The organism is Novosphingobium sp., assembly GCF_030699305.1.
Classification (GTDB): Bacteria; Pseudomonadota; Alphaproteobacteria; order Sphingomonadales; family Sphingomonadaceae; genus Novosphingobium.
Map to the genome: position 1 here is coordinate 1 of NZ_JAUYNB010000023.1, position 55884 is coordinate 55884.

Annotated in this window: 53 protein-coding genes and 1 tRNA gene (1 of these 54 only partly in view); 23 read left to right on the forward strand and 31 right to left on the reverse strand. The window is 63.0% G+C overall.

The features are described from left to right. Positions 1-200: 200 nt before the first annotated feature. From Q8Q53_RS09985 to Q8Q53_RS09995, 3 genes are all read right to left on the reverse strand, one after another. A complete protein-coding gene (locus Q8Q53_RS09985) occupies positions 201-2186 on the reverse strand; it encodes a conjugal transfer protein TraG (protein WP_305701625.1) in 1986 nt (661 codons plus the stop codon). Positions 2187-2489: 303 nt separating this feature from the next. Further along, the gene (locus Q8Q53_RS09990; RefSeq protein ID WP_305701626.1) at positions 2490-3236 is read right to left on the reverse strand and encodes a LytTR family DNA-binding domain-containing protein; all 747 of its coding nucleotides are present in this window, start codon (positions 3234-3236) and stop codon (positions 2490-2492) included. Further along, the gene (locus tag Q8Q53_RS09995) at positions 3230-4711 is read right to left on the reverse strand and encodes a sensor histidine kinase (RefSeq protein ID WP_305701627.1); all 1482 of its coding nucleotides are present in this window, start codon (positions 4709-4711) and stop codon (positions 3230-3232) included. The genes Q8Q53_RS09990 and Q8Q53_RS09995 overlap by 7 nt, the downstream gene beginning before the upstream one ends. A gap of 207 nt (positions 4712-4918) precedes the next feature. Between Q8Q53_RS09995 and Q8Q53_RS10000 the strand changes: the two genes are divergently transcribed. Both Q8Q53_RS10000 and Q8Q53_RS10005 read left to right on the forward strand, forming a co-directional pair. After that, positions 4919-5782 (forward strand): ABC transporter ATP-binding protein, encoded by an 864-nt coding sequence (locus tag Q8Q53_RS10000; protein WP_305701628.1) that lies wholly within the window; start codon positions 4919-4921, stop codon positions 5780-5782. Next, complete coding sequence (locus Q8Q53_RS10005; RefSeq protein ID WP_305701629.1) at positions 5776-8967, forward strand: hypothetical protein; 3192 nt, start codon at positions 5776-5778, stop codon at positions 8965-8967. The genes Q8Q53_RS10000 and Q8Q53_RS10005 overlap by 7 nt, the downstream gene beginning before the upstream one ends. A gap of 65 nt (positions 8968-9032) precedes the next feature. On the opposite strand, the gene Q8Q53_RS10010 is transcribed toward Q8Q53_RS10005, so the two are convergent. The 8 genes from Q8Q53_RS10010 to Q8Q53_RS10045 all read right to left on the reverse strand — a co-directional run bounded on the left by Q8Q53_RS10010 (position 9033) and on the right by Q8Q53_RS10045 (position 15009). Further along, a complete protein-coding gene (locus tag Q8Q53_RS10010; RefSeq protein ID WP_305701630.1) occupies positions 9033-10559 on the reverse strand; it encodes a DUF3363 domain-containing protein in 1527 nt (508 codons plus the stop codon). Between the two features lie 460 nt (positions 10560-11019). After that, complete coding sequence (locus tag Q8Q53_RS10015; protein WP_305701631.1) at positions 11020-11718, reverse strand: lytic transglycosylase domain-containing protein; 699 nt, start codon at positions 11716-11718, stop codon at positions 11020-11022. A gap of 3 nt (positions 11719-11721) precedes the next feature. Beyond that, positions 11722-12051: a DUF736 domain-containing protein gene (locus Q8Q53_RS10020; protein WP_305701632.1), complete on the reverse strand. Its 330-nt coding sequence runs from the start codon at positions 12049-12051 to the stop codon at positions 11722-11724. Between the two features lie 3 nt (positions 12052-12054). Continuing rightward, positions 12055-12633 carry a S26 family signal peptidase gene (locus tag Q8Q53_RS10025; RefSeq protein ID WP_305701633.1) on the reverse strand — a complete coding sequence of 193 codons (579 nt, stop codon included), beginning with the start codon at positions 12631-12633 and terminating at the stop codon, positions 12055-12057. Continuing rightward, the gene (locus tag Q8Q53_RS10030; RefSeq protein ID WP_305701634.1) at positions 12630-13169 is read right to left on the reverse strand and encodes a DUF2840 domain-containing protein; all 540 of its coding nucleotides are present in this window, start codon (positions 13167-13169) and stop codon (positions 12630-12632) included. The genes Q8Q53_RS10025 and Q8Q53_RS10030 overlap by 4 nt, the downstream gene beginning before the upstream one ends. A 146-nt stretch (positions 13170-13315) precedes the next feature. Then, positions 13316-14194 carry a replication initiator protein A gene (locus tag Q8Q53_RS10035; RefSeq protein WP_305701635.1) on the reverse strand — a complete coding sequence of 293 codons (879 nt, stop codon included), beginning with the start codon at positions 14192-14194 and terminating at the stop codon, positions 13316-13318. An 8-nt stretch (positions 14195-14202) separates the two neighbouring features. Beyond that, positions 14203-14475, reverse strand: coding sequence for an AlpA family transcriptional regulator (locus Q8Q53_RS10040; RefSeq protein WP_305701636.1), 273 nt, complete (start codon positions 14473-14475; stop codon positions 14203-14205). Positions 14476-14685: 210 nt separating this feature from the next. Beyond that, positions 14686-15009, reverse strand: a complete 324-nt coding sequence (locus tag Q8Q53_RS10045) for a DUF736 domain-containing protein (protein ID WP_305701707.1) — start codon at positions 15007-15009, stop codon at positions 14686-14688. 528 nt (positions 15010-15537) lie between these two features. On the opposite strand from Q8Q53_RS10045, the gene Q8Q53_RS10050 reads away from it, so the two are divergent. Continuing rightward, on the forward strand, positions 15538-15813 hold the full coding sequence (locus Q8Q53_RS10050) for an HU family DNA-binding protein (protein WP_305701637.1): 276 nt from the start codon (positions 15538-15540) through the stop codon (positions 15811-15813). A gap of 21 nt (positions 15814-15834) precedes the next feature. Here the strand turns inward: Q8Q53_RS10050 and Q8Q53_RS10055 are convergent, their stop codons facing one another. From Q8Q53_RS10055 to Q8Q53_RS10085, 7 genes are all read right to left on the reverse strand, one after another. After that, the gene (locus Q8Q53_RS10055) at positions 15835-16245 is read right to left on the reverse strand and encodes a hypothetical protein (RefSeq protein ID WP_305701638.1); all 411 of its coding nucleotides are present in this window, start codon (positions 16243-16245) and stop codon (positions 15835-15837) included. A 192-nt stretch (positions 16246-16437) separates the two neighbouring features. Beyond that, the gene (locus Q8Q53_RS10060) at positions 16438-18282 is read right to left on the reverse strand and encodes a ParB/RepB/Spo0J family partition protein (RefSeq protein ID WP_305701639.1); all 1845 of its coding nucleotides are present in this window, start codon (positions 18280-18282) and stop codon (positions 16438-16440) included. Between the two features lie 107 nt (positions 18283-18389). Then, complete coding sequence (locus tag Q8Q53_RS10065; RefSeq protein WP_305701640.1) at positions 18390-18800, reverse strand: DUF2958 domain-containing protein; 411 nt, start codon at positions 18798-18800, stop codon at positions 18390-18392. Continuing rightward, positions 18788-19024, reverse strand: coding sequence for a hypothetical protein (locus Q8Q53_RS10070; protein WP_305701641.1), 237 nt, complete (start codon positions 19022-19024; stop codon positions 18788-18790). Before Q8Q53_RS10070 ends, Q8Q53_RS10065 begins: the two co-directional genes overlap by 13 nt. Further along, entirely contained in the window at positions 19021-20004 is a 984-nt protein-coding gene (locus tag Q8Q53_RS10075) for an ArdC family protein (protein WP_305701642.1), read from the reverse strand. Before Q8Q53_RS10075 ends, Q8Q53_RS10070 begins: the two co-directional genes overlap by 4 nt. 619 nt (positions 20005-20623) lie before the next feature. Next, entirely contained in the window at positions 20624-21442 is an 819-nt protein-coding gene (locus Q8Q53_RS10080; protein ID WP_305701643.1) for an ImmA/IrrE family metallo-endopeptidase, read from the reverse strand. Next, positions 21442-21768 carry a helix-turn-helix domain-containing protein gene (locus tag Q8Q53_RS10085; RefSeq protein WP_305701644.1) on the reverse strand — a complete coding sequence of 109 codons (327 nt, stop codon included), beginning with the start codon at positions 21766-21768 and terminating at the stop codon, positions 21442-21444. The genes Q8Q53_RS10080 and Q8Q53_RS10085 overlap by 1 nt, the downstream gene beginning before the upstream one ends. Before the next feature lie 287 nt (positions 21769-22055). Here Q8Q53_RS10085 and Q8Q53_RS10090 point away from each other — a divergent pair, with 287 nt between their 5' ends. From Q8Q53_RS10090 to Q8Q53_RS10110, 5 genes are all read left to right on the forward strand, one after another. Continuing rightward, positions 22056-23822: a ThiF family adenylyltransferase gene (locus tag Q8Q53_RS10090; RefSeq protein WP_305701645.1), complete on the forward strand. Its 1767-nt coding sequence runs from the start codon at positions 22056-22058 to the stop codon at positions 23820-23822. Continuing rightward, positions 23768-24316: a Mov34/MPN/PAD-1 family protein gene (locus Q8Q53_RS10095; protein WP_305701646.1), complete on the forward strand. Its 549-nt coding sequence runs from the start codon at positions 23768-23770 to the stop codon at positions 24314-24316. Before Q8Q53_RS10090 ends, Q8Q53_RS10095 begins: the two co-directional genes overlap by 55 nt. Before the next feature lie 643 nt (positions 24317-24959). Further along, positions 24960-25613 (forward strand): DUF6088 family protein, encoded by a 654-nt coding sequence (locus Q8Q53_RS10100; RefSeq protein WP_305701647.1) that lies wholly within the window; start codon positions 24960-24962, stop codon positions 25611-25613. Next, complete coding sequence (locus Q8Q53_RS10105; RefSeq protein ID WP_305701648.1) at positions 25610-26665, forward strand: nucleotidyl transferase AbiEii/AbiGii toxin family protein; 1056 nt, start codon at positions 25610-25612, stop codon at positions 26663-26665. The genes Q8Q53_RS10100 and Q8Q53_RS10105 overlap by 4 nt, the downstream gene beginning before the upstream one ends. Beyond that, the gene (locus Q8Q53_RS10110; protein WP_305701649.1) at positions 26662-28326 is read left to right on the forward strand and encodes a VRR-NUC domain-containing protein; all 1665 of its coding nucleotides are present in this window, start codon (positions 26662-26664) and stop codon (positions 28324-28326) included. The genes Q8Q53_RS10105 and Q8Q53_RS10110 overlap by 4 nt, the downstream gene beginning before the upstream one ends. Before the next feature lie 84 nt (positions 28327-28410). Here the strand turns inward: Q8Q53_RS10110 and Q8Q53_RS10115 are convergent, their stop codons facing one another. The 7 genes from Q8Q53_RS10115 to Q8Q53_RS10145 form a co-directional block, all read right to left on the reverse strand. Next, positions 28411-28899: a type II TA system antitoxin MqsA family protein gene (locus Q8Q53_RS10115; protein WP_305701650.1), complete on the reverse strand. Its 489-nt coding sequence runs from the start codon at positions 28897-28899 to the stop codon at positions 28411-28413. Next, complete coding sequence (locus Q8Q53_RS10120) at positions 28896-29210, reverse strand: type II toxin-antitoxin system MqsR family toxin (protein WP_305701651.1); 315 nt, start codon at positions 29208-29210, stop codon at positions 28896-28898. The genes Q8Q53_RS10115 and Q8Q53_RS10120 overlap by 4 nt, the downstream gene beginning before the upstream one ends. A 53-nt stretch (positions 29211-29263) precedes the next feature. Beyond that, on the reverse strand, positions 29264-30724 hold the full coding sequence (locus Q8Q53_RS10125; protein ID WP_305701652.1) for a TM0106 family RecB-like putative nuclease: 1461 nt from the start codon (positions 30722-30724) through the stop codon (positions 29264-29266). A gap of 243 nt (positions 30725-30967) precedes the next feature. Beyond that, the gene (locus tag Q8Q53_RS10130) at positions 30968-32206 is read right to left on the reverse strand and encodes a site-specific integrase (protein WP_305701653.1); all 1239 of its coding nucleotides are present in this window, start codon (positions 32204-32206) and stop codon (positions 30968-30970) included. Between the two features lie 614 nt (positions 32207-32820). Further along, positions 32821-34395 (reverse strand): AMP-binding protein, encoded by a 1575-nt coding sequence (locus Q8Q53_RS10135; RefSeq protein WP_305701654.1) that lies wholly within the window; start codon positions 34393-34395, stop codon positions 32821-32823. 38 nt (positions 34396-34433) lie between these two features. After that, a complete protein-coding gene (locus Q8Q53_RS10140) occupies positions 34434-35174 on the reverse strand; it encodes an SDR family NAD(P)-dependent oxidoreductase (protein WP_305701655.1) in 741 nt (246 codons plus the stop codon). Next, positions 35171-35827, reverse strand: coding sequence for a TetR/AcrR family transcriptional regulator (locus tag Q8Q53_RS10145; RefSeq protein WP_305701656.1), 657 nt, complete (start codon positions 35825-35827; stop codon positions 35171-35173). Before Q8Q53_RS10145 ends, Q8Q53_RS10140 begins: the two co-directional genes overlap by 4 nt. A gap of 94 nt (positions 35828-35921) precedes the next feature. Here Q8Q53_RS10145 and Q8Q53_RS10150 point away from each other — a divergent pair, with 94 nt between their 5' ends. The 3 genes from Q8Q53_RS10150 (at position 35922) to Q8Q53_RS10160 (ending at position 39389) form a co-directional block, all read left to right on the forward strand. Then, positions 35922-36941 (forward strand): VOC family protein, encoded by a 1020-nt coding sequence (locus Q8Q53_RS10150; RefSeq protein ID WP_305701657.1) that lies wholly within the window; start codon positions 35922-35924, stop codon positions 36939-36941. Then, positions 36938-37777, forward strand: coding sequence for a fumarylacetoacetate hydrolase family protein (locus Q8Q53_RS10155; protein WP_305701658.1), 840 nt, complete (start codon positions 36938-36940; stop codon positions 37775-37777). Before Q8Q53_RS10150 ends, Q8Q53_RS10155 begins: the two co-directional genes overlap by 4 nt. A 157-nt stretch (positions 37778-37934) precedes the next feature. Beyond that, positions 37935-39389, forward strand: a complete 1455-nt coding sequence (locus Q8Q53_RS10160; RefSeq protein ID WP_305701659.1) for a bifunctional 3-(3-hydroxy-phenyl)propionate/3-hydroxycinnamic acid hydroxylase — start codon at positions 37935-37937, stop codon at positions 39387-39389. Between the two features lie 33 nt (positions 39390-39422). Here Q8Q53_RS10160 and Q8Q53_RS10165 read toward each other — a convergent pair whose 3' ends face one another. Then, the gene (locus Q8Q53_RS10165) at positions 39423-40019 is read right to left on the reverse strand and encodes a TetR/AcrR family transcriptional regulator (protein ID WP_305701660.1); all 597 of its coding nucleotides are present in this window, start codon (positions 40017-40019) and stop codon (positions 39423-39425) included. 102 nt (positions 40020-40121) lie between these two features. Here Q8Q53_RS10165 and Q8Q53_RS10170 point away from each other — a divergent pair, with 102 nt between their 5' ends. From Q8Q53_RS10170 to Q8Q53_RS10195, 6 genes are all read left to right on the forward strand, one after another. Continuing rightward, complete coding sequence (locus tag Q8Q53_RS10170; RefSeq protein WP_305701661.1) at positions 40122-41561, forward strand: efflux transporter outer membrane subunit; 1440 nt, start codon at positions 40122-40124, stop codon at positions 41559-41561. Between the two features lie 14 nt (positions 41562-41575). Continuing rightward, on the forward strand, positions 41576-42742 hold the full coding sequence (locus tag Q8Q53_RS10175) for an HlyD family efflux transporter periplasmic adaptor subunit (RefSeq protein WP_305701662.1): 1167 nt from the start codon (positions 41576-41578) through the stop codon (positions 42740-42742). 30 nt (positions 42743-42772) lie between these two features. Beyond that, positions 42773-44314, forward strand: coding sequence for a DHA2 family efflux MFS transporter permease subunit (locus Q8Q53_RS10180; protein WP_305701708.1), 1542 nt, complete (start codon positions 42773-42775; stop codon positions 44312-44314). A gap of 125 nt (positions 44315-44439) precedes the next feature. Continuing rightward, positions 44440-45051 (forward strand): outer membrane protein, encoded by a 612-nt coding sequence (locus Q8Q53_RS10185; protein WP_305701663.1) that lies wholly within the window; start codon positions 44440-44442, stop codon positions 45049-45051. A 106-nt stretch (positions 45052-45157) separates the two neighbouring features. Continuing rightward, positions 45158-45838, forward strand: coding sequence for a TetR/AcrR family transcriptional regulator (locus tag Q8Q53_RS10190; protein ID WP_305701664.1), 681 nt, complete (start codon positions 45158-45160; stop codon positions 45836-45838). 87 nt (positions 45839-45925) lie between these two features. After that, positions 45926-47728: an FAD-dependent monooxygenase gene (locus Q8Q53_RS10195; RefSeq protein ID WP_305701665.1), complete on the forward strand. Its 1803-nt coding sequence runs from the start codon at positions 45926-45928 to the stop codon at positions 47726-47728. A 122-nt stretch (positions 47729-47850) separates the two neighbouring features. Here Q8Q53_RS10195 and Q8Q53_RS10200 read toward each other — a convergent pair whose 3' ends face one another. After that, complete coding sequence (locus tag Q8Q53_RS10200; RefSeq protein ID WP_305701666.1) at positions 47851-48507, reverse strand: TetR/AcrR family transcriptional regulator; 657 nt, start codon at positions 48505-48507, stop codon at positions 47851-47853. 239 nt (positions 48508-48746) lie between these two features. Here Q8Q53_RS10200 and Q8Q53_RS10205 point away from each other — a divergent pair, with 239 nt between their 5' ends. Next, positions 48747-50933 carry a TonB-dependent receptor gene (locus tag Q8Q53_RS10205; RefSeq protein WP_305701667.1) on the forward strand — a complete coding sequence of 729 codons (2187 nt, stop codon included), beginning with the start codon at positions 48747-48749 and terminating at the stop codon, positions 50931-50933. A 43-nt stretch (positions 50934-50976) separates the two neighbouring features. Next, a complete protein-coding gene (locus Q8Q53_RS10210; RefSeq protein ID WP_305701668.1) occupies positions 50977-51162 on the forward strand; it encodes a hypothetical protein in 186 nt (61 codons plus the stop codon). Here Q8Q53_RS10210 and Q8Q53_RS10215 read toward each other — a convergent pair. Both Q8Q53_RS10215 and Q8Q53_RS10220 read right to left on the reverse strand, forming a co-directional pair. Beyond that, positions 51159-51713, reverse strand: a complete 555-nt coding sequence (locus tag Q8Q53_RS10215) for a hypothetical protein (RefSeq protein ID WP_305701669.1) — start codon at positions 51711-51713, stop codon at positions 51159-51161. The two genes, Q8Q53_RS10210 and Q8Q53_RS10215, sit on opposite strands and share 4 nt — an antisense overlap. A 171-nt stretch (positions 51714-51884) precedes the next feature. After that, positions 51885-51961, reverse strand: a tRNA-Arg gene (locus tag Q8Q53_RS10220). Positions 51962-52178: 217 nt separating this feature from the next. Here Q8Q53_RS10220 and Q8Q53_RS10225 point away from each other — a divergent pair. Both Q8Q53_RS10225 and Q8Q53_RS10230 read left to right on the forward strand, forming a co-directional pair. Then, positions 52179-52511, forward strand: coding sequence for a hypothetical protein (locus tag Q8Q53_RS10225; RefSeq protein ID WP_305701670.1), 333 nt, complete (start codon positions 52179-52181; stop codon positions 52509-52511). A 59-nt stretch (positions 52512-52570) separates the two neighbouring features. Next, positions 52571-53065 carry an MmcB family DNA repair protein gene (locus Q8Q53_RS10230; RefSeq protein WP_305701671.1) on the forward strand — a complete coding sequence of 165 codons (495 nt, stop codon included), beginning with the start codon at positions 52571-52573 and terminating at the stop codon, positions 53063-53065. On the opposite strand, the gene Q8Q53_RS10235 is transcribed toward Q8Q53_RS10230, so the two are convergent. Both Q8Q53_RS10235 and Q8Q53_RS10240 read right to left on the reverse strand, forming a co-directional pair. Then, complete coding sequence (locus Q8Q53_RS10235) at positions 53053-53226, reverse strand: DUF1289 domain-containing protein (protein WP_305701672.1); 174 nt, start codon at positions 53224-53226, stop codon at positions 53053-53055. The two genes, Q8Q53_RS10230 and Q8Q53_RS10235, sit on opposite strands and share 13 nt — an antisense overlap. Next, entirely contained in the window at positions 53201-53452 is a 252-nt protein-coding gene (locus tag Q8Q53_RS10240; RefSeq protein ID WP_305701673.1) for a hypothetical protein, read from the reverse strand. Before Q8Q53_RS10240 ends, Q8Q53_RS10235 begins: the two co-directional genes overlap by 26 nt. A gap of 79 nt (positions 53453-53531) precedes the next feature. Between Q8Q53_RS10240 and Q8Q53_RS10245 the strand changes: the two genes are divergently transcribed. Further along, positions 53532-55208 (forward strand): DEAD/DEAH box helicase, encoded by a 1677-nt coding sequence (locus Q8Q53_RS10245; RefSeq protein ID WP_305701674.1) that lies wholly within the window; start codon positions 53532-53534, stop codon positions 55206-55208. A gap of 67 nt (positions 55209-55275) precedes the next feature. Beyond that, on the forward strand, positions 55276-55884 hold the 5' portion of the coding sequence (locus Q8Q53_RS10250) for a sterol desaturase family protein (RefSeq protein WP_305701675.1). Its footprint extends 126 nt past the window's final position; the window shows 609 of its 735 coding nt (coding positions 1-609); it begins with the start codon at positions 55276-55278; its stop codon lies beyond the right edge, outside the window.

Below are 55884 nucleotides of genomic sequence, written 5' to 3' on the forward strand. Positions count from 1 at the left end.
GCCAGCGGCGGATCACACTGAGTAGGTCCATGTCGATCACTCCGATGCCTCCCGACTGTCAGCCGGGGGCGAGGAAAGCATGGGTCAATTCTCAGTGATAATTTCTGCACCTCCTGGGTCAATTCTCAGCGCTACTCAACACGCCAATTCGGCCAGTTGTTCGGCGACCCCCGGTGAGAGTCGAAACGTGTGCTTCGACTTCAAAGCTCGATTCCGTCGCCAGGATCAAGTGCTGCCTGACGGGAGTTCGCTACCATTCTGGTCCGGAGCCGCTCCGACCATGCGGCATCGGCGTCAGATTCATCCCCGCTCCTGAAATCGAACTCGTTAGCCGGAGACTTGAGTGGTGGCGCGATCTCGACATGCAACGGCAATTCGGGCTCTCTGCGAACGCCGCCATTGGCTCCATCTTCGTCGCCAGATGCACTCCAGGCCTCTGAGCGAACTGGCTTCACGGCCGGAAGTCCACTCCAATCATCAAGCGGCGTTCCGTCGCTTCGTTCAGTAGTAAGTTGCGGCGGCCTTTGGATCCGGCCCTGCAGACGGGGGTCGGAATAGTATCGGGCCTTCTTAGCCCGCACTGGCGGCGCTCCGGACAGCATGACGATCTCGTCGGTAGCGGGTAGCTGTAATATCTCCCCTTGGGTGAGAAGCGGCCGGGAGGTCTCTGAACGGGATATCATGAGGTGCCCCAGCCACGGCGACAGCCGGTGACCGGCATAGTTCTTCATCGAGCGCTGTTCGGTCGCGGTGCCCAGCGATTCCGACACGCGCTTGGCGGTGCGCTCGTCGTTGGTGGCGAAGGCCACGCGGACATGGCAGTTGTCGAGGATTGAATTGTTGGCGCCGTAAGCCCGTTCGATCTGATTGAGCGACTGGGCAATCAGGAAGGCCTTGAGTCCATAGCCAGCCATGAATGCGAGCGCGCTCTCGAAGAAGTCGAGGCGGCCCAATGCAGGAAACTCGTCGAGCATGAGCAACAGCCGATGCCGGTCCTTGCCCGCTTCCAGTTCCTCGGTCAGCCGCCGACCGATCTGGTTGAGAATCAGCCGGATCAGCGGTTTGGTCCGGCTGATGTCGGAAGGCGGCACGACCAGGTACAAAGTCGCCGGACGTTTGGCGTCGACGAGATCGGCGATTCGCCATTCGGAGCGCCGGGTCACCTCGGCAATGACCGGGTCGCGGTAGAGACCGAGAAACGACATCGAGGTCGAGAGCACACCCGAGCGTTCGTTTTCCGACTTGTTCAACAGTTCGCGCGCGGCGCTTGCCACCACAGGGTGCGGGCCGGCTTCGCCCAGATGGGGCGTCGCCATCATCGCCTTCAGCGTCGCTTCGATGGCCCGGCTTGGATCGGAGAGGAATGCGGCAACACCCGCGAGCGTCTTGTCAGGCTCGGCGTAAAGGACATGGAGGATCGCACCGACCAGCAGGGCATGGCTGGTCTTCTCCCAGTGGTTGCGCTTTTCGAGGCTGCCTTCCGGGTCGACGAGGACATCCGCGACATTCTGGACATCGCGCACTTCCCAGATGCCGCGCCGGACCTCGAGCAGCGGATTGTATGCGGCGGATTTGAGGTTGGTCGGGTCGAACAACAGGACGCGACTGAACCCGGAGCGGAAACCGGCGGTCAGTTCCCAATTCTCCCCTTTGATATCGTGGACGATGGCTGAGCCGGGCCAGGTCAGCAGGGTCGGGATGACTAGCCCTACACCTTTGCCCGAACGGGTCGGTGCGAAGCAGAGGACATGCTCGGGGCCGTCGTGGCGCAGGTAGCTGTTGTTGAACTTGCCCAGCACGACGCCTTTTTCGGTAAGCAGGCCGGCCTTGGCGATGTCACTGCGCGTCGCCCAATGCGCAGAACCATAGGTGTTGGAACTCCGGGTCTCCCGGCCGCGCCAGACCGACATGGCAATGGCCACCACGATTGCAACGAACCCGCCCGAGGTGGCGATCATCCCGGCCTTATCGAAGATCTTCGGTGCATAGGCATCGTAGGAGAACCACCACCAGAACAAGTCATAGGGCCGGTAGATCGGATAGGCGAACAGCGAGAACCAAGGCGCGCCTAACTCGGGCTGGAACCCGAGTGCCGAGGCCGCCCACTGGGTGGCCGCCCATACGCTGGCCAGGACAATTATAAAAACGGCCAGCACCTGGCCCCAGAGGATCTTTGCTGCTGACATGTGGCTTACATGATCCAAAGGATGTCGCCGCCGCAAGCGGCTGGGCGCTGACATCGTGGGCTGGCGTGCGCTAAATAGCGGTGTCGTATTCCGGGCCAGGAATTGAACGACCGTGCCTGCATTCCACAACGGAAACGCTGCCGATCAGCGCATTCTGCTCGGCTGACAGTTCCTCCAAGCAATACCGCGCTTCAAGCAGACAAAAAGGCACCTGATACCTGTCGTTCGTTCATGCGCGCCCTGTGGCAGAGCTTACATGGAAATTGGTGCAATCTGGCGAAGCGGGAATAAAGAAGCACATCGTCAAGGTAGTCGCTGGCAAACGTCTGGCATCGTGGCGCGATCTTCACGATTTTCGCTGGCTGGCGGCCTGAGGAGGTCTGCCGCACGATATGATCGCCCAATCGGGAATAGCCGGCCATCTTCAAGCCGTACTTTGTCGTGGTGTTGCTCCACAATCCTGTCGCGATTGACAATGAAGCTGCGATGGACCTGAACAAAGCGTTCGGGCGGAAGGCCTGTACGCAGGCCCTTCAGCGTCGCTGTTGCAAGCGCAGTGCCCCAATCCCCGACAACATTCACGAAGTTACCCTGAGCTTCGAATGCCGAAACTTCGGCGAGCCGAAACCGCCGCATCACCCGATCGACTTTCAGGACAATGTCTTCGGGGTTTGCTGGTCTAGGGATCGGCCGTTCGGCGATGCGGCGGCGGACTTTTCCCAAAGCCTTCTGGAAGCGTTCTGCGCTAACGGGCTTCAGAAGATAGTCGACCACGTCAAGTTCGAACCCGGCGAGCGCATGCTCCTGGTGCGCGCTGACAATGATCGTAAGGGGGGGGCTGTGCAAGCCGCGGAGCAAATCCAGCCCGCCAAACAAGGGCATTCGGATATCGAGAAACATAAGGTCGATGCATTGGGCCTCGAGCCGGGCCAGCGCCTCGGCTGCGCTGAGGCAATGGGCAGCAATCGCAATGTCGGGTTCGCCGCGGCAATGGTGCGCCAACACTTCGTGGGCCAAGGGCTCATCGTCAACGATCAAGACGTTCAGCACGGCACAAGGTCCAGTTCGAGGCGGGCTCGCCAAAATCCATCTTCCTGGCCGACCCGAAGTTCGAAATCTTGCTCAAAAAGCAGTTCCAGTCGTCGTCGCAGGTTGGCGAGCCCTAAACCGGCAGGGTTCGATGGCTGCAGCGGCGGCAACGAATTAGTGCATTCGAAACGTAGCGTCTTACTTTTGACCGCCAACGATATCTGTATCTGGCATGTCCCGTCAGTCGGCTCGACCCCGTGTTTGAACGCGTTCTCAACCAGCATGATCAACAACAACGGCGGCACGCCAAAGCTTGGGTGGGTTGCTGGCCATTTTGCGTCCAGAGAACAGCGATGCCCAAAGCGCAGCTGCTGCAGGTCGAGATAATTCCTGAGATAGTCCACTTCCTCCTCGAGGGAAACGCAGTCAGCCTGACCGCGATAGACCACATAACGCAGCAGATCCGAGAGCTTGATTACTGCAGCCGCGCTTTCCTCACGATCCTTCAGACAGAGTGCGTAAAGCGTGTTCAAGGTATTGAACAGGAAGTGCGGATTGATCTGCCGCTGCAGCATGTGCAGTTCGGCTTTGACCCGTTCGTGCCGGGTACTGGCCTCAGTTTGCTCGGTCAGCAAGCGCTCTACGGTTAGCACGACCGGGACCAGGATCGCGGTTAGCCAGAACGCGAATCGGAAATTGTCCGGATCAAACGGATTTTGATTCTCGGACGGGATCAGCGTCCATTCCGGGATGTTGAGCGGCATCAGCAGGCCGATGCTGGCGGCAACGGGTGTGCCGACCGCGAAGAATGCCACGATCGCCAGGCCGAAAGGCACAATACCATGGCGGCGCAGCACCTGGCGCACCAGGACATAGCGGCATACCCAATACCAGGCGAAGAGCACCACTGCGAGCACGGTGAACTGGGCAAGGTACCAAGCCGCTTCACCAGGCTCGGCCATAATGCGCTGCCAGTTTAGCCATATCCGCAGCGGCTGGTTGCGTGCGGCATCGGGAGTAGAGACAAACAGCGAGGTGGATCCCAGAACCCAAATTCCGAGCAGTGCTGCAATCGTGCCATCAAGCGTGAACGGCAGGTGCAAGTCGGGTGCTTCGTGTGCATTCGGGACATCGTGGCGGCTTCGCGCGCCGGGGTGAAACAGCAGGAAAATCAAGCTGAACCCCGCCGCCGAGGCCCATTGCCATGCTGTCAGCGTGGCTCCGGGAGCCCAGATGGCGCAGGCGGCCGTATAAAACAGGAAACCGGCAAGCCAGACCAGAATGGCTTGCCAATGGTGCCAGCGGCAGGCGGCAAGATGCGCGGCCAATGCGGGCAGCAGAAGCACGCCAACATGGCCGGTGCGCCAGATCAATGAACCCAGACCCGGATCAGCGCTGGCGGATTGATCCCACAGCACAATGGCCAGCATCGCCACCACCAGCGGGGCAGCCTGGAGCGGGAGACGGCCATGCAACAGGACTGCGATCCGCTTCACAAGCTTCCCTCGTTCTCCCCGCGGTGCCTTGCTGGGGGCAAGGACGAGCGATTGGCACCTTTATATGACGAACGGCTCGTCTGCGGTGACGAGCGGCGGCAAACGCCGGTCCCTGGCCGTTCGCCATGACAATTCCACCTCCGGTCATCGCCCGGTTGCACCGGCACCTTTGCTGCGTCAGCCGCGAACCAACAGACCGGAGGCAGCATGCTGGAAGTTCGCAATCTTGGCAAAACCTATCGCAATGGGGTCAACGCGCTGTCCGGAATCGACCTCTCGATCCCAACAGGAATGTTCGGCCTGCTTGGGCCAAACGGGGCCGGCAAGAGCACATTGATGCGCACCCTGGCGGCGATCCAGCTGCCTGACTGCGGGACCATCATGTTTGACGGGATCGATGTCCTGGCCGACCCGGTCGCGCTGCGCCGCCGCCTCGGTTACCTTCCGCAAGCCTTTGGCGCCTATCCGCATGCCAGCTGTCGGACCATGCTACGCCACATGGCGCTTTTGAAAGGCCTGGCGGATGATGCAGTCACGGCGCGCCGGATCGACGAGCTCCTTGAACTTACCAACCTCAGCGCGCATGCCGGACGGGCCGTCGCGACCTTTTCGGGCGGGATGCGCCAACGGTTCGGGATCGCGCAGGCGCTGCTGGGCGATCCGGCCCTGCTGATCCTCGATGAACCAACGGCGGGGCTCGATCCCGAAGAACGGATGCGGCTCTACTATCTGCTCAGCCAGCTGAGCGGCGACCGGGTGGTGGTGCTCTCCACCCATATCGTCGACGATATCGAGCAACTCTGCACCGAAGTGGCAATTGTCAATAAGGGCAAGGTGATAACGCGGGGCGCGACGGCGACCCTGGTGCAGGATCTGGCTGGGCGGATCTGGGAATCCCCAATTGCGGCAACGCCGGGCTCAGCAGCCATGCAGCTTAGCACGGCCTTTAGGCGCGGCACCCCGGTTCATCGTTACTTTGCCGAAAGCCCCCCAAACGAGGCATTCGTTGCCGCAGTTCCCAGCCTCGAGGACCGGTATTTCCTCGAGCTGAAGAGCAATCAGCCATGCTGACTCGCGCGGACTGGCGCGGCGAGTGGCTGATCGTGCGGCGCCATCCACTGATCTGGATCGTCGCGAGCTTGGCAATCGCGATCGTTGCTTTGGCCGCCGGAAATGACGCTGCAGGCAACAAGCGCGAGCTGCTTGAATCGCTGCTCCGTCTCAACCTGTTCATTCCTGCCTTTGTCTTGCCCTTTGTCGCCGGCGCCCTCGCTCCAGTGTTCTACCTGCGCGAGGTGGACCATGGGGTGAGCGAGCTCTTCGCCGCCTATCCGCAGACGCCGCGCGTGTGGCTGGCCACGCGGTCGGGCAGCTTTGCCGCGATGCTGGTCTTGATCTGCGCCTTCCAACAAGTGGCGATTGTCGGAATACTGGCCTCTGATCGACCCGAGTATCTTGCCATGCTGACAAAGCAGGCGCTCAAGCTGGTGGCGCTGGTACATTTGCCGGCCAGCCTGATCTGGGCCTCTGTGCTGGCTTGGGTCAGCTGCGCTAAGGGCCGGTCGGGCATGGTCTATCTTGCCGCCACCTTCGGCTGGCTGGCCTACACTGCTCTGGCAACTTTGACTGGCACCCCGCTGATCGCCGGCAGCTATGTCGCCTGGGAACCGTTGCGCTCGGCCCTGCTGCTGGCCGATCCCTATGCCATCACCGCACTGGTCAACCCGCCGCCACCTGACGCACTGCCCCATTCACGCGAAATATTTGTCATCGTCGGACGGATCGGCTGGCTCGGTCTATGCTTCCTTCTGCTGCACGGTATCGCCGCAATCCCGGCGCTCGCCCCCGCGCGTAAAGGGTCTGCCAAGCGTGCAGGCTTGAGCCTGCCGGGCCTTACCAACCGTTCGGGCAGAACCGGGAACCTTGCGCTGTTGCTGCGCTGGACCATGCTCGACAAGTTCTTCCTGCTGGCCCTTACCGGTTGGGCATTGTTGGTCTTCCCGGAAGTGTACAGCGGGATGAAGTATGCCGAGGAATTTTCGATACTGATCCCCGACAGCCGCGATGCCCTCAACCGCGTGATGTGGGACCTGGTGCCGGCGATGGGGGCGCTCCTTCTGCTTCATGTTGCCGATCGCACGGGCAGGATCGGCCGTGTAACGGGGATGGCCGAGCTGACAGCCGCAACGCCGCACACATCCTGGCGCTTCTTTTGGGATCAGCTTGTCTGCCTGTGGCTGGTTGCGCTGACCGTCATTGCCTACACGCTGCTTTTGGTCTTCGGCGCCCAACTCGCCGCGGACTCGTCAGTTCAGCCGCGCGAGTACCTCGAGCAGGGCGGACAGGCGCTACCCGGACTGTTGCTCAGCGCCGCAGCCTTCGCTGCGCTTCACGCCGCGCTCCGATCGCGCATGGCGGCGAACCTGATGGGCTTTGGCCTGCTGGTGCTGGGGCACAGCAACCTTGCGCCGGCAATGGGTCTTGTCCATCCTTTGTGGAAGCCACTGGCACTCCACCTGACCTCACCCGACCATGTTCTGGGGCTCGCCGGCAACTGGGCAATGCTCTTGCCCTATGCCCTGTTCTGGTCAGCGATCTGCATGTTTGCCGTGATCCTTGCGGTCCGGGTTCATCATCGGGGCCTGCCCTATGGCCAGGTATCGCTGCGCAATGCACTTTTCCATCCGGCCACCATTTTGGCCAGCGCAGCGCTGGCCGGCGGTGCTTGGCAAGGTCTCGCAATCCATCGCGCTGTCGAGAGCGATTTTGCGCTGGTCAGCGCGGAACAGAAGGCTCAGCGCAGGGCTGACTACGAGCGACGCTTTGGCGAATGGCGGGAGCGCCCACAGCCCCACATTGCGGCTGTGCGAACCTCGGTTGACTTCAGCTCCGATGGCCGCAGCGCAGGACTGCAAATGGAGTTGAAACTGGTCAACGGCACGAATGCAAGAATCGAACATGTGCTGGTCGGCCGCAACCTGATCGACGTTTCCAGCAAGGTCACGCTCGAATCCGGTACAGCAGAGCTGCAAGACCTGACCACCGGCCAAACCCTGTTTCGGCTGGCGTCACCAATGCACCCGGGTGAAATCCGAACCCTTCACTATTCCGCCCGTGTCGCGCGATCGGCGCTGGCCGATACCAGAAGCATGCTGATCCTGCGTCGGCAGTTCGGTTCGATTCCGGCGTTTCAGATTACTCCGGTGATCGGTTTCGAACGCGAGCTCACCTTGCGTGATCCGGCCCTCAGGAGGCAATTCGGGCTGCCGGTGCTGGCATTGAACCCGCCATCACGCCTCGGCCGTGCTGGCGTGGATCTGGCCCGCCATGAGGCACAGCTTGAAACGATCGTATCGGTGCAACGCGGGCGCTATGGCCTTGCTCCGGGTGAATTGGTTCGCCGATGGGAGGCTGGCGACCGCAGTTACTTCCACTTCCGCACCGATCGCGCGATCCGCAACCTTCCCATGTTCTTCGCCCTGGCATGGGCTCCACAGCGCTGGTCGGCCGGGGCCTTGCAGGTCGAGATCCATGCACCGGAGTCAATCGCGCAAGACGATCCCAACCTGCTCGGCATGCGCGATACGCTGACCTGGCTGGACCGTGAGGTCGCGCCATTCCCCGGCAGGACTCTGCGCTTGATTGCAGCACCCGAGTTCGGCCCGAGCGGGTTCGCCGTGCCCCAGGCCATGCTGATCTCGCACAGGCGCGGATTTCGTCCGAAGTCTTCGCTCAATGCCGGGTTCGATCAGACCTATCGCCGGGCAGTGCATGAAACGGCGCACCAATGGTTTGGTCATCTCATCGGCTACGGAATTCCGGAAGAGCGGGCATTCCTGATTGAATCCCTGGCAAAATACGCTGAGCTGGTGATGATCGAGCGTCGCTATGGCGCGAAGGCGGTGCAGGCATTGGTGGCCTGGGAAGCTGACCGTCTTGCCCATGCGCGGCTTGTACCGGCCGAGGCAGTAACGCCTCTGATCGATGCCCAGGATACCGAAGATATGTATTCGCGCGCCACGCTGACCTTCGCCTGCCTGCGCGAGCGGTTGGGGGACCGGCCGATCGACTCTGCGCTGTTCGAGATTGCGGCCTATGCGCGGCAGACCGGTCGGCCCGCCCGGTCGCTGGATTTCGTGCTGGCCCTCAAACGGGCGGGTGGGAAGGAAAGCGAACCACTGGTTGACATGCTGCTCACCGGCAACCTTTCGATCGAAGTTGCGTTGGCGCGGTCAGGCTGCAATCTTGGTCAGTGAGACCTGAGCGCACTCTCCCTTGGGCTTCCATGAAGCAATGTCCGTTCTTGGGGGGCGAGCAATTCCTATATCCCGAGCCCACGCGGGCGCCCCAGCGTCCAATCGATCCCGCCACCTGCCTTGATCGTGCCGGTGACTTGCTGGCCCAGATGCTTGTCGAGTTGCGAGCGCCAGGGCACGAGCTCGAAACCCATCCCATCGTCGATCATCGCAAACCGGCCAGATGCAAGTTGCAGGCGCTGGCAGTAGGTGCCTGAAATGGCGACGCCCTCGGTGCTCGCCCGATACGAAAGGCCCGTGCGTGCCGCGATGGCCTCGCCGGCTTCGGCCAGTTCGCGCGAACGAAGCGTGGACAGGATATTTCGCGCCAGGATGATCTTGCCGCCACGCTGGGTAGCAAGTCCTTCGGAGACAAGATGCGCAGCGCGATCAAGCTTGGCCTGTTCGATTGCCGTGCCGAACCCGCCGCCGGTCTCGACTGGTTCGGACGACAGCAATTGCCGGTCGAGCCAGGTGCTCCCGCGCGCGACGACCTGGTCTGCGAGCGCCAGGTCGGACTGGACCCAGAGCGATTGGCCCTGCCGTCCGCGCCGATCGGTCCAGGTCCGGAGTTCGACGAGCGCACCCGGCCTGGCGTCGCTGGTTTGCTCGAGATCGGAGAAACGCAGATGGTGGACACGCCCATCGGCCCCATCGACGACGGCATAGGCCTCGCCGGTCAGTTCGTCATGGAGCCCGCGTTCGACCAGGCGGCCAACAATCGGATCACTTGTCGCCTCGCTGTGCAGCGCGAAGCGGCCGGTATCTGCATCGAGACCAAGCCCCGTCATGGCCCGGTGCATGGTCCTGATGATGTCGCCGCGCAGGCCGAGCTGGCGCAGAGTCGGCTCGAGGTCGGGTTTGAGCGTCCAGCAGGCCGGCGCGATGCTGGCTGCCAGTCCCAGGCGTTCGAGTTTCCCGGCGCGCCCGATCAGGTGGCGGTCGATCGGCGATTGGGCTCGCTGCGGGTCGGGTCGCAGGTCGATGACGCCTCCCAGATCGTCCGCCATACGCTGCAATCGCCGGTCGAGACTGGTCCAGCGATCGGCATCGACCTCGCGGGCGAGGGCCCGGTCGATTTCCCGCTCGCTGCGCGGTCCAAGTTCGATGGTGACCCGCTCTTCGGCGCGGCCACGCATCCCTTCCCGGATGTAGTCCTTGTCGATGACCAGGTCGCGGCCGTCGTCGGCCTTGCCCCGGGCGAGGATGTGGATGTGGGGATTGTCGGTGTTCCAATGATCGACCGCGACCCAGTCGAGCGGCGTTCCGAGATCCTTCTCCATGTCGGTCAGCAACTCGCGGGTAAATGCCCTGACATCGGCCAGCTCACCAGCATCCTCGGGCGAGACGATGAAGCGGAAGTGGTGGCGATCGTCGGCGCAGCGCTCGGCGAAACCTTGGCCATCGATCTCGCCTTCGTTGCCGCCGAACAGTTCGGCATCTTTGCCGTCGCGGGTCACACCCTCGCGCTTGAGGTAGGCAATGTGCCGGACAAGCGGTGCCGCCGAGAAGCGTGTCCCGATGTGCCGGACCACCCGGGCCTTGACCAGCACGCGGCGTTGGCCCCGGCGTGACCGCATCGACAAGACCGCGCTCCGACCGCGGGCGTTGCGTCCGGTGCCGCGACGGCCCCGCCCCGTAATGCCAATACGCCCCGCCTTGTTCGAAAGCGCACGCACCTGGGCGACGAGCGATCTGGGTCTAGCCGAACGAGTACCGCGATCCCTTACCCGTCCCGGCCTGATCTCGAAGTCGTCGTCGCTCACGGAATCTGGCAGTTCTAGACGGGCGACGGCGCTGGAAATGGCAGAATTGCGCCAATTTCGCGAAAAGCTGCCAGCCGGGGGTCTGAGCGGCTGGCGCTGAAAGACCAGCAATTCCAATGGTCTCCACCCCACCCGACGGCGCTGCTTTTATCTTGCCATCGAAATTCCCTCTTCCTCCCGTCCGTCCTCATCCATCTCCATCGCCCGCCATTCCACGCCATTGCGCGCCAGAGAGTGAACTGCGCGATCATTGTGTTCCGCTCCCCGAGACGGGCGCGAAGAGGCCATTGAACGGGGCGTTCTGAGCTTGAATTGGTCGCAGAGGCGCGGCGGGGTCGCTGCCGGATGCGCCGTCACTGCTTTCGGAGCGCGCGGCAAACAGCTGGCTTTGCGTCCAAAACAGACGCACGGGCGGTACCGGCGATGCGCTGGCGACGACGGTCGCCGTGCTCGCGGTCTGCAGTTCGGGTGCGATCTTGGCGACATAAGCGCGGGTTTCGGCGGGGAGCGGACGTCGCTTGTCGCGCCACTCTTCATAGCGACCCGGCCCCGCATTGTAGGCGGCGAGCATGCCGGTGGCGCCATAGCTGTCGTACATTTCGCGAAGGTACGAGGTACCCGCCATGATATTGTCGCGCGGATCGAAGGGATCGCTGCCGAGGGCGAGCCGGGCGCGCTGGCGCGCCCAGGTTCCCGGCATGAGCTGCATCAGCCCCATCGCCCCAGCGGGCGACACCGCACCGATCCGGCCCGCGCTTTCGGTCCGCATCACCGCATAGATCCAGCTCTCGGGCAGGCCGAAGCGCTGCGAGGCCTCGGCGACATGATCGGCGATGGCGACGCTGCGCGGCTGCGCCTGTTCGGCAGCAACCTGCCCATAGGCAGGCGCGTCACCGAACAGGCAGAGCGCCGCGACGAGGAAGGCGAGGGGTGCAGTAACGCGCATGGCTCAGCCCGCCGCTTCGCGCCTGGCCGGGCGCGACCAGACCAGGACGTGGCTGTTTCCATCGCCCTGGAACAGGTTGGCGCGCAGCGGCTGGATGAACAGCGGATCGTCGATCTGGATTGCAACATAGTCGCCAGCCTTCTCGCCGACATGCTTCCAACCAGCTCCGACTTCGCGCGTTTCGTCCTCCGATCGGGCGATCACGCGGAAGTCCGGCGCGCTCTCGCTGTCCGAGCGTTCAGCCGGGACGAGGACCAGATCAATGTCGAGCGTCAGCGTCTTGAGGTGCCCGGCAAAGCCGCCATCGGCGGCAACAAATGTTCCGATACGCATGGGTCAGTCTCCTTCGGTTGGTGAACTTGAGGGAAGATCATTGCGGGGATCGGCGAACCAGACATGGTCACCGTCGCCTGCTTCGTCGGTCCAGACGGGCGTGACGCGCCCGATTACATCGGCAATGCGCAGCACGCCGAAATAGCGACCGTCGAAGCTGTCGGGTGCTGCCGGGTTCATCACGAACAGTTCGCCGCTGCGCAGCGTGCGGCAGCCGAACCAGGCAGGAAGCGGGCGACCGATCCGGTCGCGAGCGCGCGCGGCGCCAGCAAAAGCGCCGTCGATGGTCACGCCGTGCCCGAAGCGGCAGACGCGCTGGCCGCTGATAGCGGCGATGCGCTTCAAGAGCGGTACGCCAGTCGGGAGGTAGCCCCGCTCGGCGAGCAGGCGGCGCAACTCGGGCGGCGGCAGAATCGCGACGCGTTCACCGACTTGAAGGCCGGCCTTGCCGCGGATCGCGTAGAGCCCGGTCGGGACCGAGGCGGTGGCGTTCCACACTGCGGTGCGCGAGACCGGCACGGCGAGCGTCGCCAGTGTGGCGGCGGCCACCACGCCTGCGAGCAGGAAGCGCCGCCGGATCATGACAGCAGCGCCTTGCGCCGAAGCCAGGCGCGGTGCCGCGCCGGCGAATAGTCGCGCGGTGCTTCGCGCGCGGCCATCCGGTTGTGGATGTGGCGCCAATGGTCGGGCGCGACCTCGCACGGATCGATCCCGGATGCCTCGATCGCATCGACCAGACGGAACACCTGCGCGACCTTGGGCCAGCCATGCACACCGAGCAGCACTTCGCCGCCAGGATCGACCTGCGCCACCGGGGTGACCGGTTCACCCGGCTCGGCGGCGCGCACGATGTCGAGCGACGAGCGGATCGTGCCATAGGCGTTGCTGGCCCAGCGCACGAGGGCGAACACCTGGCCGGGCGCATAGCTCTCGATCCGCTGGCTGCGGCTGACGATCCGGGTCGCCACGGGCTTGCCGAACTTGAGCCAGTCCTCGTGCTTGCCTTCGCGCCAGACCAGCGTGACGTGGGTCAGCTGTGGGTCATCGCTCGTCCGCGTCGCGGCAGGCCGACAGGGCGGCGCTGCGCCGTCCGTCCACAGGCGCGATTGCGTTAGCAAGAATCCGAAGGATTCTCTGTTAGCTAAGTTAAGGGCGAAAAACGGCGCGGATTTCTGCGGGTTTGCGGGCGATTCCGGTTCCCGATAGTCCGAACTTCCGGTTCCTGATCGTCCGAGTCCGGCGGTTCCTGATAGTCCGAATGCCATCACGACATATCCACAGGCTGCAAGCCGACACGGCGCATCGCGGCGTCGAACGGATCGAGGGGGATGGAGACGAAGTTGAGCCGCTCACGGCCGAGCGCATGGTCGAGGCTGAGGCTGTATCCGGGGAGCGCCTGGCGCCTGACGATGTCGCGCAGCTCGAAGGCGAAGCGCTTCATCGGCGAGAGCGCGCCGGACTTCATATGGAGGTGCTGGAAATCGAAGCTCCAGCCATGCTTCTGTTTGCCGCCATGCTTGCGCACCAGGCGGTAAAGCCAGCGCTCCAGACCGCCGGTCAGGGCAAAATAGGCGGGGTCGATGGTGAGCACGAGCGCCTGGTCGAGCACGCCCTCGTAGAACCAGTCGGGAATGATCATTTCGATGCCGAGCGCACGGCCCGTGTGGTCGAGGCGCTCCTTCCATTCGTTGATCCACGAAAACCGGTGCCGTCGCCGCGCATCTCTCTGACGGATCGAGGTGGCGATCGTCGTCGATTGCAGCCGGTCGAGCCCGGCCTTCAGTCGCTCGTAGCTCGCCTTGCCGGTGCCGCGCCGGGTGAAGGCAAGGATTTCGTGTGGGTTAGCGGCGATCAGCCGCGAGGTCGCGCGCCCCGCATCGCGCGCCTCGACGATCTGGCTCGCCACCCAGATGAGGACATCGGCGTCCCAGATGGTCGCCATGCCATGTTCGGCGGTGGCTTCGACCAATATTGAGACCTCGCCCATCCGGAAGTCGATCGGGCGCACCCGCTTGGTCTTGGCCAGGCTGAAGAACGGCCAGGCCATGAGGTCCTGTGCATCGCGCGCGGCGATGTCGCCGCCTGCGCTGACGAACAGGTCGAGCTGGCGGGCTTCGGCCGGGAAGTGGGACAGGCGCGGCATGGCTCGGCTCAGCGGCGCACCGGCGGCGTGTACCCGTCGAGCCGCTTGGCGGGGTGGACCACGCCCTTGCCCGGATCGCTGGTCGAACGGCGCAGGCCGAGTTCGGCCCAGGCGTCGAGATCTTCGAGCGAGTAGACGATCCGCCCGCCGAGCTTGCGGTAGATTGGCCCGGTGCCGAAGCAGCGGTGCTTTTCGAGGGTGCGGGCGGACAAGCCAAGATGCACGGCGGCATCGGGGGTTCGCAAAAAACGGGCAACGACGGGGGTGGGTCTGGCATCCATGGGCGGCCTCCGCTCGGCTTCGACCACGGCGGCGGGCTGCCGCCGGTCGTCGGCATCAATGGCGAAGGCGGGGGGCAGCGGGGGAGTGACAATTGTTCGCGCCGCTGATTGTCACCCCTCCGGCAGTCCTTGCCCGACTTTCCGCGCGCCTTGCGATCCCTGGCATGGCGAAAGCCCCGCCGGGCAGCGCCCGGCGGGGCCTGATCCGGCTCAGTCGCCGCCCGTGCGGCGCGAGCGGGTCCAGATGAGGGCGAAGGTATCACCGTCGTCCTCGGCGAAGAGGTTGGCGTAGATCGGCGCGGCGAAGCTGGGATCGTCGAGCTTGACCGAGAGGTAGTCGCGGCCTTCCTGGCTCTGCTTGCTCCAGGCGGCGCCGATTTCCGCGCGGCCGACGAAGACCCGGTGCGAGGGAGCGTTTTCGTTGGCGGTTTCGGTTTCGCGAACGATCCGCACGTTCTTCTGCTGAACGCTCATCGTGGCGATCTCGCCCTTGTAGCCGTCGCCCGACTTGGTGAAGGTTCCGATATTGGCCATGTTCAATTCCTTTGCTGTTCCCGAGCCCGCGCCCATCGCGGCCTCGATGGCCCGGCGAAGGCGGTTGCGGTGACCGGCTGCACCCTTGGGCCGCAGCAACGCGAAGGACGTGCAGTGCGCCGCTTTCTTGTCTCGCGAGGAATGCCGGTCCGCGCCAAGCGGACGGCAGGGGAAGAAAGTGGCGCGCTGCGCGTTGCAGCCAGGGGCGACGATGGCGAAGCCAGCCAACCGCCAGACAGGCCATGAACGAGGTCGTGTGGTGCGCGCATCTGAACGGCGGGCACTGGACTGGCCATGGAAGATCAAAACCGTCCAGATTGGCACGGGCACGATCGTCTCCGGGGCTTTCAGCCAATCGTGCATATCTTGCGGGGCCGATCGCAAATCGATGGAGCCTCGCGCCGGATCTAGGTGGATACGCGAATAGCGCCGCTTGCTGTGGATGACAGCAAGGCCGACTGCTGACCCGGGTCAGAGATCCGACTAGACAGCCGTTTCCGATCAATCCCACCCGAGGAAACACACCCGATGAATACCAGCGACATTGCCGACCAGCTCGCCGAAACCAATGGCCTGACCAAGGCTGAAGCCCGCAAGCTGGTCGACGGGGTCTTCGCCGCGATCGCCGATGCCGCCGCCAAGGGCGATGAAGTGGCGATCAATGGTTTCGGCAAGTTCAAGGTCAAGGCCAGCCCCGCGCGCGAAGGCCGCAATCCGGCGACCGGCGAAACCATCACAATCGCGGCTTCGAAAAAGCTGACCCTTACCGTGGCGAAGGCGGTCAAGGATCGCCTCAACGGCTAAAGCCAATTGCCGCCGCGCCGGTCACACCCGGCGCGGCGGCGCGAGGCAGCGCGTCCAGGCACTGCCGCCGATGAGGACCGCGCAGAGCAAGCTGACCACCGTTCGCACCCATTGCGGCGTAAGGACGTGAACGGCGAGGCCGTGTGCCGCATGGTATCCCGCAACAGCGGCGGGCAGGGCGAAGCCGAGCGCGACGAAGGCGCGCAGCAACGGTGAACTTGTCATGGCAAGCAGCCAGTGACCAAGGATGAGCGTCGCCGTTGCCGCCGCCAGTCCAGCTATCGCGCAGAGGACCAGATCATTTCCGGCCTGCCATGTCGCCATGGCCGTGAGCGCGCCGATCCAGAGCGGCAGGGCGTAGACCGACAGTGACCAGAGAAGCATCGCGGCCATCACGGCGGCAGCGATCAGGAGGAATGCAGCGACAAGCATGGGGCGTCCTTTGGTAGCGACGGGCTCGCCAGACGCACTTTCCCATTCCCGCAGTGCTTCCGTTGCAGTGAGATTATGCCGCGATGCAGAGCAGCGCAAGCGTTGGAATTTCGCCATAAACGCGGGCGGAAAGCCTTGGCTTTCCGCCCGCGTCTGTCCCGGCAAACGGGTCGCGCAGCCACAGGGCAAGAGTCATGCCGCGAGCGGCACACCCGCATCATCGTGGGCCAGCTCGTCCGCCGCCGTGCCGCTCTCGCCGGGTTCCGGCGCATCCGGCTCATCGCCCTCTAGGTCGGGATCGAAGCGGGCCTGTTCCTTCATCCATTCGGCGCGGCTGTGCGCCGCCACGCTCGCCACACCGCCGCGCGCGGTATAGGCGCTGGGCGGAAAGGCCATCCACCTCGGGACCCAGCCTTCGGCCTTGGCGCGGTCACCGGTCCCGGCAAGACAGTCGGCGATCACGCCCTTGATGACCTTGCCCTTCTCGCCCGCATGGGCGCTGGCAACTGCCTCGCCGCCGACCTCGGCGAGGACCGCCAGCAGGACCTCGCGGTCGCGCAGCTGGTCGAGGAAGGCCTGATCGGCCTGCCAATGTGCCGCCATGTCGAGCGCGATATGCTGGCCGAGTGTCTCGATCAGTTCGGTTCCCGCCGCGAGGCTCTCGGCCATGACCACGCCGAGCACCGCCATGACGCTGGCATCGTCCAGCGCCAGCAGTCGCAGGGTCACCGCGACAATCTCGTTGTCACCATACCTTTCGCTTACAACACTGGCGCGCTCGGGATCGAAGTCGAGCATGGCGAGCACTGCGCGGCGGCGCGCATCGAAGCGCGCTTCGGCGGGCGCATTCTCGATGCTTTCGGCCACCGCCTCGACCCGGCTTCTCTGGTCCTGCACCCGTACGGTCCAGAGCGGCGAGCCGCAGATCGCATGGGCAACCATGACCCTGAGCGCCAACGCGGGATCGAGCGCCAGTTCGCTGCGCAGCGCGGCATGGCGGTGCAGATCGATATAGGTGGTGAGCGCCGAGGTCAGTTCGGGGCGCGCTGCCTTCGTTTCGGAAGCGCCATCGGGGCCGTCGCCATCCGCGCCGCGCGCGCGGCGCTGGGCTTCCTTGCGGGTGACGTAGCCTTCGTGGAACACCACCTCGCCATTGTCGCGGCACTGGATGAAGACCCGCCCGCCCTTGCGCTTCGCGGTCTTCTCGTACTCCCAGCTGGAGAAATACTGGCCCGGCGGGACGATCTCGACCCCAGCCCAGCCGTCGGCGAGATAGGCTGCGGAACGCGCCTCGATCTCGGCGTTCTGGGCGGTCCAGAACATGTCGGCATCAGCGAAGTAGCCATCCTCGTCGAACAGGTCGGCGACGATTTGGCCGGGATAGGCGGCAAGGTCGAACAGCGCCGCGCGCACCGAAATCGACGCCCCGCCGAACAGCCAGGCCTTCAATTGATTGCCGCGCGGCGCGTAGGTGTCATCACCATCGTAGAGCGCAAGCCACGCCTTCTGCTGCGCCTTGCTGGCAAGGGTCAGGTGGCGCACCGTGCCTGCGTCGATTTCCTCGTCGCGGAACGCCTCGCGGATGCGCGGCAGGAGATTGCCGAGCGCGAGCACCCGCTTCACCTGCAGTTCGGTGAGCGCGAAGGTGGCGGCGATGTCCTCGACGCTGCGGCCTTCCTTGACGAGCCGGGTGTAGCTTTCCCATTGCGTCACCTGATCGGGGTTCTGGCGCAGCATGTTCTCGATCATCGAGACTTCGAGCGCCTCGGCGTCGTCGCCCTCGCCGATCACGATGCAGGGCAGTGGCGGAGGCGTCTCGATCTCCTTCGCCGCCTCGAGGCTGGCGAAGTAACGGCGCTTGCCCGCCACGATCTCGTAGTAGCCGGGCTGGCAATTGGCCCGCACGAACAGCGGCGAAAGCACACCGCGCCGCGCGATCGAGGGGAGAATATCGGAAACGTCGGGCACCTTGCGGCTGCCCCGCATGTTGGCTTTCGACACCGAGAGGCGCTCAAGCGGAATATGGTCGATCTGCATGTCACTCACTCCTTGCTGTCTTGTTGGTGAGTGGCCCCGCCCCCGGCGGTGGGAGGGGGAACGGGAGCGGGGCCGGGTTTGCCGGGCGGGACCGTCCCGCCCGGCGGTCAGCCGCCATCCGGGGGCGCGGACGGCGGTTGATCACGGCGCTCCGCCGCCAAGGCCGCAGCGGCCTCGGCCAGACGGGCGGGATGCTCGGTGATGCGGCCTGCCAGCCTTGCGGCTGCGGCATAGACCGACAGCGGGTGCGTGGGTTCAAAGTGAAGGTCGCGCTCGATCCCGAGGCCCAACGGCAGGCGCAAACTGGCGATTTCGGCAAGCGAGGCCGAACCCAGTTCGGGGCAGCCAAACCCGAGATCGCACAGCCCGAACAGCACATCGCCGTCGGCGTCGAGCTCGCTGAATAGCCATGTCGCCGCACCGACCGGATTGAAGAACTTGACGACCGGTGCGTGGTCGCCGGGGGTCGCACCATTGGCCAGAAGCCGCGCGCGAAGCTCGGGGGTCAGGAGTTGCATGACGCACCTCGCGGGGAAAAGAGTTCGAGCTGGTTGCGGGCGTTCAGATCGAACAGCCCGTGGTCGGCAGGGCGCTGTACCCGGCGCGGCAACAGCGGCGCGTTGGCGAGCACAGCGAGCCGGTCGCCCAAGGTCACCGGGGCAACCCCGGGGACCAAGGTCTGCAACCCCAAGGGGGTCTGCTCGACCTCGAGCGCGGGCGGGGGCGGGGGCAACCTGCTCATGCTGCCTCCTCCAACTGGGACGCAGCCGCGCCATTCAGCAGAAAATCCGCCGCCTTGCTGGCCTGGCTCGCCGCCTTGAAGATCGCGCGGGCATCCTCGCGCAGCACCGCCAGCCATGCACCGAGGTAATCGGCATGGCGCACGGTCGGGACGATCCCGAGCGCGCTGCACAGGAACGCCGAGGTCAGTTCGGCGCAAAGCTCTTCGCGGGCATAGGCCCCGCTGCCGTGCCGCCCGCTCTGGTCGCGGTCCAGCCGCGAGCCATGCCCGGTCCAGTGGCCGAGTTCGTGGAGCGCGGTGCGGTAGTAATCGATCTGCTGGTGGAACGCCGGTTGCGGCGGCACCTGCACGTAGTCGAGCAAGGGGACGTAATAGGCCTCGGCCCCGCCGATCCGGAAATCCGCGCCCGAAGCGGCGATCAGCGCCTCGGCGGCCACGTGCGGTTCGCGCTCGGGCAGCGGCGCTGCGCCGCTGGTCAGCTTGTCCGGCAAACCATCGCACTGCGCCACGTTGAAGACGGTAAAGCGCTTCAAGAACGGAATGGCGCGCGGTTCGCCATCGCCGCCGCTCGCACCATCGGCCCCGGCTTCGCCGCGTTCGCCCTTGGGCACGAAGCGGTCGGCATAGAACACCGTGCGCCCCTTTTCGCCCTTGCGGACACAACCGCCCGCCGCGAGCGCCTGCCGGAAGGTCAGCCAGTCCTGCGAGGGATAGCCGCCCTCGATCACCGCGCCCCACAGGATCAGCACATTGATCCCCGAATAGGCCCGGCCCGATCCGGCATTCCTCGGCAGCCCGATCCCGGCCTTGGCCGAAGACCACGGCTGAACCCACGGAAACACGCCCGCTTCAAGCTGGGCGATGATCGCCTGCGTCACCTCGTCATAGAGCGATACGCGGCATGCACCATCCCGCTGCGCGCGCTCGCGCGCATGTCCACGCCTGCCGTTATCCGAAACCCTCGAAATCCCATGCGCCATGCTGGCCTCCCACACTGCCCAAAACCCACACACCGGCCCCGGAGAGGCGGGGTGGGCGGCGAGTGCGACCAGAGAGGCGCGGGGCAAGCGGTCAGCCGCACCCGCAGGGCTGCAACAGAGTGGAAGACCCGGTCCCGCAGGGCCGGGTTGCGGCTGACTGCGCCGCGCCTAGGCGGGAGCGCCGGCCATCCCGTCTCTCCGGGGCCGGCTCGATAACGCCGGCGCGCCCGCGCGCCGTCCGCATTGTCACCTGCTCGTGCCCATGTCCGCCGAGCGGCCAGCGAGGATGCGAAAGCGCAAGGAACTGTGCACCCTGGACAGAGGCGATCGACCAAGGCCCGCGTGGCAGGCTGGGGCAAGCGGGACCTGTCGCTTGGTCCAGCCTGCGCCGGGTCGCCCCGATGCCGGTCCAGAGTGCCCGCGGGGCCCACTGCACCAAAACGCCGGACCCTGGCCGGCTGCGGCCAGAGCACGTCAACAGCCCCGCTCCGTTTTCCACTACTGCTCTTCGGGCTTCAATTTCCCCGGGGCGCTGCGGGGTATCCCCGCTCGAAGGGGTAGCCGGAGACGCTGCGCGGCTCAGGCTCAGGGGAAGGCCTTCCACTTCCTGTCGTCTGGCTTAGCTTTCCTCCAAGCCGACGCGCCAGTCCTCGTCACCGAACAACAGCAACGAAATGGTCATTTCATAGTTGTCGGCAAAGATCGCCATTTCCCGCACTTCGCTGCGCGGATGCCAGACCCCCGGCGGATGGAGCACGCCAGCCTCGCCGAGCATCCGGGCCGGCTGCGCTGCCACCGAGGCGGGCGGCAGGGCCATGCCCTTGTCATAGAAGATCCGCCGCCGTTTGGCATTGCGGCTCCGCCAGCCCCACAGCACGAACCCGTTGGTGGCAACCACCAATGCTGCGCATTCGGGTGTGAAATCGAGCCATTTGATTGCTGCTGCGGTTCGTGACACGCCATAACGATCGGCGCTGTGATTGAGCAGGTCGAGCGACATGACATTGCGCCCGACCTGTTCGCGGTAGTCGTCGATCGGCATCAGCAGATAGGAGGCGAAGGCATCGGCCTCCTGCTCGATCAGCCGCAATGGCTCGTTACCAGCGAGGCCCAGCATGTCCGCTTCACCGCATTCGAACCCGCCCGGACTGCGCCCGCGGTGGCAGAGATAGTGCCCCAATTCGTGCGCGAGGGTGAAATTGATCCGGCCCGGCGAGGCAATCGCCGGATTATAGAGGATAGCCCACTTGCCGCTTTTGGGCAGTGGACACAACGCTCCCTCGAAACTTTCGATGTCGGCTGGCCGGACAGTCTTGATCGGATCGGGATAGCGAGTCGAATATTCGAGTGCGATGGTCCGCACGTCGACCGGGAAGCGCCGCCCCCAGACCCCGGCGAGAAAGTTCGCCCAAGCGATTGGACGATCCGGATCGGCCATCAGTCCTCGTCGTCGTCGAGCACGTCGAGGATACGCTTGAGCTTGTCCTTGACCGCCGGGTCGGCCGACTGGAACTTGCGGAAGAAGGCCACGTCGAGTTCACTGGCGTCGGGCTCGCTGCGCCCTTGGTCGATCAGGAACTCGGCAGTCACCCCCAGGACCTCCGCGATCCGCGCAAGCTTTTCCGCCGACGGCCGGGCCACCGGCTTGTTCTCGATCTCCCACATGTAGCTCTTGCTGCTGCCGGTGGCCTGGGCGAGCTGATCCAGCGTCAGTCCCTTGCCGCGCCGCAGATTGTGCACCTTCTGACCCAATGTCGATGACATGCTCTCTCCGTGCGTTTGCCCTGTTCGGTGATAGCATGACTTTTTATCCTTGCAATCCGAACTCGCGGTAACCATATTTTCAGTATGGCGATACCGAACATAGTCGAGTCGCCTGCAAACACGAAGGAAAACCACCATGAGCAATTCGGGACATCCCCCGCACCCTGAGCACCCGCAGCATCCCGACGTGCCGAACGGGCCGCCGAGCCACACTCCCGGCCGCCCTGACGGTCCGCCGGTGCCGAGCAACCCGCCTTCGCACCGCCCGGTCGGCTGAAGCGCGGTCGATGGCCTTGACAGGGGAGGCGGGCAAGGACTGGTGGGAGCGTTGGAACGGTCTGCTGCAGGCCGAGTTCGACGCTTTTGCCGCGCGCGGAGCCAGTGCCCGGATCGTCAGCCAGGCCAATGGCTTCCTGATCATGGCGGTCGACTGGCCGCTCGATGACCGGACGATCAGGCTCGACGTGGGCTTTTCGCCGCTGCACCCTTATTTCCGGCCCACGGTTACGACTGCAGACCTCCAACTCGCGCGCCACCAGCATCCGTTCGATGGCGGCTTGTGCCTGCTGGTCCAGGGCAGTGGCCAGTGGCATGGCGTTGAACGGGTCGCCGACCTCATCGCCAGCCAGCTCGCCAGCATCATCAAGGTCAACCAACTAAGAGCTGAAGGCGACTGGGGCGGGGCTGCGGAGCTGGAGGAACAGGCTGCCGACCCACTTTCGTCCTATCTTGCCGGCAGTGCCGAAGAGTGCTCCGCGGTGTTGATGGCTTCGGCTCCGGCCATTCCGCGCAGCGACGGCGGGCCGGCCCAGTTCGCCGTGCAATGGCGCAGCACCAGGCGGGCTCACGGCCCGTTCGAGGCGGTCCTGCGCAAATGCGAGCCGGCCAGCGGGTCATGGCTCGCGCCCGCGTTCGACCTGCCTCAGCCCCAAGGCGAGTGGCATCGGCTGCCCGGACGCTGGGCCCGCCTGGCCGGGCCTCTGCCCGATGACCCGGCGGCCTTGCTGGAAATGGCCGACGCCGCCTTTGCCCGGCTCGCGCTTGCCGACAAGGCGCTTCGGCCGCACACCGCTAAGGCGCAGGCCGAATTGTCGATCACCGCGATCGTCTACGAGGATGAATTACACTACGGCCCCGGCGGACGCGGCGACAATCTTCTTTTTTTGGCGGTGCGCGGTGAGCCGGGCAAGCCCGGCAAGCGCAAATGCACGCTGGTCCGCGGATTTCGCGTCGGCGCGGACCGTCTTGTTCGTCTCCCGGTCGCGGCAGCGCTGCGTACCCGCAAGGTGCTGCTCCTTGGCTGCGGCGCGATTGGCAGCTTCGTCGCGCTCGAACTCGCCCGAGCTGGGGTCGGGCAGTTGCGGCTTGTTGATCATGATCTTGTTGAGCCCGGCAACAGCGTTCGCTGGCCGCTCGGCCGTCCCTACTGGGGCTTGCCGAAGGTCGCGGCGCTGCACGCTTTTCTGAGCCAGAACTACCCCTGGACCGCGACGTCCCACGCAGTGCTGAGGATCGGCGGTGCGCTCGCCGATCCCGAAGCCGCGGCAAAGCTCACCGGCAATCCGCGCGAGCAGCTGCGCGAGATGATTGCAGAGGCCGACCTGGTAATCGACGCGACCGCCTCGGACGAATGCCAATTGGCGGTGGCGCACCTTTGCCGCGATCTCACCAGGCCGCTGGTCGTGGGCCATGCTACCGAGGGGCTGGCCGGCGGCGCGGTGGTAAGGCTGCGACCGGAGCGCCCCGGCTGCCTGGCTTGCCTGCATGATCACTGGAGCGAGGGATCGGTCGCGCTGCCTCCGATCGATTCATCGGGGACGGTGACCCCGCTCGGGTGCAACATGCCGACCTTTACTGGCGGTGCCTTCGATCTCGAGGAGGTCTCGCTCGAGATGGTGCGCAGTGCGATCGGGCTTCTTGCACCGGATGTGCGTGACCCCGGCGACTGGGACTGGTCCACACTGGCCTTGGTCGGCGAAGAGGGCCGCCGCTTGCCGGCATGGAGCAGCGGCAAGATCGTGCCCCGAGTTACCTGCGCGTGCAGCAAGGCGTGACGATCTGGCTGTCTCACGCAGTGCAAGGTGCAATCGTTAGGCTCGCCCGGGCCTATTTCCCGCTCGAGGTCGGCGGTCTTCTGCTCGGCTGGCGCGATGACCGCGAGCGAATTGTCACAGGCCTCGTTGGGCCGGGGCCCGGGGCTTTGCACGGGCGCAGCGCTTTCGTCCCCGATCATGCCTGGCAGGTCGCCCAACTGCACCAGGCCTTTTCTGCCAGCGGCGGAGATCTCGACTACCTTGGCGACTGGCACAGCCATCCCGCCGGAGTGGCGCAGTTGAGCCCGGTCGATCGTACGACGCTGGCCCGGATTGCCCGGCGCGTGCCCGATCCGATCATGGTGATCGCGGCCGGTTCGGGTCATGACTGGACTCTTGGCTCGTGGAGCGGGAAGCGCGCCGTGCTTTGGCGCCCGGCCGTGATCGAGGAGCGTAGCCTGCGGCCTTTCAGCGCACCAAGCGAATGGTCCTCCTTCGGGCTCGATCAGGGCTGAGGTGAACTGCTCATGGTTAGTTGGCGGAGGCGGGCGCGACAGCATATTTGCAATTGTCGTGGGGCCCGCTTTAGCCGTGCGGAGCCCGGCATCCAAGATGCGTGGAGAGTGATCGAAGCGCGCCAAAACGATCAGCGCGACCTGCTGCAATAGCATTGAATCCGGTGACTAGAGCTGCGCAGACCGGCGAAGTTCGGTAGCTCTGCCAGTCCTTCCAGGCCAAGCTTCGGATGCCACGGCCCTTTGCCGCCAAGCGCCGTTGCAACTTCCCCCTTCCGCCCTTCTTTCAATCTTCCCGGGGCGTTGCGGGGTGTCCCCGCACGAAGGGGTAGCCGGAGACGCTCACGCGGCTCGGGCTCAGGGGAAAGCCTTCCCCCAACCCGGTTTCGGGCTTCCGCCACAATCCTGCACCGCTTGCATCACGGTGCGGAATGAACTGGCTATATGCGGCCCTTCATGTTCCAAAACCTCGGACAATAATCATTTCAGTCATAGGATCTGTAACGTGGCGGGGCGGTCAGTTCGAGGTCCGGGTGGGCTGAGCCATACTATTGAGCCCAGCTCCTTGTTGTCCGAAATATGTCTACATTTTTCGGACAGACCGGAATGGACAACGTCCGAAATTGTGATACAAATTTCGGACATGGATGCTCAATCGCCTCGCCTCAAAGCTCTCATCCTCGACCGCATCGGCCAAGGCGTGGCGGGGGCTGTCTGGACGCCCACGGATTTCCTGGACCTTGGCGGACGCGACGCGGTGGACAAGACGCTCCAGCGCCTCGTCAAATGGGGTGAATTGCGGCGGATCGACCGTGGGCTTTATGATAAGCCACAATTCAACAGCCTGACCCAGCAACAAAGCGCCCCCGACCCGCGCGCAGTCATAGATGCCGTTGCACGGCGCGACCAGATTCGCGTTCTGGTCGACGGAATGACCGCCGCCAACGATCTCGGCTTCACCAATGCCGTGCCGGCCAAGATCGTTGTGCACAGCGAGGCCCGGCCCAAGTCGATCAAGCTCGGCAATCTTGCCATCACGTTCAAGCATACGGCTGCCAGCAAACTTCATTGGGCAGGGCGCCCGGCGATGCGGATTGTCCAGGCCCTCCACTGGCTGCGCGACACGATGCCGGGAGCCGATGATGATCAATGGCACCAGAGACTGGCCAGTCTGCTGGCTGATCCCGTACATGGGGCCGATCTGCGGGCCGATCTTGCCGATGGGATGACGACCCTTCCGGCCTGGATGCAGGACATGCTGCGACCACTCATCGCCGATGAAGCGTCCGCTGCATGAATGCCGCCTTTGACGAAATCCTGCGCGCAGAGGCGCAGACCCGAAGCGGCCTGTTCGCAGCGACAGCTCAGCGGCTTGGTACAACGCCGCAAAATGTTGAAAAGGACTTCTGGGTTTGCTGGACGCTCGACGCCCTGTTCAACGGCCTGGGCGACGGCCCCCGACTGCTGTTCAAGGGCGGCACCTCGCTTTCCAAGGCTTTCGGGCTAATCCAGCGCTTTTCAGAAGACATCGACGTCACGGTCTTCCGCGACGATCTCGGGATCCCGGCGTCCGTCGCTGAACTGGCGGCGCTGAGCGGGAAAAAGCGCAGTGCAGCCTTGGATGCGATCAAGCAGGCCTGTGAAGCCTATATCAACGGCCCGCTTGCAGAACGTCTGGCGACTATCTGCGCCGAAACATGCGCGCGCACCGGACTTGGACAAGAGGCCATTACCGTAAGAGCCGACGCGCACGACCGGCAGACATTGCTGCTTGGCTATCCCAGTGTCACGCCGACAGACCCCTACATCGCCAAGTCCGTCAAAATCGAATCCGGTGCCAAGTCAGCGCTCGATCCCAATTCGGTGCGGACGATCACACCCTATGTCGACGCAGATGTTCCGGGGTTCGACCTGGCGATACCGGGGATAACCGTAGTCGATGCGGAGCGGACTTTCTGGGACAAGGTCGTGATCCTTCACGGTCTGCGCCGATGGTACGACATTCGCGGGCTGCTCCGCGGCAACGGCCAGCGCATCTCGCGGCACTATTACGACCTCTTCCGTATGCTCCAGTCCGACAGCGGGAAAGCGGCAATGAAGGACACCGCGCTCGGCGCAGACTGCGTTGCCCATGCCCGCATGTTCTTCAATCGGCCCGATTTCGATCTGGCATCGGCGCAACCACCAACATTTGCCCTGTGCCCCGATGGCGGGATGGTCGACGACCTTCGACAGGATTATCGCGCCATGAGCGTGATGATCTTTGGTGAACCTCCTGCGTTCGACGCGGTGATCGAGGCCGTTGCCGCACTGGAGACCAAATTGAACGCCCAAAGTGCGCAAACGTGACGGGCTTCTTTCAACGGCTCTTCTCGAAGCGACAAGCCGCACCTGAAACTTCACCCCGTCCGCTCGCAGGCCGACTGGAGATCGACGAGCTCGGGCATAATCTTGTCAGCATCGACGCGCTCGATTTCATCGGTCACCAGGCCGTATCGCCCAACAAGCGCTACCGCCTGATCTGGGCTGACAGGACGCCTGATGGCCGTCGGGGTGGCAACCGAAGTGAAGGACACGGGTCATGGTCGCTGCTTCTTGATGACCGGATCGTAACGACTGGACGTCTTGAACGACCGCAGGAGGGCCGTGTTGCCGACAACGGAACAGTGATCCTGCACGACTGGATGTTTGGTGAGGGCCTGCAAGGGCGTTTTGTCGCATTCGCGCCGGACGGCTCGCAGTTGGTAACACAGCAGTTTGCCGCCAATTTGATGAGCAACAGTCTGTCACCTGACGGGAAGTTCGCGATCTGCCAGACTGCCAATGCGCCCGGCAGTGCCGACAGTTGCCGCTATATGCTCTTCGATCTTGCTGCCGGCCGCGAAGTGGCGCGGTGGGAAGTCGAGACGGGCTGGGCCGAGGACTATGAGTGGGATTGCGAAGACCGGCGGGTCTACCTTTGCATGAAGGATGGTGAGCGGGTCGGGTACGATTTCACCGGGACCATGGTCGAGCGCGAAGCCTGGCAGCTGCGAAGGATTGGTGCTGGCGACCTGAACGTCATCCAGTCGGTCCTGGTTGCGACGAGCGCAAACGATCATCCGCTTCGCAGCGAGATTATCGGAGGCCTGGGGGTCGCCGCCCGGGACGGCGAGGTATGGCAACAGGCCCGGGCCTATCGGCTGCTCGGGGAACTCCATGAACAGGCGGGCGAGATCGCTCAGGCCGTAAAGGCCTATGACGACGCGCTTACCATCGATCCGAAGGTGGGTGTTGCCCGCCGCGTCGAGCAGCTGCGAAAAACGTTGGGAACAACCGTCGCCAAACCGGGTGCCAAACGCCTGAGCCGTTTCGAGCAACAGGCTGGGCGGCTTGGAATCCAGCACGAAGTCGTCCTGCTTGAAAAGGGAGACGGCAAGGACTGGAGGCACGGAGCAAACGGTCTGTGGACGACCGTCGAAATCGGCGCTCTCGACCACTACAAGTCAATTGGCTGGGACGGTGCCGCATCGGAAGGCGGGCTGATCCTGACGCTCATCAAAGCGGCTTCGTTCGAAGCGCTTGATGTCCGCAATTCTGACACCTTCGTCGAGGCACTCTATGCCCAGAATGTCGCCTTCGACCAGGATCGCTTTGCGCCGGAACGACTGATCGCAACCGTCTCGAATGCGACCCGGCGCCAAATCGAGAGGAACTGGAAGGTGATTGCTGCAAGCGCCGGCAATTCTCCGGCATATTACCCCAACGTGCGCGAGCATCACGTGATCAGTCTGTTCGATGCACTGGGAACCGACCGTCTCGCCGAAATCGCCACCGTATTCGCAACAGCTCCTTATGACCTGCGGGCTGGATGGCCTGACCTCACGCTATGGCAAGGCGGCAAGGTCAGGTTTGTCGAGGTCAAGGGACCGAGCGACTCCTTTCATGCCAGTCAGACACGGCTGATCTCCAAGTTGCTGCTGCCGCTCGGCTTCGATGTTGGCCTGGCAGAAGTGCGGAAGATATCCTGAAGGGGAATTCGGTGATTGCCCGGCGATCGCTGGCGCCGTTTGAGGTCCAATGTAACAATCAAAAACGAAGCAGCGTGTGGTCGGTCAGGCGGCAGCCAATTTTCGCCGCCGGTTTCGCGAGCCCTTGGCATTCATCGTCACCGGCCCGGCGAACTGCCCCGTCGCCGCCGAGCGCACTCTGAGCTGCCGCAGCAGTTCCACGTCTTCGGGATGGCGGTCGAGCAACTCGATCAGCCCCACCGCCGCATCGCTCGGCGGGGTCACACCGCTCTCGTATTTCTGGAAGGCCCGCCGTCCGCCGCCGATGATGCGCCCGGCTTCCTCCTGGGTAAGCCGCAACTTCTTGCGCACGGCCTTCACGCGGGCCGCATAGGCCTCACGCAGCTCGACATAGGCCGCATTTAGCGCTCTGAGATCGGCACCCGAATGGATGGAATCGCTGTCGTCGTCGGGATACCAGCCAGGGACCGCAACGCTGCGCACCAGCGATCCGACGGCGACGGTCTGCTCGCGCACAGCGCGCGTCAGCACTTTGCCCGTCTCGGGATGGATACGGCTCTCACTCACGGTCATGCCTCCTTGAACGACGTCAGCACGATGTCGATCAGCGTCTCGCCGGCGAACTTCAGATAGAGCCAGAGCCCGCCGAACGGGATCCGGTAAGTGTCGTGCCAGACTTTCGGGTTGGGAGGGGAGTGCGCCGTTTCCGACTTCACAAAATCTCTCGCCTCGAGCGCCTGCACGACATCGACCACGTCTTCGAGCGTATAACCCAGGGCCTGGGCATCACGCGTCGCCTTCAACGTGATTTCCAGACTGTCCGCATCACAGAACTTCGCCTGAATGGCCGCGAGATCGTGATGGGGTTTGCGCTTTACCGTCACAAGATACACCTTAGAGGTTAATTTTCAAGTACCGCTTTTGGGACATGCCCTGGTCACGCCAGTCCCCTAATCCCGTCAAGCAGCACCCGCGTCGCCCGGCAGTCGTCCTCGTTGTAGTCAAGGATCCGTTGCCGCATCGCCGGATCGCGCGTCTTGACCCACTGGTCGAACCACTCGATCGAGGCTGCACCAGAGGGATTGTTGTCGCGCCAGGCAAAGCCAAGGTATTTCGCCAAAGTCTTGATCGAATGGTCGTTGGTCGGCCATTCGGTCGCCTTGGTCACCACATCATAGTAGAGATCGATCGCACGGGCCGGGTCAAACAGGCGCTCGACATCTTCCGCCGAACAGACGTCGGGATACCGCGCCTGGAGCTTGCGGTAGAGCGTCCGCTCGTATTTCGAATAGTACCAGATCGTCGCCCCGGGGTCGGCGGTCAGCAGCGCGAAGGACCCGGCAAAGGCCGCGCGCTCGGCTTCGGCGCTCTCGTCTTCGGCAAAGAAGGCATGGAAGCGCTCGTTCGCGCTGTCGCCGCCGCGCCGCTCGACGATGCCGTGGAGGTAGGTGAGATCGCGCATCGTATCGACCTCGATGTCGAAGAACAGCTCGACCTCGGAGCGCGGCAGGGGGACGACGGCGGTCAGCATCGGCCGGGCATCGGGATCGCTTAGCAGGCGTGCGCGCAGATGGAACTTGCGCAGCCGGTCGGGACCGATCCCGGCAAAGACGGTCTTCTTGCCGACCATGAAGGCTTCGGGATCGCACTGGGCGAATTCACCGACACTACCGATGGTATCGACCATCGCGTCGCGCATGGCGCGCCCAAGGAACGGGATCAGCGTCAGGTCATCGTTCGACTTGAGCTCCATCGAGCAGGCGCTGCGCCAGTGGCATTCCTTGCATTTGGCGGACAGCGCGCCTCGGCATAGCCCGCCGCTCGCGACAATTCGCCGCGCCTCGGCGAGTCGGTCCTGATATTCCTCCCAGATCGTCGCCTTGCCCCTGGGGCCGCGCGGTGCATCGAGTTCATAGAGCACTTCCTCGCCGCGCACGTCGTAGATCCAGGCCTGGCGGCCGGCCGACAGCCCGAGCCGTTCGAGCACGTCGACATAGAGGCAGAGCTGGACCGCGTAGGGCAGCTTGGGCTTGCCATCGTCGTCCTCGCCACCGCCCTCCTTGCCCGCGCCCGACTTGATGTCGATCGGGACATAGCCGCCCGCGACCTTGCGCAGGAGGTCGGGTATGCCGACCAGGTCATCGGCGCTGATCCGCCCGGCGTAGATCAGCGGCTCGCCCCGGGCCATGGCCTCGTGGGTCAGCCGCTCCTTCTCTTCGCCTTCGAACGCACTGAGATCGAGCGCCGCATGTGCGCCCGAGGCCATGACCTTCTGCTCGTAGGCCGCGCCCTGTTCCCACAGAAGTTGGACAAAAGCGCTGACCTCATCGCGGATCGAGAGATCACCGAACAGGTCCAAAGCTACCCGCTTGGGGCACTGGACCAAATTGTAGAGCATTGAGGCGCTGATTTGCATTGCGGTGCCTGACTAACTCGAATTTCGCCGTTCACCCAACGTTTAAGCAGCAGTAAAGTTGACCTGATCACACGTTCAGCTGCCAGTGCTGAACGGGTCCAGCCGCGCAATTGCTACAGCAGCGGGAAAGGTCGCGTGGCGCAGACGTGTCCGAAATTCGTATACATTTTTCGGACACCGAGCACTGCAGCAGCCATGGGTAAATCCAGGACCGGCTTCCCGCACTCAGATCGACTCGTTGAGTAACTCCGTAATTCGATTGGAAACGGCGGTAGCGGCGGCGCGTAGCGGTTCATCGATATGGATGTAGCGCTGCGTGATTCCGCGCGAGGCGTGACCCAACAGGGCGGCGATGGTGAGTTCGGAGTATCCCATGCCTCCCGCCACGCTGGCGAATGTGTGTCGCAGAATGTGAGGCGTGACGTTCTCGATTTCAGCGCGGACACAGATCCGGTCGAAGACGCGCACGAGGCCGATGAAATGGCCATCACCCCAGTCAGCCGGGAAGAAGTATTTTGAGCGCGTGAGCGGTTGCGCCTTTAACAGGGCAACTGCGGCCTCGCCGATCACTCGCCTCTGGGCACCTGTCTTGGTGGTTGCGAAGTGGATCGCATGCTCTTCCTCGAGCAACCATTTGCGCTCCAGGCTCAGGGCTTCGAGCCGCCGGAAGCCGGTGAGGAGAAGCAGACGGATGACTGCAATGCCCTTGGGGTGTTCGTATTCGAGCTGGGCCTCGTGCAGCGCACGCCCGAGCCTGCGGATTTCAGCCTGTGACAGCCAGCGCATCTTTGGCGTGCTGGCGATCCGGCGAATGCCGCGAGCGGGATTTCGATCGATTTCGCCGAGCCGAACGCCATGTTCCAGTATCGAATGCAATGTGGACATGGTGCGCGCCGCAACGCCCTCGCCGCCCCTGGTCGCGCCGCCGCGCGAACCAATCCGCGGCTTCGCTGTAACGCCGGCGACGATCTGGGCTTGCGCTGCCTCGATGTCGCCAAGCTTGAGTCTGTCAATCGGCCAGTTGCCGAGCAAGGGTCGGATGTGTGCATCGATACGGCTGCGATCCATTGCCAGTGTGGAGGCCTTGATCGGCCTGCGGCTGCGCCCGATGATCTGTGCGGTTTCAGCGCGCTCAAGGTACCAGTCGCAGATGCTGTCAATGGTGTGCCCAACTTGGGGCGGCGCCTCTTCGGCCGGATCATGACCACGGGCTACATCTCCAAGCATGACGCGGGCAATGCGCCGTGCTTCCTCCACCGTCATGAGGCCATAGCGGCCGATCACCTTTCGCCGGGTCTTGCCCTGCTCGTTTCGATACTGGACGACGAAACTCTTCGTTCCGGCTCGCCCAACGCTGACGCCGAATCCGCGAAGCTCTGTATCCCAAAGCCACATTACGGAAGGGCCCCGGGGATCCGCCGAGAGTTTCAGAGCTTGGACGACCTGCTTTGTCAGTTTCGGCATATTTCCGGCTACCTTTGCGACTGGGTTCCAGATCTTATTCCGATGCCTATTATGCTCGGGCCGCGCTGCTCGACGATTGGTTGTTCGCAATCTTACGAGCTGCTTATTTTTGCTTACAAAGGCGCCGAACCTGCTTACAAAATAAGCAATCGAATTCCAGATCTGGGGTAGGGCTGGGTAGTGTCGGCGATTCGAGACTGCAAGAAAAATGTCTAAATACGGTGCTTTATGGTGTCATAGCGTGGATTCGGCTAAGACCGGAAAATCGTCTCGGGCCGATTGCCAAGGTTGGGGTCGAGGGTTCGAATCCCTTCGCCCGCTCCAGTTTTTCCAACATTTCCGCGACTTTTCGCCTTCGGGGGCCGGGCCCATAGGTAACCGGCAAGGTAACGAGTCTACCTAACAATAGGATCGAGGACTGAGCCAGACGCGGTCCCGGTCAGGCGTGCGTGGAGGGCGACAGCTTCGGATTCGGAGAGGCTCGCGATACAATCGGCCACCATCCTCGCGTGACTCCCGTCGTCGAGCTCGCCAAGGTAGCGAAGCCGAACCGGAAGAAATGGCGGGCAGTTGGGCATCGCGGGTGTCCGCCCCTGCCATCCGGTCGCGTTCGGCTATGCCGTGGCGCTAGACGAAGGAGACAGCATGGCCCGTAGTTCTGCCTTGGCAACCTTTTCCAGCGTTGATCTCGGCAGTTGATCGACCAGGCGGATCACGTGTGGGCGCTTGAAATCGGCAAGGTGTCGCTCGCAGGCTTCCGCAATCCGGATCTCAAGGTCATCGCTTTTCCCGGTCGCAGGAATGACGAAGGCTGCGGGTACTTCATCGAGCATGGGATGGAACATCCCGACAACCGCGACCTCGGCAACGCCATCAACCGAGAGAATGGCTGCCTCAATTTCCGAAGCCGCGACATTCTCGCCGCCGATCTTGAGCATGTCCTTGGCGCGATCGGCAAAGAACAGCGATCCGTCCTCTCCCAGCTTGACGCGATCACCTGTGATAAGGAGCCCTTCGGCAGTGAAAGCCTTCGTTGTTGCTTCGGGGTCATCGACATATTCCTGGAACAGCGACACGCCACGCTGCCCGCCGACATAGAGATCCCCAACCTCGCCCGGTTTGACAGGATTGCCCTCGGTATCGAGCACATGAATTCCATAAGCTGGTGACGGCCGACCCATGGACATCGGGGTGTTGTCGAGATCGGTCATGCCGACGATTCCGTGCGCGACGGTTTCGGTCATTCCCCACCAGCCGAGCGTCGTCACGCCAAAATGCCTGTCCCATCCGGGCGCGCAGATCCCATTACCCCACCATCTATAGCTATGCTGTTCGGGCACGGGCTGGTCGAGCAGCGCCTTGGCGCAGAAGGGCACCATCGAAGTCCAGGTCGCCTGGTGCCTGAGTGAGACGGGCCAGAAGCGCGAGGCCGAAAAGCGCGGCATGAGAACTATTGTCGCGCCAACCCACAGACTGGCGAGCACCGAATAGACCTGCGCATTGGTGTGAAACAATGGCAGATGCGTGAGATGGACGTCGTCCGGGCGCAAATCTTCGTGAAGAGCGCTGACGCGGGCACCCCAAAGGGCATTGGCATGCGTCCACAGCACCGCTTTGGGCCTTGCCGTCGTGCCGGAGGTGTATTGAATCCCGAAGGGTGCCATCGGCTCGTGCGGCCTCGGGGTAAGCTCTGCGGGATCACCATCTATCTCCTCGAACGCATTGAACCCAGTCAAAGCGGCATCGGAAACGATAACGCTACGGGTTGCGGTGACCGCACGCCAGGCTATCGACGGCGTTGCAGTTCGCACCAGTTCCGCAAACGAAGGCTGTGTGATCGCTGCAACCGAGCGGCTGTGTGAAGTGAAAAAGGCTAGATCGTCCAGCGTCGAGCGCGTATTTGTGGTGACCGGAACCACGCCCGCATATGCACAGCCCAACCAGGCAATCAGCGCTTCCGGACAATTGTCGAGATGGATCAACACGCGATCTTTGGCCTTGACGCCGCGGGCCTGCAATCCTGCGCCGAACCGCTTCACCGCATTGGCAAATTCAGCGTAGGACCAGGACCGGCCCTCCCCCTCGAACGGCTCCCAGATCAGGAACGGATGGTCGCATCGGTTCGCAGCACGGGCGTCGATCAGGGTTCTGATGTCCATTCCTTCGAATGGCGTGATAGATTCTTGCATTCTTCTCTCTCCCTCCATGCATGCTCTCTGGCCTGCTTTCAGGTCTGCGCAATGCGATCGGCTAGAATCCCTGGGGCAAGCCGCAATAGCCAGGGCAGCCAGCGGACCGCACCGATCATCGCGGTGGGCCGCCGCGCCTTGAGTGCGGCAATCGTGGCATCCGCGACGGCCTCGGGGCTCACTTTCGGAACGTCGCGATGGGCTATCGCCGGGGTATCGACGGCAGGCGGCAACACTTCCAGGACGTGTACATTTCGGAGCTGGAGCTGGCGGCGAAGGCCTTCGGCAAACCCATGCAGCCCGGCTTTGGCCGCGCCATAAGTCGGAGACCGGGTGGGCGTGACCAACGCATAGCCCGAGCTGACGAGAACGATCGCTTCAAGCATTGGGAAACGCGCAAGCGCTGCCGCGGTCAGCTGCACTGGTGCGACGAGGTTCAAGGCGAATTCTTCGGCGAGCGCATCATCGGCCAGACTGTCGCCGGCGAAGTCGCGCTCGACCAGCCGCCCGGCATTGCTGATCAGAATGTCGAGCCTGCCAAATTGCACATCGATGAAATCGAGGAACCGCTGACGGCCTGCAGTTTCGGTGACGTCCGCGGCAATACACAGCAGATCCGGGTTAGCTTTTGCAAAGGCTGCCACGGAGTCAGCGCTGCGAGCACAGGTGGCGACCTTGGCACCCGCCTCAAGGAACGCTGCAACCAGCGCCTGCCCGATCCCGGAGGTGCCCCCGGTAATCGCGACGACCTTGCCGTGGAACGGTCCGCTGGTGATCATTGCCTCGGCGCCCCCTCCAAGGAGGCAAATCTGCCTTTGACGGTCGGCGGCCCGGCGGCGCGGGCAATTTGCGCAGGGTCGGCCCCCAAGCCACGCAGGCCCAGCTCAAGCATTTGCATTAGCAGTGCCTCTACCGCCTCATGACCGGCTGCACCCTCGACGATGCCTCCCATCAAAGTTTGGCAGCTGCCCAGCCAGTAGAGCACGCCGGCCTGTTCGGAAGGGATGTGGATCTGGCCTTGGTTGGCTGCATCGCGCAGATCCCGCAGCAACCCGGCATTGATTGGATGGTCGCCTAACGAAAGGCCGTTGAAGGAACGCGCCAAGACAACGGTGCGTTGTGGCCTGGCCAGAGCGTAAGCTGCCGCGGCAATCATTCCACCAGCCAACCGCTCCAAAGGGTCGGTTATGCCCGAATTGATCGTTCCGACCCAATATTCGATTTCGGTCCGGATCTCGCGCGCTATCGCATTTGCGTACTCTCGCTTGTCTTTGAAATGATTGAAGAAGGAGCCCTTTGCGACGCGCGCCGACGCGACAAATTCATCGATCGCAATGGCATCGACGGGCCGATCGACCATCAATTCCATACCCGCTGACAAGAGTGCCGAGCGCGTTCTGGCGGCTCGCGGGGACAGCAGCGGCTCGGTCATGGTTCATTCCCTACTTGACTATGTAGTCATATCGAATCATATGACCATATAGTCAACAAAATTATTGGCTGAGTCGGACTGAGGGAGTGGGAGGATGGGCATCATCCGAATTGAAGACATTGCGCATGTGCGCTTTGCCGCGCCGGACCTCGCGGCGATGCGGGCCTTCCTTGAAGACTTCGGGATGCATTGTGTCGAAGAAGGCGGGCGGCTCTATGGCAGCGGCAGCGATGGTCGGCCATTCATCCACGTTACCCAGCCGGGCCAGGCCAAATTCCTCGCCGTAGGTTTCAGGGCCGAGACCATCGTCGATCTGGAGATGCTCGCCGCTGCAGAAGGCGTGCCTGTGGAGGAGCTGGACGAGCCCGGCGGCGGCAAAATTGTCCGGCTAATCGATCCCGATGGCTATGGTGTCGAGGTCGTGGCCGGACAGGCGAAGCTGGAGTCTTCGCTGCCCTTCGCCGATCCGCCGCGCAACACGGCGGCAGCCAAGCCGCGCTTTCGATCGACCGTGCGGTTTGAAGCCGCACCCGCGCACGTCAAGCGCATCGGCCATGCCGTGCTCAAGGTGCGCGATTTCCGTCTTAGCGAGAAATGGTACAAGGACCGTTTCGGCTTTCTGACCTCCGACGAGGTCGAGGCGGCCAAGGATGTGCCCTTGGGGGCGTTCATGCGCTGCGACCGGGGCGACAAGCCGGCGGATCATCATACGCTCTTCCTTGCGCAGTTGCCTGGCGAACTCGGCCTGCTGCACGCCGCATTCGAAGTCGCCAATCTCGATGACCTGATGCTCGGACACCAGCATCTGAAGGCGAAGAAGCGCGAAGCCGCATGGGGCGTCGGCCGCCACATCATGGGCAGTCAGGTGTTCGATTACTGGAAAGACCCGTTCGGCAATGAGCTGGAACATTGGACCGATGGTGACTTGTTCACCGCCGCCGATCCGCCGCAAAAAATGCCGATGAGTGCGCTGCTGGCCGTCCAGTGGGGCACCCCGCACCCGATGTTTGCTGGAAAGATGCCGCCCCCGCCGGGGCTGGTCTCGTTCTTCACCGCGCTCAATATCCGTATCAAACGGCTGTTCAGCCGCCAGCCCAAAGGAACCCCCGCATGAAGCTCGCAACCTTTACCGCCAATGGCCAGACCCGCACCGGGATCGTCGTGGGCGACCAGATTATCGACAGCGGCGTCGATGGCACGATGATCGACCTGATCCGTGATTGGGACGCGCTGAAGCCCGTTCTGGAAGCAAGGGCAGCAACAGGCGCTGGTGTGCCGCTGTCATCGGTAAAGCTGGAAGCACCAGTGCAGCGCCCCGGCAAGATCTTTGCCATCGGCCTCAACTATGCCGACCATATCGAAGAATCGAAGATGGGCACGCCCGAACGGCAGGTCTGGTTCACCAAGGCGCAGACCAGCGTCAACGCCCCCTATGATCCAATCGACATTGCCCGAACCACGGCGACGGCCGATTATGAAGTCGAACTGGTTGCGGTGATCGGCACGGGCGGCAAGCATGTTTCGGTGGCCGATGCTCCCGCCGCCATCTTCGGCTATTGTGTCGGCAACGACATGACTGAGCGCATGTGGCAGCATGCCACGCAGCAATGGTCCCTGGGCAAGAGCTTCGACACCCATGCCCCGATGGGGCCATGGATCGTTACCGCCGATGAACTTGGCGATCCGCACAATTTGGGCATCCGCTGCTTCGTAAACGGAGAAAAGCGGCAGGATTCCAATACCCGCCATCTCGTCTTCGACATCTGGCAACAGGTCGAACACCTCTCGGTTGGCATGACGCTTGAACCCGGCGACTGCCTGTTCACCGGAACGCCCGGCGGGATCGGTGCGGCAATGGACCCGCGTCAATTCCTCAAGGCTGGCGACGTTGTGCGCTGCGAGATCGATTCCATCGGGGTGATCGAAGGCGTAATGCAGGACGAAGCCTGACGGAAACGCGACGAGCCCTCGGGTCGCACCGGGGCAAGCTGCTTGTGCAGATGTGACGGGGACACCAACCGAACCAATGGCCCGAAGAGGCAGGTCACCGACACATCGAGGAAAGGGAAACGCCGCACGGGGAGTAGCGGGCAGGAGAGGAAGAGCGATGCAGGAGTCTTCGACCGATTACGATGTGCTGGTTTGCGGCGGCGGGCCAACCGGCGTCACGCTTGCGATCTTGCTGGGCCAACAGGGGCTTTCTGTCCTGGTGGTCGAAAAGGAAGCGTCGATCTATCCGCTTCCGCGCGCCGCGCATATCGATCACGAGACCATGCGGGTCTTTCAGCAGGTCGGCATTGCCGACAAGTTGATGGAGACGTGCCAGCTCACGGACCGCTACGATTTCCTCAATGCCAAGGGCAAGATACTGCTGCGCTTTGACGGTTCGAGCGCGATCGGCCCGGGCGGCTGGCCGATCGCGAACATGATCCACCAGCCCGCCCTCGAAGCGGTGCTCCGTGCCCAGCTGGAGAACTGCCCGACGGTCGAACTGCGCAGTTCGACCGAATTGAAGGCCTATCGCGATGCAGCCGATGGCATTGTTGCCACGGTGGCGGATGCCACGGGCGAGCGCGAGGTCAGGGCGCGCTATCTGGTCGGGGCCGATGGTGCGCGCAGCCCGGTTCGCGAGGCGGCGGCAATCGAATTCGACGATCTCGGGTTCGAGGAACCCTGGCTGGTCGTCGATGCCATCGTCATCGACCGGTCGCGGCTGCCGAAGGTCAACCTGCAGATCTGCGATCCCGCCCGCCCGACCACCTGCGTCCTGATGGGGGAAGGCAGGCACCGCTGGGAATTCATGATCAAGCCCGGTGAAGATCCGGACGAGGTCAGCAGCGATGCCTCGATCGAGCGCCTGCTCAAGCCCTGGAATGTCGAGGGTGCGGTTACGCTCGAACGCAAGGCCGTCTACACATTTCGCGCCCGCGTTGCCCGAAGCTGGCGCAAGGCGCACGTCCTGCTTGCGGGCGACGCAGCGCACCAGACGCCGCCTTTTGCAGGCCAGGGCCTCTGTTCGGGCATTCGCGATGCTGCCAATCTCAGCTGGAAGCTTGCGCAAGTCGTGCAGGGGAAAGCGCCCTCATCCCTGCTCGATTCCTATCAGCCCGAGCGCGAACCCAATGTACGTGCCACCATCGAAATGGCGATCATGATGGGACGCACCGTGTGCATCACGAACCGCTTTTCGGCGTTCATCCGCGATACGAAATTCAGGATTGCCCGTGCCTTGAATTTGACACCGGATGGCCCACCGGCCTATCCGCCCATCTCCCGCGGCGCCATAATGGCCGGGACCGCAGCGGCAGGGAGCTATTTCCCGCAATTCATTGCAGATGACGGCACGCGACTGGATGACCGGCTCGGCACAGGGCACTGGCTGATCTCCCGGCAAGACCTGTCGGAACCGCAGCTTGCGCCTTTCGCAGCACCGCTGGGACGGTGGCTCGATCGCCATGGCGCTGACGCTGTGCTCGTCCGGCCTGACCGCTATGTTTTCGGCACCGGAAGCCGCGAACAATTGCAAACCTCCTGGCGGAGCGTTGCGGACGGGAAGGCCTAGTCAAAACATACTTCCCGCCGACACCCACGTGATTCACGCCGTAGCGTAGGCGCGCAGGAATGTATCGACAGCCGCATCGACACATTCGTCGATATCCAATTCGGGTGCTGCACCGAACAGCAGCGGCTCCTGATTCCCGGCGTCAAGCAAGCCCTTCAAATGCAGCGCCGCAATCCTGGGATCTACCGGTCGGATCCGCTTCTGGTCGATGAGGCGCTCCATGTATGCGGCGATTTCATCCAGACCCTGACGCGGGCCGCGCTCGTAGAGCAATGCACCGAGTTTCGCGTTGGCCCCTTCTGCCACGGCGGTTCGCGTGATCGCAAGGGCGTGAGGGGTGCGCATCAATCGGACATAGCCCAGTCCCAACCGTCGAAGTAGAACCGGTAAGTCTTCTTCTGACGTGACCAAGAGATCGACCAACGGTTGGAAGTCGGAATCAACAGCATCAAGCATTGCCTCGGCGAACAGTTCCTCCTTCGATTTGAAGTAACTGTATAGCGTCGCTTTCGAGCCGCCGACCCGTGCGGAGATGGCAGCCATGCTGGCGCGCTCATAACCAAGCTCGCGAAACACCTCGATTGCGGCGCTTACGATCGCCTGACGCCTTGCGTCCGTTTTTACCCGCATTGCCTGAATCTCCTTTTCTGAACCGAACTGTACACTTTTGCCTTGACGGCGCAAGAGCGACTCGCATATAATCAAACCGTACAGTTTAGTTAAGGAGTCGAAATGACCACCTCCCGTTTATCGCGTGCCCTGCCTTTGAGTGGTATTTCGGCGTTGGCCGTTGCTTCGCTCGCTCTCGGCGGGTGCGCGGCCTTGCCAAAAGAGCGCACGCTTCAGAGTGTCGCTGCGCCAGAGCAGTTCGAGGCCAGCAAAAGCCTTGCCGCGCCTGTTGCAAACTGGCCGTCAGATCATTGGTGGTCCGAATTTGGCGACCCCCAACTCTCGAGCCTGATCGAAGAGGGACTGTCTGGTGCCACCGACATCCGCGTGGCCGAAGCGCGCTTTGCCCGTGCAAATGCACTCGCCGGACAAGCGCGCAGCACACTGTTGCCCTCTGTCACGGCAGGAGTGCAGTTGACGGGTGCCAAGCAGAGCTATGAAAACGGCACTCCCCAGGCCGCCTTGCCGCAGGGATTCAACGATTACGGCTCGGCCTCGATCGGGCTTAGCTGGGACCTCGACTTCTGGGGCCGCAACCGCGCGGCTTTGCGCGCAGCCCGTTCGGAAGCCGAAGCGGCCCATGCCGAAGCCGCTGCCGCCCGGCTCGCCGTTTCCGCAGGCGTTGCGAGCGCCTATGCAGACCTTGCCGATCTTCACGCCCAACTCGATGCCGCGCAGGAGGCCGTGGTTGTCCGCGAGCGGACGCTGTCGCTCCTCCGCCAGCGCAATGTCGAAGGACTGGAGCATGAAGGGGCCGTCAACCGGGCCGTTTCCGCGCTTGAAGCGGCAAAGGGCCAGCGTGCCGCCCTGGAAGAAGCGCTCGGCCTGACCCGGAACCGCATCGCGGCACTGATCGGCAAGGGGCCGGATCGTGGATTTTCGATCGGCCGTCCTTCGGCTTTCGCCCAGCGCGGGTTCGGACTGCCGGCAGCAATTCCGGCCAATCTGATTGGTCGCCGCCCTGACATCATCGCGGCACGGCTGCGTGCCGAGGCGGCGGCCAGCCGCATCGACCAAGCCCGCGCTGCTTTCTACCCCAATGTCAATCTCATGGGCGTCATTGGTCTGCAGTCGCTCGGGATCGGTAACGTGTTCAATTCGGGAGCCGATTTCGGGTCGGTTGGCCCCGCCATCAGCCTGCCGATCTTCGAAGGCGGAAGGCTGCGCAGTCAGTATCGCGGTGCCGAAGCTGACTATGAAGCAGCGGTTGCCCAATATGATGGCGCATTAACTCAAGCGCTTCGTGAGGTGGCCGATGCCGCGACCAGCCAGCGTGCGTTGAGCGAACGCCTCGCTCGCGCTGCTGCGAGTGCCAATGCGGCGCAGGCTGCCTGGACGGTGGCCAACAACCGCTATCGCGCCGGCCTTGCGACCTATCTCGACGTTCTCGCAGCCGAAGATGCGTTGATCCTCGCCCGCCGCGAGGTCGCCTCGATGAAAAGCCGATCATTTGCCCTCGATGTTGCGCTGATCCGCGCTCTCGGCGGCGGTTTCCAATCCTGAAGGAGTCCACGAGCATGAATGCAATCACCACCAAGATCGAAGCCGATCCCAGCGATGAAGTTGAGGCTCTCGACGCGCAAGATCGCACGGCTTCCAATTCCAAGCGCAAGCGCCTTTTCATCGGCCTCGCAGCGACTGTCGCCTTGCTCGGCGGGAGTTACTACGCATACGATTCGCTCTTCGCCGCACAGCATGCCGTGACCGACAATGCCTACGTTGGCGCAGACATCGCCCAGATCACGCCGCTAGTTGGTGGGCCGGTCAGGGAAGTGCTGGTGCAGGACGCGCAGCATGTCCGGCGCGGGGATGTACTGATCCGGCTCGACGATACCGACGCGAAACTGGCCGTCGCGGCTGCCGAGGCACGACTTGCCATGACCCAGCGCCAGATCCGCGGTCTGGTCGCTACCAATGGCGGCTTGCGTGCACAGGTCTCGGCTCGCGCCGCAGATCAGATGCAGGCTGAAGCCCAGATCGCGGCGGCACAGGCAAATCTTGTCAAGGCGAGAACCGATTACCAGCGGCGTGAATCCCTGGTTTCATCGGGTTCGGTTTCGGGTGAAGAATTGACCACGGCTCGCAACGCGCTGGCAACCGCACAAGCAAATCTTGCCGCAGCCCAGGCAAGCCGCGCGCAGGCAGCGGCAGGTCGGCAGGCCGCCGTCGGCACGATGAACGCCAACGGCGCATTGATCGCCGGAACCTCGATCGATGGCAATCCGGAGGTTCTCGCCGCGAAGGCCGCGCTCGATCAGGCGCGAGTCGATCTGGAACGGACCGTCATCCGTGCCCCGATCGATGGCGTCGTGTCGCGCCGTCAGGTCCAGGTGGGCCAGCGGGTTCAGCCCGGAGCCCCTCTTATGACGATCGTCCCGATCCAGTCGGCCTATGTCGATGCCAACTTCAAGGAAGTGCAGCTAGCCAAGGTCCGGCCGGGCCAGTCGGTCAGGCTGATCTCCGACCTGTACGGCGAAGAGGTGGTCTACCACGGTCGGGTCGTCGGTTTCTCCGGCGGGACCGGTGCGGCTTTCGCGGTCGTTCCTGCCCAGAACGCGACCGGCAACTGGATCAAGGTGGTCCAGCGCGTCCCGGTCCGCATCGCGCTCGATCCCAAGGAGCTCGCCGCTCATCCGCTTCGGGTTGGTCTGTCGATGACCGCCGAAGTCCGGATTTCAAACTAATCAATCGAAAGAGGCACACTCATGTCGATCATGAAAGCCTTTGCTTCGGCACGGGAGGCTCCACCGCTGACCGGTCTGAAGCTTTACGCTGCCGCAATCCTGATCGGCCTCGGCAATTTCCTTGTCGTGCTCGACACCACGATTGCCAATGTCTCGGTCAACACGATCGCCGGTGCGCTCGGAGTGTCGGCCAGCCAGGGCACATGGGTGATCACCTCCTACGCGGTTGCCGAAGCCATTACCGTTCCGCTCACCGGGTTCCTTGCACGAAAATACGGGGCCCAGAACACGTTCATCGTCTGCTACCTGGCCTTCGCGGCGATCTCGTTGCTGTGCGGGCTGTCCGGATCGCTCGGCATGTTGCTCGGCATGCGCGTGCTGCTCGGCCTGTTCGGCGGCCCGATCATGCCGCTTTCGCAAATGCTGCTGCTGCGCATCTTCCCGAAAGAGAAGGCGACGCTTGCCACGGTCATCTGGGCGATGACCACGTTGATCGGACCCGTGGCAGGCCCGATTCTGGGCGGCATCATCTGCGACAACTACGGCTGGGAATGGATCTTCTTCATCAAGGTGCCGGTCGCGGCAGCTGCGGGCATTGCCCTGTTCATCCTGATGCGCGGGCAGGCAGATCCGAAGTTCAAGGCGATTATCGACAAGGTCGGGCTGGCGCTGCTGGTGGTCTGGGTCGGCGCGCTGCAGATCATGCTCGACGAAGGCCGCAATCATGACTGGTTCGCCAGCCACGAAATCCGGACGCTCGCCGTCGTCGCAGCGATCGGCTTTGTCGCCTTCCTGATCTGGGAGCTGACCGAGAAGAATCCGATCGTCAATCTGCGGGTGTTCCGGCACCGGGGCTTTGTCGGTGCGGCAACAACCTACTCGGTCGGCTTCGGCGCGTTCTTTGCCAGCATTGTCATCCTTCCGCTCTGGCTGCAGGCCAACATGGGCTACACTGCCACCTGGGCGGGCTATGCCACCGGCATCATGGGTATTCTGGCGGTGCTGTGTGCTCCGCTGGTGGGCAAGGCGGTCGATAAATTCGACCCGCGGCTGATCGTGTTTACGGGCATTGTCGGGCTTGCCGCGATCATGGTCTGGCGGATGCTCACGTTCAGCAACGATGTGACCTTCCTGCAAATGGCCTGGCCAACGCTGTTGACCGGCACCTTCATGGTCATGTTCTTCGTGCCAGTGACCGGTCTCGCCATGGCCAGCGTCGAGCCGCACGAGCAGGCCGACGCCGCCGGTCTGTCAAACTTCATGCGGACCCTTGCCGGTGCCTTTGCCACTTCACTGATCCAGAGCGGCTGGTCGAACGCGATCCGCACCAACAACACCGAACTGACCGGCGCCATGCAGCATGGCGACGCCGCAATGGGTGCGATGGTGCAGCAGGGCATGCCTGCGGACTCGGCAAGGACGATGCTGTCGTACGTCGTCGAAGGGCAAAGCGTGATGCTTGCGACGCTCAACATGTTTGGCGTGATCGCCGTCTGCCTTGGCGTGGCGGCGACCCTCATCTGGCTCGTGCCCAAACCAAAGGGGCCGATCGATACGAGCGGCGCGCACTAACCCGGCGCATTCATTCACAGTGAAAGGAGGTGGGGCACAAAAACGCCTGATATCAAATATATAGTCAATCACTATGGATCGACTTCCTTCCCCAGGAAGCGACACATCAATCAAGGAAAAATAGAATGAAAGTTGTTGCAATTCCCGCCTTCGCCCTGGTCGCCGCACTGGCGCTCCCCGGTTTGGCGCACGCTCAGTCGCAGCCTTTCGATGGCCCAAGCGTGGGCGTGCAAGGCGGCTGGAGCCAGGACAAGCTCGAAAATCCGGAAACCGATCTGGGTGTGCTTGCCATCGACACGTCGAAGGACAAGGCAACGTTTGGAGGCTTTGTTGGCTATGACAAGTCGATTGGTAACTTTGTGATCGGTACCGAGGCCGGTTTCAGCATCGGCACCAGCGACACCGTTTCGGGCGGTCCCGCGCATGCCGTGGCAACGATCGATCCCAAGTGGTCCTTAGACCTCACCGCGCGGGCCGGCTATCTGGTGACGCCGAAGACGCTCATGTACGCACGCGGCGGCTATACCAACGCGCGGCTCGATACCTCGCTCACCACGCCTGCCGGGATGACCTCGGCCTCCGAGAACCGCGATGGCTGGTTGGTCGGTGCCGGGGTTGAACGGTCGATCATGCCGAATGTGTCGGCTCGGCTGGAGTATCGCTATTCCGATCTGAGCGAAGGCGACGCCACTTTCGATCGCCATCAGGTGCTCACCGGCATTACCTATCGCTTCTGATGCCAGCAGTCAGGGACCGGCGTCGCGGACGCCGGTCCCTGCTCTCTCCATCGCTCCTAAAATGACGTTTTGATCTTATATTGACATTTTTGTCATCTTTGTCGAAATGATCCGAGTTCCCGCCAAAGTGATTCGGAGCCGACAGATGCCGTCCGCCAACACCATTGCCATGCCAGATGCCTCAGGGCGCGCGGCGCGCACGCGGCGGCGAATCCATGATGCCGCGCGCCAAGAGTTTTCCAGGCATGGTCTGGCTGTCCAGATTGACGACATAGTCCGCGCGGCGGCCATCTCTCGCGGAACATTTTACAACTATTTCAGCACGATAGAAGGCCTTTTCGAACACGTCGCCGCCGAGATGGCCCGCGACATGGGAGAACGGATCCATGCCAGGCTGGCCGACAACGACGATCCTGCGGTGCGGGTATCGCAAGGTATTCGCCATTTCTGCATGCGCGCGCACGAGGAACGGGACTGGGGGCAATTTCTCACGCATTTCGCGCTGTCGACAGAGCTTCTTCAAACCGCGATCCGCGAAACAGCCCTGCTGGACATCCAGTGCGGCATTGCAGCCGGGCGGTTCGCGTTGAACGCCGATCAGGCTGAAAGCGCATTGGCGCTGATGTCCGGTGCAACATTGGCGGCGATGAAGCTCATCCTGTCGGGTGTCGAAACTCCCTTGCGCGCCGGACAAAACGTCGCGGAACTGACCTTGCGGGCGTTCGGCATTGCCCCAGCCGAAGCAACTGCCCTGGCGCGCGCCGATCTGATCCCGCTGCGCAACTGAGAGGCGAGAGAGCTTTGGTCGAATTGGGCCAAAGCACGCGCGCAGCTGCGGTCCACCCAATCAAAACAGACAGAGAGAGGAAAGCAAATGTCCGAAACCGGAGCCAAGTCCAGCAAGATCGAAACATCGGTGCTGATCGTCGGCGGGGGCGGCGCTGGCCTTACCTGTTCGATGCTGCTGTCCAGGCTTGAGGTCGATCATGTCCTGATAAGCGCCTTTCCGACGACATCGATTTTGCCCAAGGCGCACGTCCTCAACCAGCGGACCATGGAAATCCTGGCCGATCTGGGCGTCGCCGAGGAAATCGCCGCGAAAAGCACGCCGGCTGAGAACATGGCGGCGATGGGCTGGTACGCAGGCCTGGTCGGGCCCGATCCCGATTATGGGAGGCTGGTCGCCAAGCTGGAGACTTGGGGGGCGGGCTACACCAACCAGAACTGGGTTCAGGCAAGCCCCTGCCGCAGCTACAACTTGCCGCAGATCAGGCTTGAGCCGATCCTCAAGGCACAGGCGGAAACGCTTAATCCGGGGCGCATCCGCTTCCACAACGAATTGATCGAACTTGAACAGGATGCTGACGGGGTTACCGCAACTGTCCGCGATCACGATACTGGCGAAGTCTATGCGATCCGGGCGCGTTACGTTTTGGGCTGCGATGGCGGGCGCACTCTGCCGCGCATGCTCGACATTCCCTATGAAGGTCTGGGCGTGATCGGCCAGGTCGCCACCGCCCATGTCTCGGCCGACCTTTCGAAAGTCGCCAGCGACCCTGACGTATTGATCCGCTGGATCTGGTGCCCGGCCATCGGCCAGATGGCAGTCCTGGTGCCGATGGGGCCGGACCATTGGGGGCCGGACAGCGAGGAATGGGTCTTTCACGTCACTTACGGCGGCGAAAATGCCAGAGACCTGTCCGACGCCGAAATCGAACAGAATATGCGCGTCGCGCTCGGCATTGGCGATCTTCCGATCACAATCCACAAGGTCACTCGCTGGACGCAGGAAGGCGTGCTCGCGTCGAGGTTCCGGGAAGGGAACGTCTTCCTCGTCGGCGATGCGGCCCATCGTCATCCACCCACCGGCGGGCTTGGCCTGACCAGCGGCATCCAGGACTCGCACAATATCTGCTGGAAACTTGCCGCCGTGCTCAAGGGGCAAGCGCATCCGGACCTGCTCGACACCTACGAAGCCGAACGCCGCCCGGTCGATGCCCGCAATGTCGAGCGTTCGCTCCAGAATGCGATGGCGCACCTCGAGGTCGGTCAGGCATTCGGAATCGACGCCACTGCTTCTGTCGAGGCCAACTGGGCTCAATTCAAGCGGGTCTGGAGTGGCCAGCGAGAAGATGCCGAACATCGCAGCAAGGCGCTGCGCGCAATCCGCGCAATCAGCATGGAGTCCAACGAACTCAATGTCGAATATGGCTATCGCTATCGCTCCGAAGCAATTGTCGCCGATGGCACGTCTGAACCGCAAGCGATCGACGATGTCCGCCTCTATCAGCCAGGCACCTTTCCCGGCAGCCCGTTACCCCATGCCTGGATCGATGACGAAAGCGGCAATCGCCGGGCGCTCAAGGATCTTGTGCCCCTTGGCCGGTTTCTGCTGATCGCAGGTGAAGACGGCACGGCATGGTGCGAAGCGGCAAGGCAACTGGCACAGGCCAACGACCTTCCGCTCGATGCCATTCGCATAGGCCATCTCGATGGCGATCTTTTCGACACCCGGTTAGCTTGGGCGCAGTTCCGCGGAATCGGTCCGACCGGCGCAGTTCTGGTTCGCCCGGATCGTGTCGTCGCTTGGAGAATGCAGGAAGGATCCGACGCCTCGCTCGATGCATTGGCCGCAGCACTTGGCAAAGTACTCGGGAAACCCCTGTCGACGGCATGAAGCCATGGCTTTTCCAAAGGTGAAACCACCCATCGCTGGTCGTGGCGCGGCTCTCCAATCCAGCGCTCGTTTATTGGACGAACATGCTAATAGCAAAACAAGCGCTGGACGTTGTGCTACGCTCAGGGCGCAAGAATGGCAGGTTCCAGGAAGAAGATGCGGTTTGTCATCCTGGAGGCGCGCTGCTCTGCCCTGTCTGGTTGCACACCCAGACCTCTCAGTAACATGGTGAGCATCTCCTGAGTTACCGGAACGGCTAGCTGCGCGTGCTTTAATTCCAGCAACTGCGCCACAGTCACCTGTGTAACCGCGCCGGTCAGCGTGACCGCGGCTTCAATCGAACCAAATGCGAACTCGCCCCGTTGACGCCCGGCCTCGAGATCCGTGATCAGACCGACATTAAGCGCCTGCTCTTCGGTAAATGTCATCGCCGCCACATTTGCAAAAAATCGGGCATGAAGCGGATCAAGAATGGCCATCCTCGCATGCACTGCAACGCCTTGCGCCAAGCGGTCTGTCGGACTTTCGACCTCAGCGTTGATCCTGGTAACGATCTGCTCAAAAATTTCCCGGGACTCGCGCCGCAAATCCAGGAGAAATGCGTCGCGATCGATGAAATGATTGTAGAATGTTTGCTTGGCTATGCCTGCTTGCGCAGCGATTTCATCGACGCCAACTGCCCCGATTCCGTGGCGTCCCAGCAGTTCGAAGCCAGCGCGTACCAGCTTTCCCCTGGTCTTCACCCAGCGCTTGTCTTTTGGGCTATCAGTTTGAATCACTGGCATCCTTACGCAATCAAGCTCGGCTTCCGCGCTGACTCAGCGTGATGGAGGCTCGCTGGCTGGCAACAAATTAGGCGCAATGTCCAACATTCTGCGGGCACCGTCCACATTTTTCGGTCCCCTCTTGCGCGTTCGGGCAATTTCGCATAGTTTAATGGACTGCGAGGCTAATAAATGCCCGAGTGCAAACGAGCTGGGAGCCAATTCAGGGCTCCGCTCAGGAGGGGAGATTGATCATGAAAAGGCAGATTTTGGTTGCAACCGGCCTTTGCGCGCTGACATGCTTGGCCTCGCCAGCTGTGGCGCAGTCAGTGGGCACCGATGCCGAAGCCGAGGCGCAACCCCCTTCCGAAGGGGATATTGTTGTCACCGCGCGGAAGCGCGAGGAAACGGCACAGCGAATTCCGATCTCTATCGGTGTCGTGACGGATGCCGCGCTGACGAGAACGGGCTCCAGTTCGTTGCTGCAGCTTGAGGCGGTCGCTCCCGGAATCAATCTGGCCAAGGCACCCACGGGCGCGGAAATCGGGGTCACGGTGCGCGGCCTTGGCTCGGCTCCGGGTTCGCCCTCCTTCGACAACTCTGTCAGCTTGTTCGTGGATGGTGTCTATGCACCACGTTCGCGCGAATTTGCCTCCTCAATGTTTGATATCGGCCGCATCGAGGTCATCAAGGGGACTCAGGCTGCCCTGCTCGGCAAGAACACGAGTCTTGGCGCAATCAATGTCGTTACCCGCAAGCCCGGCCGTGAGTTTTCCCTGGACCTCCGCGGCTCCTATGAATTCGAATACGGGTCGACGCTTGTTACCGGAGGTGTCGACATTCCTCTAGGAGAAACGCTGGCGGTCCGCCTTTCGGGTCAGACTTTGAATGACAAGGGCTGGGTGCGCGATGGAATTACCGGTCGGCGCTCGCCGCGCAATCGCGACGATGCCATTCGTGCCGTGCTGGTCTGGGAGCCGACTCCGGACATCGACATCACGTTGGTCGGCCAGCATGACTATTCGGTGCAGCGCGGTTCGTCCGTTGAGTTTGCAACCCTCAATCCGGTTGCCGAGCTCCTCGCCGGTCTGGCAGGTGCGCCTGGCTCCCTGGACAATCAATTGGACAATCGCAACGCGACCTATTTGACCACGCCAGGCAGCGAACAGGTCGAGCGGCTCAAGGTCGACCGGTTCAGCGCGACCGTCAATGTCGGCGTCGGTGAGGGGACGATCACTTCGGTAACCGCCTATTCCCGTTATACCGACGCCAATCTGACCGACATCGATTTTCTGCCCGGGAACTGGGGAACGCGAGGCATTGACGAGACATCGAAGCAGTTCTCACAGGAACTGCGGTATGTTTCTCCGTCGGGTAGGACCGTCGACTATCTGGTCGGGGGACTCTACCTTCACAATGAACTCGATAGCCAGGGGCTCTTTGATGCCCGCTACCCCTTTGGGCCTCCGGGACTTCCCAATATCGACGGAGCCTTTCAGAATGAGTTTGTTCAGAAGACAGACACATTCTCGGCCTTCGCCCAGCTAACGGTAAATGCGACAGATCAGCTGCGGCTGACGGGTGGCCTGCGCTATACCAGCGAGAAGAAGAATGTTGATCTCGCGCGACTGGTCGTGCGACCGGGCCTTTACAGCTTGGGCATCTTCCCACCCTATGCGCCGTTCAGCGACTCGAGAACGGACAGCCCGATCGACTATTCGGGCGGAGTGCAATATGATGTCACGCCGGACATCATGCTTTACGCGTCCTATGGCAAAGGCACGAAGAGCGGTGGATTTGCTTCTTCCGCCACGTTCCTCGACCAGTCTGAATATAGCTCGGAAACCGCGCGCACCATCGAAGCGGGTGTCAAGGCTCAGGATGCGGGACGGCGCTGGCTCTTCAACCTTTCGCTCTTCAGCACCCGTGTCGACAATTTTCAGGTCGTGACGTTCAACGGCCAGACCTTCAACATTTTCAACACCGATCTCAAGAGCACCGGCTTTGAACTTGAGGCCAGTTGGCGTCCGGTCGACGGACTGCGCCTGTTCATCAACAACACTTATGCCGATGCCAAAGACAGACTGACAGGGACTGCGATTCCGCTGGCTCCCAAATGGAGCGGCACGGGTGGCTTTTCGTTCCGCCAGAACCTGAGTGACAGCCTGGTTTTCATGGCTGACGGGTCGATCGACTACCGGTCCAGCCGTACCTATCAACAGGATCCGGCTGCTTCTGTCATTGGCAACGCTTTCACCACCTATAACCTGAGCGTCGCCTTCGGGGACGCGAACGACCGGTGGGAAGCACGCTTGATTGGTCGCAACCTCTCCGACAAGCGGGCGGTTGCGTTCTCGTTCCCGACTCCCATCATCGGCACGCAATCAGTGATGTCGGAGAGGCCGCGCACAATTGCCCTGCAGCTTTCCTTCAAGTTCTGATGGAAGCCGTCGCCGGATCACCGGGCAGCCTTATCGGGCGCGCGTGATCCACAGCAAACCCATTGGCGGGCGGCTGGGGCTGGAGGCGGGTAATACCGATCTACATGCCGTCAATCTGGAGGCGGCGCTCGCTTATGTCCTGAAAGGGGCAAGCCCTGAGGCCGCGTCACAATTCGACCTGGAGCGGCTGGAGCCGGGCGGGCGCGTGATGGCGCGGCTGGTTGGCTAGTGCAGCGGCGGCTCCATTTCCAAAAGATATATCGGAAAGGATGGTTTGCCGCGCTCACTGGTTGTCGCTTTGAAGCCGATGGAGATCACCTGTTTTTCACTTCTTCGAACGTCCTCCAAAAGTTGCATCAATAGGGGAATCGGCAAACCAACACTGCACGTGCCACGTGCCCTAATCCATCCGATGCGCGATCCTTCGAACCATCCTGACAACGGGTAAATCTGAACTGTCGCGCGCTCGCCAATTTGCAGACCCTCAAGGGGAGTTTCCGGCATTCGAAGGACCTTGCCTGAAATTTCGAAACTACGCCCCGCTTCCCAATCGCCGTCAACAAACCAGACTTTGAATGCCAGCTCGGAGACATAATCAGTTTCGATGATCAGGTATTCGTCCGGACTTCCATGCTCAAAGCCGCTTGTAGTCGGAACGCGCGTAAGCCGACCCATTATCCTGTTGCCGAAAAAGACGATCAAGTAAGCGAGTAGTATGAAGGGGAGCGGGTTAGGCGTTGACGAATTGATCAGATAGACAACTGCTGCCGCTCCGATCATCCACCCCAGTAATGCCCAACTCGACCTCATGCGCACTCGCTCCCTACCAAAAGGCGCAAAGGTGGCTTGATCCGGCTCAAGAAACTAGCGTTATCGAAGGCAAAGCAACCCCCTCTTTTCCGTACTTATTCCGTACCGAAATAGCCCGTCGCCACTAAGTCATTGAAAAGCTGGTGCACCCGACAGGATTCGAACCTGTGGCCTCTGCCTTCGGAGGGCAGCGCTCTATCCAGCTGAGCTACGGGTGCGCACTGGAAGGGCCGGTTAGCAGTGTGGATCGCTGCGCGCCAGTGCCTTTTATCGGCGCAGCCCAGTTAGTGATTTGGCAAGCAGGGCGGTGCTAAGCCCGCCGTTATGAACGCACCCACCAATTTTGGATCGCCCACGCCTGGTTCCGGCCCCACTGCCGGAGGGGTTCTGCCAGGTTCGGGCCGGGCGGAGTTTGGCCAGGCCTCGGCCAGTGCGATGAGCATGAAATGGTCGGCGCTGCACGACGCGGCGGGGGTCGTGGCGATGCTGGCGGGGATCGCGACCGAAGCCATGCGCGCGGATGTGCGCAACTTTCCGGCCGTGATGCGCGATGCCGGCGGCTGGCGGCGCAACATGGCCGAGCAGGGGATCGAAGACCTGGCCGCGATCATGGAGCCGGGGATGGCCGCGCTGCTGGCGGTGCATGCGCGCGGGATCAACCCGGCCGCTGCGGCGCTGGCGTTGTGGCAGGAATTCCATGCCGCACGGGCCGCCTTGCTGGCGCTCTGCCCGCCCGCTGATGCAGCGGTCCCGCGCCGGTTCATGTAACCGCGGCGCGGCGGCGCGGCGCACTTGCATTGTTCATGCTATGTTCTTATGGCTTGCCGATGGTTGAGCCAGACCCGATTCCCGCCGATGCAACTGTGCGTGAGGCGCTGGCCGTGGCGCGCGGGATATGCCGGTTGTTTGCCCGCAACGATATCTGGTGCCTGCCCGAAATGCCGCTGCGCAACGGGCGGCGGGCCGACCTGATGGGGATCGACGCCAAGGGGCAGCTGGTGATCGTGGAAATCAAGGTCAGCCGGGCCGATCTGCTGGGCGATGGCAAATGGCCCGACTATCTGCAGTTTTGTGACCGGTTCTACTGGGGCCTCGCGCCGCATCTGGACCGCGCCTGCATGGACGATGTCAGCTTTCTGCCGGATCGCTGCGGGTTGATCGTGGCCGATGGCTATGATGCCGAAATCCTGCGCCCGGCCGCAACCGTGCCGCTGGCCGCCGCCCGCCGCAAGGTGGAGGTGGAGCGATTGGCCCGCACCGCGCTGCGGCGGCATCTGGCCACGCTTGATCCGCGGCTACAGACCTGGGATCAGCGGGTCTGACCGGTTCGCAGCGGCAACTGGCTGAGGATCGCGCGTTTTTCGCGCGGTCTGAGGATCGGCCAGTCGGCGATTTCAGTCAGGGTGCGTTTGCAGCCCTGGCACCAGTGCAGCACCGGATCGATCCGGCAGGTTCCATCACAGGGTGAGGGCGGCGTGTGCATCGGCCAAGGCAAGCAGATTCGCCCGCAATCGGCAAGGCGTTGCCCGGCTTGATCCGGCATGACGTAATTTTCTTGCTTTATCGCGACCAATGCTTATATGCAGCTTCAGCAATCGGCGCGCGGAGAACTTCTCCCGTTGCAGTCCCGGCAGCGTGAGGTCAGCGTTTTGACGCCAGACCTGCCCGGACTTACGGTCGCCGTTATCGCCTGAAGCCACCTTTTTCACGCAGGGTCGCATCTTACGACACTTGCTTCGTGTCGCAGGAGCATTCCTGCGCGCGCCGCTTCAATATTGAGAGACTTTCATGTCCTATTTTTCTGACCTTGGCCTTGCCGAGCCCTTGCTCCGTGCGCTTGAAACAAAGGGTTATACTGATCCTACCCCGATCCAGAAGCAGGCGATTCCCGCACTGCTCGAAGGGCGCGACCTGCTGGGTATCGCCCAGACCGGGACCGGCAAGACTGCCGCGTTCTCGCTGCCGTCGCTGCACCGTCTGGCCGCCAATCCCAAGGCCCGCAACAGCGCGTCCTGCCGGATGCTGGTGCTTTCACCGACCCGCGAACTGGCGGCCCAGATCGCCGACAACATGCGCGGCTATGCCAAGTACCTGAACCTGTCGGTCCAGTGCGTGTTCGGCGGCATCCCCGTGGGCAAGCAGTCCCGCGCACTGGTTCCGGGCTGCGACATTCTGGTCGCCACGCCGGGCCGCCTGCTTGATCTGATCGACCAGCGCGCGCTGACGCTGCGCCATGTCGAAATCTTCGTGCTCGACGAAGCCGACCAGATGATGGACCTGGGCTTCATCGTGCCGCTGAAGCGGGTGGCCAACATGCTGCCCAAGGAACGCCAGAGCCTGTTCTTCAGCGCGACGATGCCCAAGGCGATTGCCGAGCTGGGCAAGCAGTTCATCAGCAACCCGGTGCGCGTCGAAGTGACGCCGCAGGCCTCGACCGCCGAGCGCGTCGAGCAGTGGGTGACGTTCGTCAACCAGTCCGAAAAGCAGGCGCTGCTGACGCTGAAGCTGAAGGTCGGGCTGGCCGAAACCGAAGGCTTCAACGCCATCGACCGCGCGCTGGTGTTCACCCGCACCAAGCACGGCGCTGACCGCGTGGTCCGCCATCTGGCGACCGCCGGGGTCAACGCCGCCGCGATCCACGGCAACAAGAGCCAGGCGCAGCGCACCGCCGCGCTGCTGGGCTTCCGCAAGGGCAGCATCCCGGTGCTGGTCGCAACCGATATCGCCGCGCGCGGGATCGACGTGACCGGTGTCAGCCACGTGTTCAATTACGAACTCCCCAACGTGCCGGAACAGTATGTCCACCGGATCGGCCGCACCGCGCGCGCCGGGGCGGACGGGATTGCGCTGAGCTTCTGCGCGCCGGACGAAAAGCCGTACTTGCGCGATATCGAGCGCCTGACCGGGATCAAGCTGGACCCGATGCCGCTGCCGGAAAACTTCCAGCAGGATGCCGCCCGCCTGCCGCTGCCCGCGCGCAAGCCGGCTGAGGCCGAACAGGATGCCCGCCGCGATGCCCGCGATGCGCGCGGACGCGGCGGTCCGGCTGCGCGCGGTGGCCCCGGTGGCCGCGGCGCTGGGGGCGGCGGCGGTGGCCGCAACGGCAATGTCAGCCGCGGCGGACAGGCCCGCGACGGCAAGTCGCGCGATGCCCATGCCCGCGAAGCCTATCGCGGTGACCGTCCGGCAGCGCCGGTGCGCGGCCCGCTGTTCAACCCGCTGGGCAACGAAGCGCGCGGCGCGGTGGAAGCCGTCCGTCCGGCTGCGGATCGCCCGGTTGCAGCCCGTCCGGCTGGTGATCGGCGTCCCCATGGCGATCGGCCTCATGGCGATCGGCCCCACGGTGATCGTCCGCGTGGTGATCGCCCGCAGGGTGAACGCGCTGGCGGCGATCGCCGTCCGCAGGGCGACCGTCGCCCGCGCGGCAACGGCGGCAATCGCGGCCCGGTTACCCGCGCCAGCTGATCCGGCGCTGACTTAATCCCCACGCTGCCGCTTGCATGAGCGGCGGTAGCGTGGGCATAAGCCCGCCATGCTTTCGACTGACCATCCCGGCTGGACCGCCGCCGCGCTATCCGCGCTGGTGATGACGGTGATCGTGGCCGTGCGCTATCTTCTGACTTCGGGCGCGTTTGCCTGGGCGACGCGGCGCGTGCGGCCCGGGCTGTATAACGGGCTGGACCGGCAGATCCGTCAGGAACTGCGCTGGTCACTCGCTTCGGCGGGGATTTACGGCGCACCGGCGGGGCTGGTCGCGTGGGGCTGGCAGCAGCACGGCTGGACCCGCATCTATACCGACATCGCCGCGTTCCCGATCTGGTGGCTGCCGCTGTCGCTGCTGGTCTATCTTTTCCTGCACGATACCTGGTTCTACTGGACCCACCGCTGGATGCACCGCCCGCGCGTGTTCCGGCTGGCCCATGCGGTCCACCATGCCAGCAAGCCGCCCACCGCCTGGGCGGCGATGAGCTTTCACCCGATCGAGGCCGTGACCGGTGCGATTGTCATTCCTGCGCTGGTGTTTGTCGTACCGGTGCATATCGGCGTGCTGGGGCTGGTGCTGGCCATCATGACACTGATGGGCGTCACCAATCATATGGGCTGGGAACTGTTCCCGCGCCGGTTGGTTCATTCCCGGTTG

What these genes read in the sequence shown, in the direction of transcription:
- Q8Q53_RS09985 (WP_305701625.1), bottom strand. Translation starts at nt 2,186, where the DNA reads ATGTCAGCAGCAAAGATCCTCTGGGGCCAGGTGCTGGCCGTTTTTATA.
- Q8Q53_RS10000 (WP_305701628.1), top strand. Translation starts at nt 4,919, where the DNA reads ATGCTGGAAGTTCGCAATCTTGGCAAAACCTATCGCAATGGGGTCAAC.
- Q8Q53_RS10005 (WP_305701629.1), top strand. Translation starts at nt 5,776, where the DNA reads ATGCTGACTCGCGCGGACTGGCGCGGCGAGTGGCTGATCGTGCGGCGC.
- Q8Q53_RS10015 (WP_305701631.1), bottom strand. Translation starts at nt 11,718, where the DNA reads ATGCGCGTTACTGCACCCCTCGCCTTCCTCGTCGCGGCGCTCTGCCTG.
- Q8Q53_RS10020 (WP_305701632.1), bottom strand. Translation starts at nt 12,051, where the DNA reads ATGCGTATCGGAACATTTGTTGCCGCCGATGGCGGCTTTGCCGGGCAC.
- Q8Q53_RS10025 (WP_305701633.1), bottom strand. Translation starts at nt 12,633, where the DNA reads ATGATCCGGCGGCGCTTCCTGCTCGCAGGCGTGGTGGCCGCCGCCACA.
- Q8Q53_RS10035 (WP_305701635.1), bottom strand. Translation starts at nt 14,194, where the DNA reads ATGCCGCGCCTGTCCCACTTCCCGGCCGAAGCCCGCCAGCTCGACCTG.
- Q8Q53_RS10040 (WP_305701636.1), bottom strand. Translation starts at nt 14,475, where the DNA reads ATGGATGCCAGACCCACCCCCGTCGTTGCCCGTTTTTTGCGAACCCCC.
- Q8Q53_RS10045 (WP_305701707.1), bottom strand. Translation starts at nt 15,009, where the DNA reads ATGGCCAATATCGGAACCTTCACCAAGTCGGGCGACGGCTACAAGGGC.
- Q8Q53_RS10050 (WP_305701637.1), top strand. Translation starts at nt 15,538, where the DNA reads ATGAATACCAGCGACATTGCCGACCAGCTCGCCGAAACCAATGGCCTG.
- Q8Q53_RS10055 (WP_305701638.1), bottom strand. Translation starts at nt 16,245, where the DNA reads ATGCTTGTCGCTGCATTCCTCCTGATCGCTGCCGCCGTGATGGCCGCG.
- Q8Q53_RS10060 (WP_305701639.1), bottom strand. Translation starts at nt 18,282, where the DNA reads ATGCAGATCGACCATATTCCGCTTGAGCGCCTCTCGGTGTCGAAAGCC.
- Q8Q53_RS10065 (WP_305701640.1), bottom strand. Translation starts at nt 18,800, where the DNA reads ATGCAACTCCTGACCCCCGAGCTTCGCGCGCGGCTTCTGGCCAATGGT.
- Q8Q53_RS10070 (WP_305701641.1), bottom strand. Translation starts at nt 19,024, where the DNA reads ATGAGCAGGTTGCCCCCGCCCCCGCCCGCGCTCGAGGTCGAGCAGACC.
- Q8Q53_RS10075 (WP_305701642.1), bottom strand. Translation starts at nt 20,004, where the DNA reads ATGGCGCATGGGATTTCGAGGGTTTCGGATAACGGCAGGCGTGGACAT.
- Q8Q53_RS10080 (WP_305701643.1), bottom strand. Translation starts at nt 21,442, where the DNA reads ATGGCCGATCCGGATCGTCCAATCGCTTGGGCGAACTTTCTCGCCGGG.
- Q8Q53_RS10085 (WP_305701644.1), bottom strand. Translation starts at nt 21,768, where the DNA reads ATGTCATCGACATTGGGTCAGAAGGTGCACAATCTGCGGCGCGGCAAG.
- Q8Q53_RS10090 (WP_305701645.1), top strand. Translation starts at nt 22,056, where the DNA reads ATGGCCTTGACAGGGGAGGCGGGCAAGGACTGGTGGGAGCGTTGGAAC.
- Q8Q53_RS10095 (WP_305701646.1), top strand. Translation starts at nt 23,768, where the DNA reads ATGGAGCAGCGGCAAGATCGTGCCCCGAGTTACCTGCGCGTGCAGCAA.
- Q8Q53_RS10100 (WP_305701647.1), top strand. Translation starts at nt 24,960, where the DNA reads ATGGATGCTCAATCGCCTCGCCTCAAAGCTCTCATCCTCGACCGCATC.
- Q8Q53_RS10105 (WP_305701648.1), top strand. Translation starts at nt 25,610, where the DNA reads ATGAATGCCGCCTTTGACGAAATCCTGCGCGCAGAGGCGCAGACCCGA.
- Q8Q53_RS10115 (WP_305701650.1), bottom strand. Translation starts at nt 28,899, where the DNA reads ATGACCGTGAGTGAGAGCCGTATCCATCCCGAGACGGGCAAAGTGCTG.
- Q8Q53_RS10125 (WP_305701652.1), bottom strand. Translation starts at nt 30,724, where the DNA reads ATGCTCTACAATTTGGTCCAGTGCCCCAAGCGGGTAGCTTTGGACCTG.
- Q8Q53_RS10130 (WP_305701653.1), bottom strand. Translation starts at nt 32,206, where the DNA reads ATGCCGAAACTGACAAAGCAGGTCGTCCAAGCTCTGAAACTCTCGGCG.
- Q8Q53_RS10135 (WP_305701654.1), bottom strand. Translation starts at nt 34,395, where the DNA reads ATGCAAGAATCTATCACGCCATTCGAAGGAATGGACATCAGAACCCTG.
- Q8Q53_RS10140 (WP_305701655.1), bottom strand. Translation starts at nt 35,174, where the DNA reads ATGATCACCAGCGGACCGTTCCACGGCAAGGTCGTCGCGATTACCGGG.
- Q8Q53_RS10145 (WP_305701656.1), bottom strand. Translation starts at nt 35,827, where the DNA reads ATGACCGAGCCGCTGCTGTCCCCGCGAGCCGCCAGAACGCGCTCGGCA.
- Q8Q53_RS10150 (WP_305701657.1), top strand. Translation starts at nt 35,922, where the DNA reads ATGGGCATCATCCGAATTGAAGACATTGCGCATGTGCGCTTTGCCGCG.
- Q8Q53_RS10155 (WP_305701658.1), top strand. Translation starts at nt 36,938, where the DNA reads ATGAAGCTCGCAACCTTTACCGCCAATGGCCAGACCCGCACCGGGATC.
- Q8Q53_RS10160 (WP_305701659.1), top strand. Translation starts at nt 37,935, where the DNA reads ATGCAGGAGTCTTCGACCGATTACGATGTGCTGGTTTGCGGCGGCGGG.
- Q8Q53_RS10165 (WP_305701660.1), bottom strand. Translation starts at nt 40,019, where the DNA reads ATGCGGGTAAAAACGGACGCAAGGCGTCAGGCGATCGTAAGCGCCGCA.
- Q8Q53_RS10170 (WP_305701661.1), top strand. Translation starts at nt 40,122, where the DNA reads ATGACCACCTCCCGTTTATCGCGTGCCCTGCCTTTGAGTGGTATTTCG.
- Q8Q53_RS10175 (WP_305701662.1), top strand. Translation starts at nt 41,576, where the DNA reads ATGAATGCAATCACCACCAAGATCGAAGCCGATCCCAGCGATGAAGTT.
- Q8Q53_RS10180 (WP_305701708.1), top strand. Translation starts at nt 42,773, where the DNA reads ATGAAAGCCTTTGCTTCGGCACGGGAGGCTCCACCGCTGACCGGTCTG.
- Q8Q53_RS10185 (WP_305701663.1), top strand. Translation starts at nt 44,440, where the DNA reads ATGAAAGTTGTTGCAATTCCCGCCTTCGCCCTGGTCGCCGCACTGGCG.
- Q8Q53_RS10190 (WP_305701664.1), top strand. Translation starts at nt 45,158, where the DNA reads ATGATCCGAGTTCCCGCCAAAGTGATTCGGAGCCGACAGATGCCGTCC.
- Q8Q53_RS10195 (WP_305701665.1), top strand. Translation starts at nt 45,926, where the DNA reads ATGTCCGAAACCGGAGCCAAGTCCAGCAAGATCGAAACATCGGTGCTG.
- Q8Q53_RS10205 (WP_305701667.1), top strand. Translation starts at nt 48,747, where the DNA reads ATGAAAAGGCAGATTTTGGTTGCAACCGGCCTTTGCGCGCTGACATGC.
- Q8Q53_RS10215 (WP_305701669.1), bottom strand. Translation starts at nt 51,713, where the DNA reads ATGATCGGAGCGGCAGCAGTTGTCTATCTGATCAATTCGTCAACGCCT.
- Q8Q53_RS10225 (WP_305701670.1), top strand. Translation starts at nt 52,179, where the DNA reads ATGAGCATGAAATGGTCGGCGCTGCACGACGCGGCGGGGGTCGTGGCG.
- Q8Q53_RS10230 (WP_305701671.1), top strand. Translation starts at nt 52,571, where the DNA reads ATGGTTGAGCCAGACCCGATTCCCGCCGATGCAACTGTGCGTGAGGCG.
- Q8Q53_RS10235 (WP_305701672.1), bottom strand. Translation starts at nt 53,226, where the DNA reads ATGCACACGCCGCCCTCACCCTGTGATGGAACCTGCCGGATCGATCCG.
- Q8Q53_RS10245 (WP_305701674.1), top strand. Translation starts at nt 53,532, where the DNA reads ATGTCCTATTTTTCTGACCTTGGCCTTGCCGAGCCCTTGCTCCGTGCG.